47 protein-coding genes and 1 riboswitch (2 of these 48 cut by a window edge) are annotated in these 57,671 nt (G+C 68.5%); of the genes, 26 read left to right on the top strand and 21 right to left on the bottom strand.

Annotated features, from left to right (window positions below):
* Together Y958_RS27670 and Y958_RS27675 are read right to left on the bottom strand one after the other, a co-directional pair.
* Window positions 1-1,200: the 5' portion of an L-serine ammonia-lyase gene (locus tag Y958_RS27670; RefSeq protein ID WP_088875048.1), read on the bottom strand. The gene continues 183 nt to the left of window position 1, outside the view; the window shows 1,200 of its 1,383 coding nt (coding positions 1-1,200); it begins with the start codon at window positions 1,198-1,200; its stop codon lies off the left edge, out of view.
* A 318-nt stretch (window positions 1,201-1,518) separates the two neighbouring features.
* Window positions 1,519-3,693, bottom strand: a complete 2,175-nt coding sequence (locus Y958_RS27675) for a TonB-dependent receptor (protein WP_244909633.1) — start codon at window positions 3,691-3,693, stop codon at window positions 1,519-1,521.
* 439 nt (window positions 3,694-4,132) lie between these two features.
* On the opposite strand from Y958_RS27675, the gene Y958_RS27680 reads away from it, so the two are divergent.
* The 6 genes from Y958_RS27680 to Y958_RS27705 all read left to right on the top strand — a co-directional run bounded on the left by Y958_RS27680 (window position 4,133) and on the right by Y958_RS27705 (window position 10,069).
* The gene (locus Y958_RS27680; RefSeq protein WP_088875049.1) at window positions 4,133-5,104 is read left to right on the top strand and encodes a phosphoribosylaminoimidazolesuccinocarboxamide synthase; all 972 of its coding nucleotides are present in this window, start codon (window positions 4,133-4,135) and stop codon (window positions 5,102-5,104) included.
* An 18-nt stretch (window positions 5,105-5,122) separates the two neighbouring features.
* Window positions 5,123-6,298 (top strand): formate-dependent phosphoribosylglycinamide formyltransferase, encoded by a 1,176-nt coding sequence (gene purT, locus Y958_RS27685; RefSeq protein WP_088875050.1) that lies wholly within the window; start codon window positions 5,123-5,125, stop codon window positions 6,296-6,298.
* A gap of 4 nt (window positions 6,299-6,302) precedes the next feature.
* A complete protein-coding gene (locus Y958_RS27690) occupies window positions 6,303-7,430 on the top strand; it encodes a helix-turn-helix domain-containing protein (protein WP_088875051.1) in 1,128 nt (375 codons plus the stop codon).
* A 58-nt stretch (window positions 7,431-7,488) separates the two neighbouring features.
* On the top strand, window positions 7,489-8,880 hold the full coding sequence (locus Y958_RS27695) for a serine hydrolase domain-containing protein (protein WP_088875052.1): 1,392 nt from the start codon (window positions 7,489-7,491) through the stop codon (window positions 8,878-8,880).
* 65 nt (window positions 8,881-8,945) lie between these two features.
* Window positions 8,946-9,359 (top strand): MbcA/ParS/Xre antitoxin family protein, encoded by a 414-nt coding sequence (locus Y958_RS27700; RefSeq protein ID WP_040846483.1) that lies wholly within the window; start codon window positions 8,946-8,948, stop codon window positions 9,357-9,359.
* Complete coding sequence (locus Y958_RS27705; protein ID WP_088875053.1) at window positions 9,353-10,069, top strand: RES family NAD+ phosphorylase; 717 nt, start codon at window positions 9,353-9,355, stop codon at window positions 10,067-10,069. Before Y958_RS27700 ends, Y958_RS27705 begins: the two co-directional genes overlap by 7 nt.
* Window positions 10,070-10,132: 63 nt before the next feature.
* Here the strand turns inward: Y958_RS27705 and Y958_RS27710 are convergent, their stop codons facing one another.
* Window positions 10,133-10,906 carry a ferredoxin--NADP reductase gene (locus tag Y958_RS27710; protein WP_040846481.1) on the bottom strand — a complete coding sequence of 258 codons (774 nt, stop codon included), beginning with the start codon at window positions 10,904-10,906 and terminating at the stop codon, window positions 10,133-10,135.
* A 321-nt stretch (window positions 10,907-11,227) separates the two neighbouring features.
* Here Y958_RS27710 and Y958_RS27715 point away from each other — a divergent pair, with 321 nt between their 5' ends.
* The 6 genes from Y958_RS27715 (at window position 11,228) to Y958_RS27740 (ending at window position 19,532) form a co-directional block, all read left to right on the top strand.
* The gene (locus tag Y958_RS27715; RefSeq protein ID WP_145727722.1) at window positions 11,228-12,640 is read left to right on the top strand and encodes a methyl-accepting chemotaxis protein; all 1,413 of its coding nucleotides are present in this window, start codon (window positions 11,228-11,230) and stop codon (window positions 12,638-12,640) included.
* Window positions 12,641-12,808: 168 nt separating this feature from the next.
* On the top strand, window positions 12,809-13,318 hold the full coding sequence (locus Y958_RS27720; RefSeq protein WP_088875055.1) for an arsenate reductase ArsC: 510 nt from the start codon (window positions 12,809-12,811) through the stop codon (window positions 13,316-13,318).
* 44 nt (window positions 13,319-13,362) lie between these two features.
* Window positions 13,363-13,935, top strand: a complete 573-nt coding sequence (locus Y958_RS27725; protein ID WP_088875056.1) for an arsenate-mycothiol transferase ArsC — start codon at window positions 13,363-13,365, stop codon at window positions 13,933-13,935.
* Window positions 13,936-14,421: 486 nt separating this feature from the next.
* A complete protein-coding gene (locus tag Y958_RS27730) occupies window positions 14,422-15,678 on the top strand; it encodes an efflux RND transporter periplasmic adaptor subunit (RefSeq protein WP_088875057.1) in 1,257 nt (418 codons plus the stop codon).
* A gap of 75 nt (window positions 15,679-15,753) precedes the next feature.
* Window positions 15,754-18,828, top strand: a complete 3,075-nt coding sequence (locus tag Y958_RS27735; protein ID WP_004273730.1) for a multidrug efflux RND transporter permease subunit — start codon at window positions 15,754-15,756, stop codon at window positions 18,826-18,828.
* Between the two features lie 254 nt (window positions 18,829-19,082).
* The gene (locus Y958_RS27740; RefSeq protein WP_186291536.1) at window positions 19,083-19,532 is read left to right on the top strand and encodes a toll/interleukin-1 receptor domain-containing protein; all 450 of its coding nucleotides are present in this window, start codon (window positions 19,083-19,085) and stop codon (window positions 19,530-19,532) included.
* A gap of 19 nt (window positions 19,533-19,551) precedes the next feature.
* Here Y958_RS27740 and Y958_RS27745 read toward each other — a convergent pair whose 3' ends face one another.
* A complete protein-coding gene (locus tag Y958_RS27745; protein WP_040843621.1) occupies window positions 19,552-19,779 on the bottom strand; it encodes a hypothetical protein in 228 nt (75 codons plus the stop codon).
* 170 nt (window positions 19,780-19,949) lie between these two features.
* Between Y958_RS27745 and Y958_RS27750 the strand changes: the two genes are divergently transcribed.
* On the top strand, window positions 19,950-20,975 hold the full coding sequence (locus Y958_RS27750) for an NAD-dependent epimerase (protein WP_088875059.1): 1,026 nt from the start codon (window positions 19,950-19,952) through the stop codon (window positions 20,973-20,975).
* Window positions 20,976-21,012: 37 nt separating this feature from the next.
* Here Y958_RS27750 and Y958_RS27755 read toward each other — a convergent pair whose 3' ends face one another.
* The 5 genes from Y958_RS27755 to Y958_RS27775 form a co-directional block, all read right to left on the bottom strand.
* Window positions 21,013-21,309: a putative quinol monooxygenase gene (locus Y958_RS27755; protein ID WP_040843620.1), complete on the bottom strand. Its 297-nt coding sequence runs from the start codon at window positions 21,307-21,309 to the stop codon at window positions 21,013-21,015.
* A gap of 82 nt (window positions 21,310-21,391) precedes the next feature.
* Window positions 21,392-23,320: an asparagine synthase (glutamine-hydrolyzing) gene (gene asnB, locus Y958_RS27760; protein WP_088875060.1), complete on the bottom strand. Its 1,929-nt coding sequence runs from the start codon at window positions 23,318-23,320 to the stop codon at window positions 21,392-21,394.
* Between the two features lie 119 nt (window positions 23,321-23,439).
* A complete protein-coding gene (locus Y958_RS27765) occupies window positions 23,440-25,134 on the bottom strand; it encodes a methyl-accepting chemotaxis protein (protein WP_186291537.1) in 1,695 nt (564 codons plus the stop codon).
* A gap of 171 nt (window positions 25,135-25,305) precedes the next feature.
* On the bottom strand, window positions 25,306-25,764 hold the full coding sequence (locus Y958_RS27770; RefSeq protein WP_088875062.1) for a hypothetical protein: 459 nt from the start codon (window positions 25,762-25,764) through the stop codon (window positions 25,306-25,308).
* A 13-nt stretch (window positions 25,765-25,777) separates the two neighbouring features.
* On the bottom strand, window positions 25,778-27,751 hold the full coding sequence (locus tag Y958_RS27775; RefSeq protein WP_244909634.1) for a TonB-dependent receptor plug domain-containing protein: 1,974 nt from the start codon (window positions 27,749-27,751) through the stop codon (window positions 25,778-25,780).
* 425 nt (window positions 27,752-28,176) lie between these two features.
* Between Y958_RS27775 and Y958_RS27780 the strand changes: the two genes are divergently transcribed.
* From Y958_RS27780 to ybaK, 3 genes are all read left to right on the top strand, one after another.
* The gene (locus tag Y958_RS27780) at window positions 28,177-29,442 is read left to right on the top strand and encodes an MFS transporter (protein ID WP_088875064.1); all 1,266 of its coding nucleotides are present in this window, start codon (window positions 28,177-28,179) and stop codon (window positions 29,440-29,442) included.
* A gap of 98 nt (window positions 29,443-29,540) precedes the next feature.
* Window positions 29,541-30,545 carry an alpha/beta hydrolase gene (locus Y958_RS27785; protein ID WP_088875065.1) on the top strand — a complete coding sequence of 335 codons (1,005 nt, stop codon included), beginning with the start codon at window positions 29,541-29,543 and terminating at the stop codon, window positions 30,543-30,545.
* Window positions 30,546-30,579: 34 nt separating this feature from the next.
* The gene (ybaK, locus tag Y958_RS27790; protein WP_040844248.1) at window positions 30,580-31,065 is read left to right on the top strand and encodes a Cys-tRNA(Pro) deacylase; all 486 of its coding nucleotides are present in this window, start codon (window positions 30,580-30,582) and stop codon (window positions 31,063-31,065) included.
* A 136-nt stretch (window positions 31,066-31,201) separates the two neighbouring features.
* Here ybaK and cobD read toward each other — a convergent pair whose 3' ends face one another.
* Complete coding sequence (gene cobD, locus Y958_RS27795; RefSeq protein ID WP_088875066.1) at window positions 31,202-32,218, bottom strand: threonine-phosphate decarboxylase CobD; 1,017 nt, start codon at window positions 32,216-32,218, stop codon at window positions 31,202-31,204.
* A gap of 17 nt (window positions 32,219-32,235) precedes the next feature.
* Here cobD and cbiB point away from each other — a divergent pair, with 17 nt between their 5' ends.
* Window positions 32,236-33,225, top strand: a complete 990-nt coding sequence (gene cbiB / locus Y958_RS27800; RefSeq protein ID WP_088875067.1) for an adenosylcobinamide-phosphate synthase CbiB — start codon at window positions 32,236-32,238, stop codon at window positions 33,223-33,225.
* A 5-nt stretch (window positions 33,226-33,230) separates the two neighbouring features.
* On the opposite strand, the gene bluB is transcribed toward cbiB, so the two are convergent.
* From bluB to cobU, 4 genes are read right to left on the bottom strand one after another with little or no spacing between them, the layout of a single operon-like run.
* Window positions 33,231-33,884, bottom strand: a complete 654-nt coding sequence (bluB, locus tag Y958_RS27805; RefSeq protein ID WP_088875068.1) for a 5,6-dimethylbenzimidazole synthase — start codon at window positions 33,882-33,884, stop codon at window positions 33,231-33,233.
* A complete protein-coding gene (locus tag Y958_RS27810) occupies window positions 33,881-35,374 on the bottom strand; it encodes a cobyric acid synthase (protein WP_088875069.1) in 1,494 nt (497 codons plus the stop codon). Before Y958_RS27810 ends, bluB begins: the two co-directional genes overlap by 4 nt.
* Window positions 35,374-35,994 carry a cob(I)yrinic acid a,c-diamide adenosyltransferase gene (cobO, locus tag Y958_RS27815; protein ID WP_088875070.1) on the bottom strand — a complete coding sequence of 207 codons (621 nt, stop codon included), beginning with the start codon at window positions 35,992-35,994 and terminating at the stop codon, window positions 35,374-35,376. The genes Y958_RS27810 and cobO overlap by 1 nt, the downstream gene beginning before the upstream one ends.
* 18 nt (window positions 35,995-36,012) lie before the next feature.
* Complete coding sequence (gene cobU, locus Y958_RS27820; RefSeq protein ID WP_088875071.1) at window positions 36,013-36,537, bottom strand: bifunctional adenosylcobinamide kinase/adenosylcobinamide-phosphate guanylyltransferase; 525 nt, start codon at window positions 36,535-36,537, stop codon at window positions 36,013-36,015.
* Window positions 36,538-36,699: 162 nt separating this feature from the next.
* Window positions 36,700-36,925: riboswitch (cobalamin riboswitch) on the bottom strand.
* 148 nt (window positions 36,926-37,073) lie between these two features.
* Here cobU and Y958_RS27825 point away from each other — a divergent pair.
* The 3 genes from Y958_RS27825 (at window position 37,074) to Y958_RS27835 (ending at window position 42,944) form a co-directional block, all read left to right on the top strand.
* Complete coding sequence (locus tag Y958_RS27825) at window positions 37,074-38,318, top strand: glycosyltransferase 87 family protein (protein ID WP_088875072.1); 1,245 nt, start codon at window positions 37,074-37,076, stop codon at window positions 38,316-38,318.
* Between the two features lie 230 nt (window positions 38,319-38,548).
* Entirely contained in the window at window positions 38,549-41,764 is a 3,216-nt protein-coding gene (locus Y958_RS27830) for an efflux RND transporter permease subunit (protein ID WP_088875073.1), read from the top strand.
* 19 nt (window positions 41,765-41,783) lie between these two features.
* Window positions 41,784-42,944 carry an efflux RND transporter periplasmic adaptor subunit gene (locus Y958_RS27835; RefSeq protein WP_186291538.1) on the top strand — a complete coding sequence of 387 codons (1,161 nt, stop codon included), beginning with the start codon at window positions 41,784-41,786 and terminating at the stop codon, window positions 42,942-42,944.
* A 105-nt stretch (window positions 42,945-43,049) separates the two neighbouring features.
* Here the strand turns inward: Y958_RS27835 and Y958_RS32915 are convergent, their stop codons facing one another.
* Window positions 43,050-43,184 (bottom strand): hypothetical protein, encoded by a 135-nt coding sequence (locus Y958_RS32915; RefSeq protein WP_276328596.1) that lies wholly within the window; start codon window positions 43,182-43,184, stop codon window positions 43,050-43,052.
* Window positions 43,185-43,626: 442 nt separating this feature from the next.
* Between Y958_RS32915 and Y958_RS27840 the strand changes: the two genes are divergently transcribed.
* The gene (locus Y958_RS27840; protein WP_186291539.1) at window positions 43,627-44,232 is read left to right on the top strand and encodes a substrate-binding periplasmic protein; all 606 of its coding nucleotides are present in this window, start codon (window positions 43,627-43,629) and stop codon (window positions 44,230-44,232) included.
* Between the two features lie 89 nt (window positions 44,233-44,321).
* Window positions 44,322-46,553, top strand: a complete 2,232-nt coding sequence (locus Y958_RS27845; RefSeq protein ID WP_088875076.1) for a helicase-related protein — start codon at window positions 44,322-44,324, stop codon at window positions 46,551-46,553.
* A 3-nt stretch (window positions 46,554-46,556) separates the two neighbouring features.
* Here Y958_RS27845 and Y958_RS27850 read toward each other — a convergent pair whose 3' ends face one another.
* Window positions 46,557-47,321, bottom strand: coding sequence for an IclR family transcriptional regulator domain-containing protein (locus tag Y958_RS27850; protein WP_088875077.1), 765 nt, complete (start codon window positions 47,319-47,321; stop codon window positions 46,557-46,559).
* 255 nt (window positions 47,322-47,576) lie between these two features.
* On the opposite strand from Y958_RS27850, the gene pcaF reads away from it, so the two are divergent.
* From pcaF to Y958_RS27870, 4 genes are all read left to right on the top strand, one after another.
* Window positions 47,577-48,782: a 3-oxoadipyl-CoA thiolase gene (pcaF, locus tag Y958_RS27855; protein WP_088875078.1), complete on the top strand. Its 1,206-nt coding sequence runs from the start codon at window positions 47,577-47,579 to the stop codon at window positions 48,780-48,782.
* 143 nt (window positions 48,783-48,925) lie between these two features.
* A complete protein-coding gene (locus tag Y958_RS27860; protein WP_088875079.1) occupies window positions 48,926-49,609 on the top strand; it encodes a 3-oxoacid CoA-transferase subunit A in 684 nt (227 codons plus the stop codon).
* 17 nt (window positions 49,610-49,626) lie between these two features.
* Window positions 49,627-50,283, top strand: coding sequence for a 3-oxoacid CoA-transferase subunit B (locus Y958_RS27865; RefSeq protein WP_088875080.1), 657 nt, complete (start codon window positions 49,627-49,629; stop codon window positions 50,281-50,283).
* A gap of 238 nt (window positions 50,284-50,521) precedes the next feature.
* Complete coding sequence (locus tag Y958_RS27870) at window positions 50,522-51,736, top strand: GGDEF domain-containing protein (RefSeq protein WP_186291540.1); 1,215 nt, start codon at window positions 50,522-50,524, stop codon at window positions 51,734-51,736.
* Window positions 51,737-51,841: 105 nt separating this feature from the next.
* On the opposite strand, the gene Y958_RS27875 is transcribed toward Y958_RS27870, so the two are convergent.
* From Y958_RS27875 to Y958_RS27895, 5 genes are all read right to left on the bottom strand, one after another.
* Window positions 51,842-52,546, bottom strand: a complete 705-nt coding sequence (locus Y958_RS27875; RefSeq protein ID WP_145727720.1) for a hypothetical protein — start codon at window positions 52,544-52,546, stop codon at window positions 51,842-51,844.
* 233 nt (window positions 52,547-52,779) lie between these two features.
* The gene (locus tag Y958_RS27880; RefSeq protein WP_088875083.1) at window positions 52,780-53,154 is read right to left on the bottom strand and encodes a hypothetical protein; all 375 of its coding nucleotides are present in this window, start codon (window positions 53,152-53,154) and stop codon (window positions 52,780-52,782) included.
* A 53-nt stretch (window positions 53,155-53,207) separates the two neighbouring features.
* The gene (locus Y958_RS27885; RefSeq protein ID WP_088875084.1) at window positions 53,208-54,629 is read right to left on the bottom strand and encodes a coniferyl aldehyde dehydrogenase; all 1,422 of its coding nucleotides are present in this window, start codon (window positions 54,627-54,629) and stop codon (window positions 53,208-53,210) included.
* Window positions 54,630-54,765: 136 nt separating this feature from the next.
* Complete coding sequence (locus Y958_RS27890; RefSeq protein ID WP_211098743.1) at window positions 54,766-57,051, bottom strand: TonB-dependent receptor; 2,286 nt, start codon at window positions 57,049-57,051, stop codon at window positions 54,766-54,768.
* A gap of 103 nt (window positions 57,052-57,154) precedes the next feature.
* Window positions 57,155-57,671, bottom strand: the end of a protein-coding gene (locus Y958_RS27895) for an alanine racemase (protein WP_088875085.1). It continues 785 nt past the right edge of the window; the window shows 517 of its 1,302 coding nt (coding positions 786-1,302); the start codon falls outside the window, past its right edge; the stop codon is at window positions 57,155-57,157.

Raw genomic sequence — 57,671 nt, forward strand, 5'->3', positions numbered from 1 at the left:
CTCGATGCAGGGGATCTGCACCAGGCCCTTGATAGGGTCACAGGTCAGGCCCAGGTTGTGCTCCATGCCGATCTCGGCCGCGTTCTCGATCTGGGCGTTGGTGCCGCCCATGGCGGCGGTCAGGCCGGCGGCAGCCATGGAACAGGCCACCCCCACCTCGCCCTGGCAGCCCACCTCGGCCGCGGAGATGCTGGCGTTGCGCTTGTACAGGCCGCCGATGGCGGCAGCCGTCAGCAGGAAGATGTGCAGGCGGCGGCGGTCCGGATCGTGGAAGCGCTCGTAATAGCGCAGGACGGCCGGGATGATGCCGGCCGCCCCGTTGGTGGGGGAGGTCACGACCTTGCCGCCGGCCGCGTTCTCCTCATTCACCGCCAGGGCCCACAGGTTCACCCAGTCCATGACCGACAGCGGGTCGCGCAGCATGCGTTCCTGGCGCTGCAGCAGCTGGGCGTGGATCTTGGCGGCGCGGCGCGGCACGTCCAGCCCGCCGGGTAGGATGCCGGTCTCGCGCATGCCGCGGTCGATGCAGGCGTCCATGGTGGCCAGGATGCGGTCCAGGCCCTGGTCGATCTCCGCATCCGTGCGGCCGGCGCGCTCATTCTCGCGCATCAGCTCGGCGATGGTCAGGCCACCCTTGGCCGCCATATCCAGCAACTGGTCGGCGTTGGCGAAATCATAGGGCACGGTCGGGCCCGGGTTGGCGGGGGCGTTGGCCCGTGCCTCGTCCTCATCCAGCACGAAGCCACCGCCGACGGAGTAGTAGGTGCCGCGCGTCAGCTCCGCGCCCGCCACGTCGAAGGCCACGAAGGTGATGGCGTTGGGGTGGAAGGGCAGCTGGCTGCCCCCTTCCCAGCGGATGTCGCGGTCGGCGTCGAAGTCGATCTCATGGCCATCCCCGCCATTCAGCGGCAGGCGCCGGCTGGCCAGCACGCGGGCGACCAAGGCGGCGCAGGCGTCGGGATCGGCGTCGGCGGGCATCTGGCCGGTCAGGCCGATGATGGCGGCGGTGTCGGTGGCGTGGCCCCGGCCCGTCAGCGCCAGGGAGCCGTAGAGCTGCACCTCCACCCGCGCCACGGCGGCCAGGCGCCCACCCTGGGCCACGCGCCGGACAAAGCGGCAGGCGGCCGTCATGGGCCCCATGGTGTGGGAGCTGGAGGGACCGACGCCCACCTTGAACAGTTCGAAGACGCTGATGCTCATGCCCGTAACCCTATTCCCGCGCGGGCCCGTCCCGCCGTGGCAGCGCACCGTTCGGACGGCGAACCTCACGGGCGGCCAACCGCCAGGCGCCTTGATACAAGGTTCGCGGGATGCCCGCCACAGGCATCGCCACATCATATAATTTGATATATTTTAAAATGAAGCGGGCCCGGGAAGGCTGTCCTTCCCGGGCCCGCCGTCAGGGGGCAAGGCTGTCGTGTTCCGCCCAACCAAGGCGCGTCCCGAGGTGTCGAGGGGCCTCGGGCTTCCGTCCCGTGAGGCCGACCCCGGGCGGGGACGCCCAGGTCGGTCACAGGGTCAGAACGTCTTGGTCACGCCGAAGTAGAAGCCGCGGCGCGGGCCATATTGCGGGGCGCCCACGCCGACCCCCGTTCCGTCACGGATCTCATACTTCTCATCGAAGACATTGATGACGTCGAAGCGCACGTCCATCAGGCCCACGGTCGGCAGGTCCAGGGTCTGGACGGCGCCGAAGTTGACCTGGACATAGCCCGGCAGGGCGGCGCCATTGGGCGTGGCGCCGTCGGCCCGCAATCCCGAACCGTAGATCAGGTCGGTGGTCAGCAGCGTCCTGTCGATGCGGTAGCTGGCGCCGGCCGACGCGGTGAAGCGCTGGTCATGGTCCACCGGGATGAAGTGGTTGGAAATGTAGTCCAGGTCATCCTGGCTGAAGCTGAACTGGCTGGAGACGATCTTCTTGCCCTCGGCCTTCGACACCGCGAAGTTGGCGTAGGACTGGAAGTTGTCGACCGCATAGGTCAGCGACAGCTCCACACCCTTCTGCGTGCCTTCGTCATAGTTGAAAGGCGTCAGGATGATGGGGGCGCCGAACTGGCCCTCGTCCAGCATGTTCTTGGACTTCTTGTAATAGCCGTCCAGGCCCACGGTCAGGGCGTCGGTCAGCTTCTGTTCGATGCCGACGTCGAAATAGTTGGCGCGTTCGGCCTTGGGCGCGTCGTTGATGCTGCTGGCGGCGGCGGCGCTGGTGCCGGCGTATTTGGTGACGGCCGTGTTGGACACCAGCTCGAACGGCGGCGGGGTGAAGTAGCGGGAATAGCCGGCGTGCACCGTCGTGCCCGGCGTCGCCTGCCACACCAGGTTCACGCGCGGGCTGAACTGGCTTTCGCTGTCGAACTGCTGGAAGCTGTCGAAGCGGCCGCCGACGTTCAAGGTCCAGTCCGGCGCGAACTTCCATTCGTCCTGGATGTAGACGCTTTCGCTGTAGCCGGTCTTGCCGAAGGTGTCGTGCACGCTAGTGGGGGTGCTGCCGATCTGGTTGCCGTCGTCATCCACCGGGAACACCTGGGAATTGGTGATGCCGGACGAACGCTCGACCTGCAGCAGCAAGCCGGCCCGCAAGGTGTGGTGGTCGTTGACCACCCAGCTGCCGTCTGTCTGCCAGCCGCCGGCGATGGAGCGGCGGTAGGCTTCCTGCGAGATGCCGTTGTACAGCAGGTCCGGGACGGGGTCGGGCTTGAACCACAGGCTGGAATAACGGCCATAGACCGAGGACTGGATGGTCACCGCGTCCAGCGCCTTCAGGTAAGTCGCGGCGGCGTAGTGGGTGATCTCGCGCTGGTTCTCGTCGATCTTGTCGCTGGGGTAATCGGTCTGGCCGTTGAAGTTGTAGCCCAGGCTGGGCGACTGGCCGGAGCGGGTGGGGATCTGGAACTGCCCGCGCTCCGTCCCCGCCATCAGGCTGACCTGGGTGTCGGGATCCAGGATGTCCTGCAGGAAGACGAAGCCGCGGCCGTTTTCGGTGCGGTCGTGGTTGGGTTTGCCGCTGCCGTCGGGGCTCTCGATGCCCACGCCGCTGGTCTTGAAATCACCCGAGGCGAAGTAGTTCAGGTTGCCGGAGGAACCGGAAATGTCGAAGCTGGTCTGCAGCGTATTGTAGCTGCCGCCATAGACGCTGATGTCGCCACCGTTGTCGAAGGCGCCGGACTTGGTCTGGATGTCGATGATACCGGCGGTGCGCAGGCCGTATTGCGCCGGCAGGGCACCGGTCACCAGGCTGACGCTGTGGGCGAAGCGGGGGCTGAGCGTCTGGCCGAAGCCGCTGATGCCTTCCGGCAGGATGACGCCGTTGATGCGGTATTGGACGTTGGCGTGCTCACCCCGGATGTGCAGCTGGCCGAAGCTGTCCTGCGCCACGCCCGGCGCCTGCAACATGACCTGGTTCAGGCCGTTGTTCACACCGCCGGGCTGCGCCTCGAGCGCGCTTTCGTCCAGCTTGTAGGTGGAGGCGCCCAGGTCGGGCTGGATGCTGTTGCGCGCGTCCAGCAGGCGCTTGGCGGTGATGACGATCTCGGGCACCGGGCCGCTGGCGGAACTGTTGCCCAGCTGGCCGCTGGCGCCGGCCGGCTCCGCCGCCGCGTCACCCGCGGGATTATCCGCGGCCAGGGCCACCGTGCTGACCGAACCCAACAGAATGGCGCCCATCACCCCGGCGCGCCCCACCTTGAAAGCCATACCTTCCCACCTTTCGTGAAGGCCGCCCCAGCGCGGGCGGCCCCTGTTCCCTTCATGCCGCCCCCTTGGGCCCAGGCCAACCGCCCCCGTTGCCGCACCCAGGAATGGGCGCGGCCGGCGAGAGCGGCTGGGTGGGCTGGAGACAGGACCCGAACTGCCAAGTTTCGTTATGTTATAGTATAACGTGACTTGGTTCTAACCCGCCTACCGGGGTGCGTCAACGGGAAAGCGCAGGTGCAGCAAAAGACAGAAGGTCGCAGGGGGACGGCCGCTGGCGGCCCGCGCAAGGCCGTGCCCGAGATGACCCTGCGGCGGGATGCGCCCCCGCCGTCGGCGCAGTGGTCAAACGGACGCGGCCGCACTAGGATCGCGCGCGATTCCAACCCCGCGCCCCGGCATCCAGGCCGAGAGGGGCGCGCCGCAACCCGTCAGGTGCCCGGTGGACCTCACCCCTTCCGATCTCGCCCCCGCCAACGTCCTCGATGACGCGACCATCCCGGAACTGCCCAAGCACTACCGGGGAAAGGTGCGCGACAACTATGACCTGGCGGACGGCCGGCGCATCATCATCGCGTCCGATCGCCTCAGCGCCTTCGACCGCATCCTGACGGCGGTGCCACACAAGGGGGCCGTGCTGACCCAGACGGCGCGCTATTGGTTCGAGGCCACGCGCGACCTGTGCCCCAATCACGTCATCGACTATCCCGATCCCAACGTGGTGGTGGCCAAGCGCCTGGACATCCTGCCGGTCGAGGTGGTGGTGCGCGACTATCTGGCCGGCACCACCAGCACCTCCATCCTGTCCATGTACAAGAAGGGGGAACGCACGATGTACGGCGTGACCCTGCCGGACGGCCTGCGCCCCAACCAGAAGCTGCCCCAGACCATCATCACCCCCACCAGCAAGGCCTTCGACGGCGGCCATGACGAACCGCTGACCCCGGCGGAGATCGTGGAGCGCAAGCTGCTGACCGCGGCCCAGTGGGAAGAGCTGTCGGCCAAGGCGCTGGCCCTGTTCGCCCGCGGCCGGGAACTGGCGGCCCAGCGCGGCCTGATCCTGGTGGACACGAAGTACGAGTTCGGCCTGGACCAGGACGGCAACATCATCCTGGCCGACGAGATCCACACGCCGGACAGCAGCCGCTACTGGTTCGCCGAAACCTACCCCGCCAAGTTCGAGGCGGGGGAGCGGCCGGAGAGTTTCGACAAGGACTTCGTGCGCAGCTGGGTGGTGGCGCGGTGCGACCCCTACACCGACGACGTGCCGGAGATCCCGGGCGACGTGGTGCTGCAGGCGGCGGCCATCTACATCCAGGCCTATGAGATGATCACGGGTGAGACCTATGTACCCGCCCGCGACCCGGACGGGGTGCTGGCCCGCATCCGCCGCAACCTTTCCCGATACTTCTAAGCCGGAACCGCCGCCATCATGACCGCGACCGCCAAAATCCTGCTGCTGGGCTCGGGCGAGCTGGGCCGGGAGTTCGTCATCTCCGCCAAGCGCTACGGCGCCCACGTCGTGGCCTGCGACGCCTATGCCGGCGCGCCGGCCATGCAGGTGGCCGACGAGTCCGAGGTGTTCTCCATGCTGGACGGGGAGGCGCTGAAGGCCGCCATCCTGCGCCACAAGCCGGACTATATCGTGCCGGAGGTGGAGGCCATCCGCACCGAGGTGCTGCAGGAGATGGAGGCCGCCGGCCACACCGTGGTCCCCAGCGCCCGCGCCACCTACATGACCATGAACCGCGACCGCATCCGTGAGGTGGCGGCCACGGAACTGGGCCTGCGCACCTCGCGCTACCGCTACGCCGAAAGCCTGGAAGAGGTTCGGGCGGGGGCGGCGCACACCGGCCTGCCCTGCGTGATCAAGCCGGTCATGTCCTCCTCCGGCAAGGGACAGAGCACGGTGCGCACGACGGACGAGCTGGAAGCCGCCTGGAACTACGCCGTGGCCAACATGCGCGGCGACCGCCGCAAGGTGATCGTCGAGGAGTTCATTGCCTTCGACTATGAGATCACCCTGCTGACCGTGCGCACGCGCGACGGCGTGGTGTTCTGCGAGCCTATCGGCCACCGTCAGGAACGTGGCGACTACCAGGAATCCTGGCAGCCCGTGCCCATGGACGCCAAGGCCCTGGCCGCCGCCCGCGACATGGCGGAGAAGGTGGTGGACAACCTGGGCGGCTACGGCCTGTTCGGGGTGGAGTTCTTCGTGGCGGGCGACGACGTGGTGTTCAGCGAGCTGTCACCCCGCCCGCACGACACCGGCATGGTGACGCTGATGTCGCAGAACCTGTCGGAATTCGACCTGCACGCCCGGGCCATCTTGGGCCTGCCCATTCCCCGCATCACCCTGCGCGGCCCCACCGCCAGCGCCGTCATCCTGGCCAGCCAGGACTCCAGCCATTTCGGCGTGGAAGGCCTGGCCGATGCCCTGGCCCTGGGCACGTCCGAGCATGACGTGGAGGTGCGCATCTTCAACAAGCCCACCACCCGGCCCTATCGCCGCATGGGCGTGGCCCTGGCCGAAGGCGCCACGGCCGACGAGGCCCGCGCCCTGGCCAAGCGGGTGGCCGACACGGTGTGGCTGAGCTACCGCGACTAAAGCCGTGAACGCCGCTGCCATAGACCTGTTCCTGCGCGGTGGCGTGGTCAGCCTGCTGGTCCTGCTGGCCGGCCGTCTGCTGGCGGAATACCCCCGGGTGAATGCCGCCCGGCTGGGCGCCCTGTTCGCCATGGGCAGTGCGGCCTACACCTTGTGCACCCTGGCCGGCGTGCATGCCTGGGCCGGGGTTGGCGCGGCGCCACTGATGGGGCTGGCCACGGCCAACAGCTTCATTTTCTGGCTGTTCGCCTGCAGCCTGTTCGACGACGCCTTCCGCCCCCGCGCCTGGCACGGGTTGGTCTGGCTGGCGCTGGCCGCCACGGGCATCACCCAAGGCCTGGTGCTGGTGCCGGGCCACCATGCGGCGGCCCGTCCCCTGGGCCTGGTGCTGGACCTGCAGCCCCTGCTCTGGGCTGGCCTGGCCGCCTGGCAGTCCGTGGCCACGGCCGCCGCCGACCTGGTGGAGCCGCGCCGCCGCCTGCGGCTGTTCATCGTGGCCGCAGCGGCCCTGCATTCCATCGTCACGGCGCTCGCCACCCTGGCGGGCCCTTCCTCGACGGGGCGGGAACAGGCCGCGGGCGCCAGCGGCAACCTGCTGGACGCGGCCGGCCTGCTGACCATCGCCGGCGTCATCGCGTGGTCGCTGCTGCGCGTGGGCGGCGGTCAGGCCCTGTTCCACGATCCGTGCCCACCTGTCCCTGCCGCGCCGCCGGCACCGGAGTCGGAACCCACCGCCGTCGATCCCATCTGGGTGACGGCGCTGGAACGCGCCATGCGCCTGGACCGCGCCTATCGCCGCGACGGCCTGACCATCGGTCAGCTGGCGGTGGAGCTGGGCCTGCCCGAGTACCGTCTGCGCCGACTGATCAACCAGGGCCTGGGCCATCGCAACTTCAACGCCTTCCTCAACCACTACCGCCTGGCGGAAGCCAAGGCCGCGCTGGCCGATCCGGCACAGGCCGAGGTGCCCATCCTGACCATTGCGCTGGACGCGGGCTTCGGCTCCCTGGGTCCGTTCAACCGCGCCTTCAAGGCGGACACCGGCCTGACACCCGGCGACTATCGCCGCCAGGCCCTGGCCGAACCGTCGAAAAGTGTGGCAACGGCTAGCCGGATTTCAAATCCGGCATGATCGCGCGGGACCGGAGCGTCAAGGCTGGCGGCCTCTCCCCCAGCCTTGAGCGCCGCCCATGCCGCCCCGTCTGCTATCCGCCCTGCTGCTAACCCTGGCCCTGACCGCTTGCGACGGTGCCCGCCGCGCCGCGTCGGTGCCGGCCCATTTCACCAGCCACCAGATCTGCTCCGCCGTGTTCGTCGGCGGGTTGGACGCCGCCACCTTCTTCGACCAGGGTGTCGCCCCGCAGATGCGGCCGGGGGGCGCCCTGACCCGCTATCAGGTCGATTACGACACCGGGACCGTCACCGTGCGGTTCGCCGGCCTGGTGAAGAGCAAGGCGGTATACGAAGGGCCGGCCGGCTGCCGCGTGCTGACGGCGGAGGATCCGCCGCCCGGGCCCCGCATCGCCCTGCCGCCGCCGGCCCCGGCCCTGCTGCCGCCCATCGCCGGACCTGACGTGGTGGCACCCGCCGATCCCACCCTGACGGCGGCGCTGGACCGGGCCTTCGCCGAGCCGGATAAGGCCCCCCACCGCTGGACCAAGGCGGTCGTCATCCTGCACGATGGTAAGGTGGTGGCGGAGCGGTATGCCCCCGGCGTGGGTGTCGACACGCCCCTGATCGGATGGTCCATGACCAAGTCGGTCACCAACGCGCTGATCGGCATCCTGGTGCGGCAGGGCAAGCTGACGGTGGACCAGCGCCTGGACGTGCCGGCTTGGGACCATGATGCGCGCCGGGACATCACCGTGGACGGCCTGCTGCGCATGACCAGCGGGTTGGACTTCGGCCAATCCCTGACCGCCGACTGGACCAGCATGGCCGACCCGACCACGCAGATGGTTTATGCCCGCGCCGACATGGCGGCGATGGTGGAGGCCGCGCCAGCCAAAGCGCCGCCCGGCCAGGTCTGGACCTACAGCAACGGCAACACCCTGCTGCTGTCCCGCCTGATCAAGCAACGGACGGGCGGAAGCGGCTCGGAAGTCCTGGCCTTCGCCCACCGTGAGCTGTTCGACCCCCTGGGCATGGAGCATGCCACGCTGGAACTGGACGCCACCGGCACACCCATCGGATCCAGCCATATGTGGGCCACGGCGCGGGATTGGGCGCGCTTCGGCCAGCTGTTCCTGGATGATGGCGTGGTGGGCGGCCGGCGCCTGCTGCCCGAGGGCTGGGTGGACTATTCCGCCCGCCTGACGCCGGGGTCGGAGGATTTCGGCTATGGCGCCGGCTTCTGGACCAACCGGGCCGGCTCTGCGAACAATGGGGGCGCCGCTGCCCGGCGGGTGCGCGCCGGCATGCCGGCCGACAGCTTCATGGCCCGCGGCAACCAGGGCCAGTCCATCATCATCATCCCCAGCGCCCGCCTGGTAATCGTTCGACTGGGCATGTCCTATCAGCCCGAGGGCGATATTCTGGCGCTGGAGCGGCTGGTGGCCGATACGGTAGCGGCCTTCAAATGAGCGCCACTTGTGCCATATGGCAGTTAGTCCTATATTGACTGCCGTATGGCATTAAGGAGTTCGCCATGGCCCAGGCCCTACCTGCCAGCACGCCCGATGCGGCCGTCCCCGGCGCCGTCACCCAGGCCGAGGGGGCGGCCATGCTGCGCGCCGTTTTCAACCTGTTCCGCCTGTGGGGGGTGGACGATGGCCAGGCCCGCGTGCTGTTGGGCCAGCCCAGCCCGTCCACCTTCTACCGCTGGAAGCGGGGCGACATCGGCAGCCTGCCATCGGACCTGCTGTGGCGCCTGGGCGACCTGATGGGCATCCACAAGGCCCTGCGCTATCTGTTCATGGAGCCGGAGCGCGCCTATGCCTGGGTAGCCAAGCCCAATGCCGCCTTCCACGGCAAGTCGGCGCTGCAGCGCATGCTGGCCGGCGCCCCGTCCGACCTCACCGCTGTGCGCAACTACCTGGATGCGGAGCGCGGCGGGTGGTGACGCCGCCCGACACCCCGCCCACCACGGCCCTGGACTGGCGCCCGGCCTACCGCATCGTCCGCACCATCTATCCGCCCGTCTGGCTGTTCGAGGATATCGCCGACCCGGCTGATTGGGACCTGATCGCCAGCGCGGAAGCCAAGACCAATCCGCGCGTGCGGGATGAGGTGGGCGACCTGTCGCTGGTGCCGGCGGGCCGCCGCCTGTCCGGCCCCGGCGCCAGCTTGGCCATGGGCGCCTTCACCCACACCTCCACCGACCGGCCCAGCCGTTTTTCCGACGGCAGCTTTGGCGTGTGGTACTGCGGTGACCGCTTCGAGGTAGCGCTGATGGAAACCGTCCATCACTTCGGCCGCTTCATGCGCATGACGGATGAGCCGGCGGCCGACGCCCAGTTCCGCGAGCTGACCGCCCGCGTGGCCGCCAGCCTCCACGACGTGCGCGGTGAGGCCTTCCAGGACTGCCTGGCGCCGGACGATTGGGCGGCGGGTCAGGCGCTGGGCAAGCGGCTGAAGGCCCAGGGCAGCGACGGCGTGCTGTACCCCAGCGTGCGCTGGCCCCAGGGCCTTGCCGCCGCCCTGTATTACCCCGACCTGATCACCCCGCCCATCCTGCAGGCCCGCACCCTGCGCTATCATTGGGATGGCCGGGCCGTGACCCGCTACATCGTCATCGGCGAGGATGAGTGGCGGGCGATGCCGGAGCCCTAAAAAGAAACGGCCGCGCCCCGGGTGGGAGCGCGGCCGTGAACCGTACCGACGGGGATCGCTGGATCAGCGCTCCACGAAGGCTTTCTCGATGACGTAGTGGCCGGGCTCGTTCGAGCTGCCTTCGCTCATGCCGGCCTCTTCGCACAGGTCCTGCAGATCCTTCAGCACGCCGGGGCCGCCGCAGATCATGACGCGGTCCTGGGCCGGATCGAACGGCTTCTCACCAATGTCGGCGAAGAACTTGCCGTTTTTGATCAGGTCGGTCAGGCGGCCTTCCGTGCGGAAGGGCTCACGCGTCACGGTCGGGTAGTAGACCAGCTTGTCGCGCAGCATCTCGCCGATGAACTCGTCATTCGGCAGGTGCTTGGTGATGTCGTCGTAGTAGGCCAGCTCAGCCACGCGGCGCACGGTGTGGGTGACCACCACCTTCTCGAAGCGCTCGTAGACGTCGGGGTCCTTCATCAGGCTCATGAACGGGGCGAGGCCGGTGCCGGAGCCCAGCATGTACAGGGTGCGGCCGGGCAGCAGGTTGTCCAGCAGCAGGGTACCGGTGGCCTTGCGGCCGTACAGCACCTCATCCCCTTCCTGGATGTGTTGCAGGCGGGAGGTCAGCGGACCGTTCGGCACCTTGATGCTGAAGAATTCCAGGTGCTCTTCATAATTGGTGCTGGCCATGGAATAGGCGCGCATCAGCGGGCGGCCGTCGACTTCCAGGCCCACCATGGTGAATTCACCGTTGCGGAAGCGGAAGGACGGATCGCGGGTCAGCCGGAAGCTGAACAGGTTGTCAGTCCAATGGTGGACGTGGGTGACCTTGCCGGACAGAAACGCGCTCATCCTCGCTATACCCTCTTTCCTGACACACCGGAAAACATCGCTTTAAGCCGGGGAGAATGGCGGTTCCACGCCTTTCCGCAAATGCGAAAATACACTGCCCTGGATCGCTGCGACTGCATATCTGGTCGAATAATCTGATATTACAAGAAAAGAACGGGGAAAAAATTTCCTTTCCCACCAAATCATGTGATCAACCAAAGGATGAGGGCGGCACCGCCGCGATGCCCCTATCCTAAATGGTCACCCTGTTCGGACAGGGGCGTTTGCGCTTTCTTTACGGTATGGGCCGCAGAATACCCATACCGATCCTGGGGAGAGGACATGGCCGTGGACACCCACCAATCAACACCGCTGCGCGCCGACGCCGGCACGCTGATCGCCGACATCGCGACCGAGGTCGGGCACCTGAGCGTCGACATCGCCGATGTGGTCGGCAACATCCATCAGGTGGACAGCGCCATCGACAACCAGGGCAAGCAACTGGCCGGCATCCAGGCGGCGACGCGCGACATCGTCGCCAGCAATCGCGCCATCGCCGGCATGGCCCAGGCGACGCAGGGCGTGGCGGCGGGCGCGCGGCGGGACATCGACGCCTCGGCCGGGGAAATCCGCCAGTCGCTGTCCGCCATTGGCGACCTGGTCGCGGCGGTGAACGCCAGCGCGGACGAGCTGGGCGGGCTGGAGGGCGCCATGGGCCGCGTGGCCCGCGTGTCCAGCGACATCAACCGCATCGCGGCCCAGACCAACCTGCTGGCCCTGAACGCCACCATCGAGGCGGCACGCGCCGGGGAAGCCGGCAAGGGCTTCGCCGTCGTCGCCACGGAAGTGAAGGCCCTGGCCCGCCAGACGGCCGAGGCCACCGCTGAGATCGACGCCACGCTGAAGGCCCTGACCGAGCAGGTGCGCCGGCTGACCGCCCGCATGGCGGCGGGGTCGGAACAGGCTGAGCGCGTGGGCCGCAGCACCGCCACCATCGGCCAGGCGGTGGAAACCGTGGGCACGGCCGTGGCCCAGGTGGAAGAGAACGCCACCGCCATCGCCGGCGCCACCGGCGATATCGCCCGGCGCTGCGACGGCTTCCAGGAGACGGTGGACGCGCTGCACCGTGACGCGGCATCGTCCGGCACGGCGCTGAAGACCGCGACCACCCACCTGGACCGCACGCTGGAACGGGCGGAGGCCATCATGATGCTGACCGCCACGTCCGGCTACGCGACGGAGGACACGCCCTTCATCAACCGGGCGCGCGAGGTGGCGGGCCAGATATCGGCCCGCATGGAACAGGCCCTGGCGGCAGGGGAACTGACCATGGAGGACCTGTTCGACACCGACCTCAAACCCATCGCCGGCAGTAACCCGCAGCAATACATGACGCGCTACATCCCCTTCCTGGACGCGGCCGTCACCCCCCTGCACGATCCCGTGCTGACCATGGACCCGCGCATGGTCTTCTGCGCGCCCACCGACCACAACCGCCTGATCCCCTGCCATAATCCGCAGTTCCGCAAGGCCCACGGACCCGACTCGGTGTGGAACGCCGCCAATGGCCGCAACCGCCGCGTCTACGCCGACAAGACGGCCACCGCCGTCAGCCGCGGCACCGCGCCGTTCCTGCTGCAGACCTATCGCCGCGACATGGGCGGCGGCGTCTTCGCCCTGATGAAGGACGCCTCCGCCCCCATCTGGGTGCGCGGGCGGCTATGGGGCGGCCTGCGGGTCTGCTACCGCGCCTGAGGTCAAGGCCAAACCCAATCCCTTTTCGCCGGGCTGCAACACCAGCGTCACAAGACTGGCATACGCTGGGATTAGCATGCGGTTAAACGTGCCTGCCCGGGGGGCGGGCGGCACGCGGCTGCGGTCCCCAAACCCATGGGGCGCGGCATTCAGGGGGAATGAAGCGACATGGCGAAGGTCTACCGCGTTCTGTTTCTATGCCAGTTCAACTCCGCCCGCAGCATCATGGCCGAGGCGCTGATGCGCCATTGGGCCGGCGGCCGGTTCGAGGTGTTCAGCGCCGGGTCCGACCCGCTGCCGGAATGCAACCCCATCGCCCTGGACCTGCTGACCAAGGCCCGCATTCCCACCGAGGGCCTGCATCCCAAATCGTGGAACGAATTCGCGGGCCCCGACGTGGCGCCCATGGACTTCATCTTCCACACCTGTGACACGAGCGCCAAGGCGGAAGCGCCCCATTGGCCCGGCCACCCGATGATCGCCCACTGGGGCTTCCCCGACCCGCAGGGGTTCAAGGGGTCGGAGGTGGAACAGCGGGCCCTGTTCAATCTGCTGTTCGGCATGATCGAGCGCCGGGTGCGCATCTTCTGTTCGCTGCCCGAGCAAAGGTTGGCCCGCCTGACAGCCGAGGCGCTGACGGCGATGCACAGTGAGGAGGGTTGGGCGGCGGCCGGCTGAGCCGGCCCTTCCCCAGCCCTCCCGCCCCGTACCGGACGAGTCCCATGATGCCGCCCGACAGCCCGACGCCGGACATGATCTTGCCCCAGCCGCCGAACGGCACCCGCTACGGCATGGTGAACCGGCGCCTGGGCGTGCTGTTCGTCGGGCGGGTCAACGCCGGGCGCAGCATGATGGCGGAGGCGCTGCTGCGTCATCATGCGGGGCACCGATTCGACGCCCACAGCGCGGGCCTGACCCCTGTGGACCGGCCGAACCCCTACGCCCTGGCCCGCCTGCGGGCGGAAGGTGTCGCCACCGGCGGCCTGGCGCCCAAGCCGCTGGAGCGCTTCATGGCGCCGGACGCCCCGCCGGTGGACATCGTCATCACCGTCAGCGAGCTGGCGGCGACGGGCATGGCCGGCGCCTGGCCGAGCCAGCCGGTGACGGCGCACTGGGCCCTGCCCGACCCGGACCCCGCCCTGTATCCGGATGCCGACGCGCCTGAGGTACTGGTGGACGCCATCTTCCAGGATTTACGGCGACGCATCGATGTGTTGTCCGTCCTGCCCGCCCACTGCCTGCTGGCGCTGAGCCAGTGGCGGGATGAGGACGAGGACGGGCTGCGCACCGCCTGATTCCGCGAGACGGAAAATCCCGGCAGGCGCATAATTAAGCCGCCGATGGATAAAGCATACCCAGGGCGGCCGATAATTCAGCTGGACATAGCAATCATTGCATTTTTTCCGGAATTCGCGAAAAGCGAGTGCCGTGTTGTGACACCGCTCACTGGCAGCGGCGTGACGCCCTGCCCATAGTCCGCTGCAATAATGAGGGCCCATGGGATCGGACGGATCGGGTGCGGGGGCATCGGATCGCCGGGGACAGGCCATCGTTTAGGAAAGCGCACCGCTGCCGGCTGTAGCCGCCTGCCCTAAGGATTTCCTTGGGGGCGAGACGGCGCGGAAGGGTTTGCCCTTCGCATCCGGTGGACAGCCATCGCCCGGTTCACGCCGTGGCGGCGCGTTGCCGCGCGTGTGCGATTTCGAGACCGACACCATCGCCCACCCGGCGGGATCGTCCCGCCGGAACCTGGGCATTTTGCGCCGAGCGAGACCGACACCATGGAATCCCAATCGACCGTGACCACCGTGCCGAAACCGGGTGCGCCGCCGACGGGACTGTCGCGCACCGACTACCGGGGGCAGAACGGCCGCCAGCGCCCGCCGCGCATCGCCCTGTTCATGGTCATCACCGTCATCGCGCTGGCCATCATCGGCGGCCTGTTCGTGGCCTATGACCGCGTCGTCCGCCCAAAGATGATCGGCGAATTCCTGAAGAGCATGATGCCGCCGCCCGCCGCCGTCGCCACCGCCGTGGCCCAGGCCGAGGACGTGCCGCAGCTGCTGCCCGCCGTGGGCAGCCTGCAGGCCGTGCACCAGGTGACGGTAACGCCCGAGGTGGGCGGCTCGGTCACCAAGATCCTGTTCCAGTCCGGCGCCACCGTCAGCGCCGGCACCCCGCTGCTGCAACTGAACGACAAGCCGCAGCAGGGCGACTTGGCAAACTACAAGGCCCAGGCCAAGGTGGCCGAGCTGGACCTGGCCCGCTATCGCGCCCTGGTGGCCAAGCAGGCGACCTCGCAGCAGACGGTGGACCAGCAGGCCGCCGCCCTGGACCAGGCCAACGCCAACATCGCCAAGACCAACGCCCTGATCGCCCAGCTGCTGGTCCGGGCGCCGTTCGACGGCGTGCTGGGCGTGCGCCAGGTGGATGTGGGGCAGTACGTCAAGGCCGGCGACGCCGTCGTCACCCTGACCGACCTGGACGAGCTGTACGCCAACTTCACCCTGGCGGAGGGCGAACGCGGCCGCGTGACCGTGGGCCAGGCCGTGCGCGTGACGGTGGACGCCTTCCCCGGCCGCGTGTTCCAGGGCACCATCACCGCCATCGATCCCCAGATCAGCAGCGACACCCGCACCGTGAAGCTGCAGGCCACCATCCCCAACAAGGATCACGCCCTGCAACCGGGGATGTTCAGCAACGTCACCGTCGTGCTGCCGGCCACGCCCAACCAGGTCACCCTGCCGGAAACGGCCGTCGATTATTCGCTGTACGGCAACAGCGTCTATATCGTCCGCCCGACGGTGGACAAGGACGGCAAGCCGGTGAATGGCGCGGACGGCAAGCCGTCCCTCCACGTCGAGCGCATCTTCGTCAAGACCGGCGACCGGGCGGACGGCAAGGTCGTGGTGGTGAGCGGCGTGAAGCCTGGCGACCGCGTGGTGGCCGTGGGCCAGAACAAGCTGCAGAACGGCGCCGCCGTCAGCCTGTCGGACCAGGGCCCGCCGCCCGCCCCGGCCCAGACGCCGCGCCCCTGATCCAGTCATAGACCCGAAATCAGGACCGGCCGCGCCCATAGCGGCGCGCGGCCGGTCCCAGGGGACACCCCGACCATGAAATTCACCGATCTATTCATCAAACGGCCGGTGCTGGCGCTGGTGGTCAGCCTGCTGATCCTGCTGCTGGGCCTGCGGTCGTTGTCGACCCTGCCCATCCGGCAGTATCCCAAGCTGTCGTCCACCACCATCAGCATCACCACCGTCTATCCCGGCGCCACGGCCGACCTGATGCAGGGGTTCATCACCACCCCCATCGAGCAGGCGGTGGCCAGCGCCGATGGCATCGACTACATGACCAGCAACTCCGTCCAGGGGCAAAGCACGGTCACGGTCTACGTCAAGCTGAACTACGACCCCAGCCAAGCCATGACCGACGTCATCGCCAAGGTGCAGCAGGTCAAGTACCTGATCCCGAAAGAGGCGAACGACCCGGTCATCACCAAGTCGACGGGCGACACCACGGCGGTGATGTACCTGAGCTTCGCATCCAAGGAGCTGCCGGGCTCGGCCATCTCCGACTATCTCACCCGCGTGGTGCAGCCGCTGATCGCCACAGTCGACGGCGTCGCCTCGGCCGACATCCTGGGCGGCCAGACCTTCGCCATGCGCCTGTGGCTGGACCCGGCCCGCATGGCGGCGCGCGGCGTTTCCGCCGATGACGTGGCCAACGCCCTGCGCAACAACAACGTGCAGTCCGCCCCGGGCCAGGTGAAGGGCCTGTTCACCGTGTCCAACGTCACCGCCGACACCGACCTGACCAGCGTGGATGATTTCCGCCGCATGGTGGTGAAGGCGTCGGGCGGGGCGGTGGTACGGCTGGAGGACGTCGCCTCCATCTCGCTGGGCGCCCAGAACACCAACAGCGCCGTCATGTTCAGCGGCCTGAACGCCGTGTTCATCGGCGTGCAGGTGACGCCCACGGGCAACCCGCTGCAGATGGTGCAGAACGTGCGTGAGAAGATCCTGCCGGAGATTCAGCGCAACCTGCCGCCCGCCATCGAGATGAAGGTGGCCTATGACGCCACCAACTTCATCAACGCCTCGATCAGCGAAGTGGAGCACACGCTGATCGAGGCCATCGGCATCGTCATCGTCGTCATCTTCCTGTTCCTCGGATCCCTGCGGTCGGTGCTGATCCCCGTGATCACCATCCCGCTGTCGCTGATCGGCGCCTTCACCCTGATGCTGGCGGCGGGGTTCAGCCTGAACCTGCTGACCCTGCTGGCCATGGTGCTGGCCATCGGCCTGGTGGTCGACGACGCCATCGTGGTGGTGGAGAACGTCTACCGCCACCTGGAGGAAGGCAAGACGCCGGTGCAGGCGGCCCTGGTGGGTGCCCGCGAGATCGCCGGCCCCGTCATCGCCATGACCATCACGCTGGCGGCGGTCTACGCCCCCATCGGCCTGCTGGGCGGCGTCACCGGCGCCCTGTTCCGTGAGTTCGCCTTCACCCTGGCCGGCTCGGTCATCATCTCGGGCGTGGTGGCTCTGACGCTGTCGCCCATGATGGCGTCGGTGCTGCTGCCCAAGGGCGGCGACCACACCGCCTTCTCCCGCTTCATCGACCGCACCTTCAACGGCCTGGCCAACTTCTATGAGCGGCGGCTGACCCGCGCACTGGACTATCGTCCGGTCGTCCTGGTATTCGCCGTGGTCGTGCTGGCCAGCATCCCCTACCTGTACCTGCACGGCCGGGCGGAACTGGCCCCGGAAGAGGACCAGGGCATCCTGTTCAGCCTGTTCAAGGGCCCGCAGTACGCCAACATCGACTATACCCAGCATTATGCCCAGCAGCTGGACGCCGCCGGCGGCACCCTGCCCGAGGGGCGGGAGCGCTTCCTGATCAGCGGCACCTCCGGCACCAGCCAGGGCATCGCGGGCGTGTTGCTGAAGCCATGGGGGGAGCGCGACCGGCCCATCCAGCAGTCGCTGGCGGCGCTGCAGGCGGCGTTCAACCAAGTTCCGGGCGAAAAGGCGCTGGTGTTCAACCTGCCGCCCCTGCCCGGCACCACCGGCGGCCTGCCGGTGCAGATGGTGCTGAACGGGACCCAGGGCTTCCCCGCCATCTATGAGGCGATGGAGAAGATCAAGGCCGCCGCCAACGCCAGCCACAAGTTCCTGATCGTGGACAGCGACCTGGACTACAACACCCCCGTGGTGCGCATCCACATCGACCGGTCCAAGGCCAACGAGATGGGCGTCACCATGGCCAGCATCGGCGATACCCTGGCCCTGATGGTGGGTGAGAACTACGTCAACCGCTTCAACCTGCAGGGCCGGTCGTACGAGGTCATCCCCCAGGTGCCGCGCATCGACCGCCTGACGCCGGACAAGCTGACGCGCTTCTACGTCACCTCCGTCACCGGCGACCAGGTGCCGCTGTCCACCTTCCTGCGCCTGGAAGAGGGCACGGATCCCAACGCGCTGACCCACTACAACCAGATGAACTCCGCCACCTTCCAGGCCGTGCCCATGCCGGGCGTGTCCATGGGCGAGGCGGTGGCCTTCCTGGAAGACCAGGTGAAGCAGCTGCCGGCCGGCTACAGCCACAGCTATCTCAGCCAGACCCGGCAGTTCGTCGAGGAAGGCAACCAGTTGGCCATGACTTTCGGCTTCGCGCTGATCGTCATCTTCCTGGTGCTGGCGGCGCAGTTCGAAAGCCTGCGCGACCCGCTGGTCATCATGGTCAGCGTGCCCATGTCCATCTGCGGCGCGCTGATCCCGCTGTTCATCGGCATCACCTCGATCAACATCTACACCCAGGTGGGCCTGGTGACGCTGATCGGCCTGATCTCCAAGCACGGCATCCTGCTGGTGGAATTCGCCAACGAGATGCAGGTGAAGGAAGGGCTGGGCCGCCGGGAGGCCATTCTGCACGCCGCCCGCGTGCGCCTGCGCCCCATCCTGATGACCACCGCCGCCATGGTGGTGGGCCTGCTGCCGCTGCTGATCGCGTCGGGCGCCGGTGCCGCCAGCCGCTTCTCCATCGGTCTGGTGGTGGTGACCGGCATGTCCATCGGCACGCTGTTCACCCTGTTCGTCCTGCCGGCGGTCTATACCCTGCTGGCCAAGGACCACAAGGCGGCCGCCAGTTCACGCCGCCTGCGCGAGATCGCCGAGGTCGCCTGACGGCGCTTCAGCGGTGCTGAGTATGGAAACGGCCGGGGTCGCTCCCCGGCCGTTTTCTTTTGGAGGCACGGGCGGCCCTGGCCAAAGGTGAGCCCCCTTTTGCACCGGGCCGCCCGCGTTGACACAAGAACAAAAGCGGAACAGTATCGGGGTGGGGGAACGGCGCGCCGCGCTGGCCGGCGGCCCCGTCGCGGTGGGACCGCATGCGCCAGCGCCCTGAAAATCCTTGGTTCTGGTATCGGCGGAGGCCTGCCGTGGTGCGCGTGTTCATGTCCTATTCCCACATCGACGAAGCCTTGCGCGACCGGCTGGAGGTGCATCTGGCGCCCCTGAAGCGCCAGGGCGTGGCCCTCTGGCACGACCGGCGCCTGCTGGCCGGCGACGCGCTGGAGGACGGCATCGGCGCGGCCCTGGCCGAGGCCGACGTGGTGTTGCTGCTGGTCAGTCCGGATTTCCTGGCGTCCTCCGCCTGCCATGACGGGGAGATGCAGCACGCGGTGGACCGCCACCGGACGGGGCGCGCGCGCGTGATACCCGTCATCCTGCGGGCCTGCGACTGGCTGTCCACGCCGCTGCGCCACCTGCTGGCGGTGCCGCGCGATGGCCGGCCGGTCACGCTGTGGCCCGACCAGGATCAAGCCCTGCACGAGGTGGCCGTGGCCATCCGCCGCGCGGTGCTGGAGCGCACGCCGCTCGCCAGCTGACCCGCCGCCCCCTGGGGCCTTACTTCCTGGGGGAGGCGCCGCCGGTCAACACGACCGGCGTCCAGCCCCGGGCACGGCCGTTGTCGCGCAGTCGCACGGCCGGCACGCCATCGCCGGCGCGATCCAAATCGACAATTTCTCGCAATCTGCGAGCCAAAATGGGATCGCCGGCGGCGTCCAGTTCATCGGCCGCGCGCTCCAGTTTGCGGCGGATTTCCTCGGCGTCGTAGTAGGTGATGTCTTCCATGGCGGCACCTGTGACCTTTGTACACATGCCATTAACGCAAAGTCCGTGCCGGTTCCGACCTAACCCTTGGGATGCGGCATCAAGCGACTGTCGCACTATGCACCCGGACGTGGTAGGCAAGGCCGTCCGCGAACGCTTCCAAGATCTTGGCCCCAGGAAATCCCCTCACGATGTCCCCCGTCCTGGTCACCGGCAGCGCCGGGTTCATCGGCAACCACGTGGCGCTGGCCTTGCTGCGACGGGGCGTGGCGGTGGTGGGGCTGGACAACATGACTCCCTACTACGACGTGGCCTTGAAGGAGGCGCGGCTGGCCCGCCTGCGCCCCTTCCCCGGCTTCACTGAGGCGCGCATCGACCTGGCGGACCGCGCCGCCGTGGCGGACCTGTTCCACACCCACCGCTTCGGCCGGGTGGTGCACCTGGCGGCCCAAGCCGGCGTGCGGTATAGCCTGGAGCATCCGGCCGCCTACGTGGACAGCAACCTGGTGGGTTTCGTCAATGTGCTGGAAGGGTGCCGGGCGGTCGCCTGCGCCCACCTGATCTACGCCTCCACCAGCTCGGTCTATGGCGCCAGCACCGCCATGCCCTTCAGCCCGCACGGGGGGGCTGACCACCCCATGACGCTCTACGCCGCCACCAAGCGCGCCAATGAGCTGATGGCCCATTCCTACAGCCACCTGTTCCGCATACCCGTGACCGGCCTGCGGCTTTTCACCGTCTATGGCCCCTGGGGCCGCCCGGACATGGCGCTGTACAAGTTCGCGCAGGCCATCGTCGAGGGCCGGCCCATCGAGGTTTACGGCGAGGGGCGCATGCAGCGCGACTTCACCTACATCGACGACGTGGTGTCGGCCATCCTGGCCCTGCTGGACCGCCCGCCGGCCATCGACGCGGCCTGGACCGGCGCCCACCCCGATCCCGCCAGCAGCGGCGTCGCCCCCTATCGCCTGTACAACGTCGGCAGCGACCGCCCGGTGGAGTTGATGCGCTATGTCCGCCTGCTGGAGGAAAAGCTGGGTATGACGGCGGACATCCGCCTGTTGCCCATCCAGCCCGGCGACGTGCCCGCCACCTGGGCGGACATCGACGACCTGGCCCGCGACATCGGCTATGCCCCCGCCACGCCGGTGGAAGAGGGCGTGGCACGGTTCGTCGCGTGGTTCAAGGAGTATACGGCCGCCAGTCAGGCGGGCTGAACCGTCCAGCCGGCCGGCCGGGCTGAGCCCGGCGTCATCAGGCGACCTCGACCGGGTTCAGCACCATGGACGTGCGCTCGGCCACGTCGTTGATCCTGGACAGATAGTTCTGGAAGTGGGCCGTCGCGCGGTGGGCGGCGATGGCGTCATTGTCCACATACAGCTCATCCAGCACGAAGCGGTTGGCGTCGGCCTGGTCCTGCCAAATGTCCCAGCGCAGGTTGCCCGGCTCGGCCCGCGAGGGCGCCACCATGCCGGCCAGCAGGGCCTTCAACTCGTCCAGCTTGCCCGGCCGGGCGATGAGGACGGCCGTGATCTTCACGCTATGGGTCATGACGTTCTTTCCATTCTTGTTGCAGGGCCATTCTTGTTGCAGGGCCATTCTTGTTTACAGGGGGTGAGGGCGGGCGGGCCATTCAGTCGGCGTGGGCCACCGTGGCTTTCCACGACAGATATGACAGCACGGTCCAGAGGCGCCCCGCATGGTCGTGGCGGCCGGAAAGATGCTGCCGCCACAGGGCGGCGGCCACCGGCGCCTGGATCAGGGCGTCGTCGGTGGCGCCATCGAGCAGGCTGGACGCCCAGTCGCGCAGGGGGCCGCGCAGCCAGGCACCCAACGGGGCCCCGAAGCCGGTCTTCGGTGCGGTGACGACACCCGGCGGAAGACGATCGGCCAGCATCCGGCGCAGCATCCATTTGCCCCGTCCATCGCGCAGGCGCTGGTGTAGCGGCAGACGCAGGCCCCATTCCACCACGCGCGGGTCCAGCAGGGGGGCCCGCGCCTCCAGGCCGGCGGCCATGCTGGCGCGGTCCACCTTGACCAAAACACCGTCCGGCAGATAGCGGGCAAGGTCGCGCAGCTGCAGGCGCAGGGCGGGGTCGGCGCCCCCCAGGGGCGTGACGGGCGCCAACGCCACGGGGGCGGCCGTCTCCAGCGCCAGGCCTGGGCGCAGGATGGCGTCGGCCTTCATGCCCAGCATGGCGATGTAAGCCTGATCCTCGTCCGCCGCCGCCACGGCGCCCAGGAATTTGCCCACCTTGTCCGACGGCTGGCGCAAGTGGGGCCTCAGCAGATGGACGGCGCCGTCGATCCAGGCGTCGGGCACGGCGGCATCCAGACGGGCCAGGCCATGGCGCAGCCAAGCCGGCCGCCGCCGCCACCGGTCGATGGACCCCGCCCACAGGTGGCGGGAATAGCCGCCGAAGGCCTCATCCCCGCCATCACCGGACAGGGCCACCGTCACGTGGCGGCGCGCCAGACGGCACAGCAAGGCCGTGGGAATGGCGGAGATGTCGGCGAAAGGCTCGTCATACATGCCGGCCAGGTGGGGCACCAGGTCCACCACGTCCCCGGCGCCCACCCGCAGGGTGGTGTGGTCGGTGCCTAGGGCCCTGGCCGTTGCCTCGGCCGCGGCGGACTCGTCGAATTCCGCCTGGTCGAAGCCAATGGTGAAGCTGCGGATGGGGGTGGCGCTCTGCCCCTGCATCAGGGCCGCCACCAGGGCGCTGTCGATGCCGCCGGAGAGGAAGACGCCCAGCGGCACGTCCGACACCATGCGCCGGCGGACCGCGTCGGTCAGCAGGTCGCCGGTCAGACGCAGGATCTCGGGATCCTCCAGCGTCAGCGGGGCGGCCAGGGCGCGGCGGGCGGCGTCCGCGACCGACCAGTAGGCCCGCGTCTCGGCACTGCCGTCGGCCGACACCGTCATGCAGGTGCCCGGCGGCAGTTGGTGGATGCCGGTGAAGGCCGTGCGCGGCGCCGGGATAAAGCCGTGGCGGAAATAGTCGGCCAGCGCCGCCTCATCCGGCACGACGCGATAGCCCAGCTCCGCCCGGATGGCTTTGAGCTCGGACGCAAACAGCAGCACGCCATTGCTGAGCGACCAGTAGAGCGGCTTTTCCCCCAACCGGTCGCGCACCAGCAGCAGCCGGCGCTCATCCGCCAGCCAGATGGCCAGGCCGAACATGCCGTTGCAGGCGGCCAGCGCGCGGGCGGCACCCCAGCGCGCGATGGCTTCCACCAGCACCTCGGTGTCGGATTGGCCGCGGAAGACCACGCCCTCCCCCACCAGCTGCTGGCGCAGGTCCTGGTAGTTGTAGATTTCGCCATTGAAGGCGACGGTGACGCGGCCGTCGGCCGACGTCATGGGCTGGTGGCCCAGGGGGGACAGGTCGATGATGGCCAGGCGGCGGTTGGCCAGGGCCACGCCCGCGGAATCATCCTGCCAGACGCCCCGGTCATCCGGCCCGCGATGAGCCAAGCGGTCGATCATGACGCCCGCCTGGCGCGCCAACCGGGTGCCGTCCGCCCCGCCGAATACCCAAAGCCCCGCGATGCCGCACATGGTTCCGCCCTGTGATTCCAGGATCCCCGGTGACGGGGATATCCAGGAATACAGGGCGTTACCGGTCGCCCGCTAGCGAATTGCGCCGGCGGACACTCACGCTTTACGCGGCGCGCCCCTTAGGCGGCACGTAGCGAGGCGATGGCCTTCGACACGCTGGCGCTCAGCGCCGACGTCTCGGACCCCAGCACCTGGGAGGAGGACAGGACGTCGTCACTGGAGCGGTGGGTGCTGTCGGCGATGGCCTGCAGGCCGGCCACGTTCTCCGCCACCACGGCCGTGCCCTGGGACGCCATCTGGACGTTGCGGGCGATCTCGCGGGTCGCGGCCTCCTGCTGTTCCACGGCGGCGGCGATGGCGGAGGAGATGGTGGTGATCTCGTTCACCGTCTGCTGGATGGCGGCGATGGCGGCGACCGCCTCGCGGGTGGCACCCTGCATGCTGGTGATCTGGCCGCCGATCTCCTCGGTGGCTTTCGCAGTCTGGGTCGCCAGGCTCTTGACCTCGCTGGCCACGACGGCGAAGCCCTTGCCGGCTTCACCCGCCCGCGCCGCCTCGATGGTGGCGTTCAGCGCCAGCAGGTTGGTCTGGCTGGCGATCTCGCTGATCAGGCGCACGACGGAGCCGATGCGGTCGCCCTGGTTCTGCAGCCGTTCCATCTGCTGGGTGCTTTCCTCCACCCGGACACGGGCGTTGGTGGCCATGGTGGCCGCACGGGTGACCTGGCCGCTGATCTCCCCGAAGGAGACGGACAGTTCCTCGGCGGCGCTGGCCACGGCCTGAACGTTGCCGTTGGCCTCGGTCACGGCGCGGTCGACCACGCTGGTCCGTTCCTGCCCCACCTGGGCCTGGTCGCTGAGGCCCCGGGCGTTGCCGGCCAGTTGCTGCACGGCGGCGTTCAGGCGTTCCACCAGGCTGTGGACGGAGCTTTCCAGGCTGTCGGCAATGCGCAACGAGGCCTGGCGCTTCTCCGCTTCCGCCCGCTTCTCGGCCTCGGCCTGTTCCCGGGTCAGGCGGTCGCGGTCGGCCAAGTTGGCGCGGAAGACGGCCAGCGCGCCGACGATGGCGCCCAGCTCATCCTTGCGGGCCAGCGCCTCGATGTTCACGGCGGTGTCGCCGGCGGCCAGGGCCTCGGTGACACCGGAGATGCGGTCGATGGACCCCTTCAGCGCCCGCACAATAACGAAGGTGATGGCCGCCACACCCAACGCCACCAGCAGCACGACGATGCCCGAGGTGGTCTGGGTGGACGCGGCGCTGGCTTCCATATTCTTGATGGCGGTGGCGGCCGTCGTGCGCTCTTCGCTCGCGGTCGCGTTCAGGCGGTCCTGCACGCCTTGCAGGCTGGCGCGCAGCGGCTCCAGGAAAGAGACGGCCGACTGGGCGTCGATGCCCAGCATGTCCTTCACAAACCCCACCGGCTGGCCCAGCTTGTCGATGTCCTGACCCATCGTCGCCAAGTCCGTCTTCGCCTTGCCATCCGGCAGGCGTGCCTGCGCCCGCAACACGGCGTCCTTGGCTTTGCCCATGCGCTGGACCACGCCGTCCAGCAGGGCGACGGAGGCCTTGGTGTCGCCGCCGGCGGTGGCGGCGGCCAGGGCGTAATAGAGATCCTTGGTGGCGCCGTTCAGCTCGCTGGATGCGCTCAGCAATTCGGCGGTGGCCTCGAAACGGACCTCGCCCACATCCTTGGCGGTGGCGGTGATGCCGCCCACCACCTGGTGGGACGCGACGGCCATCGCCACCAGGGCCACCAGGCCGATGGCGGGGGCCGCGAACAGCTTCAACGCCATGGGAAGATCATCGAACCGCATCACCTTCATCCTTTCACCAATCTTGGCCACCAGTCCTGGGCCGGGCTTGCACCCGTCGTCTTCAATTCCTGTGGCTTGAATTCCTGTGGACATGGTTCCCGGGGACGACGGCGGGATGGACGGCCCAACCCAGCCGCCCACCCCGCCATCCCGGGGCCCTGCCCTGGGTCCTTATTTTTCGGTGACCATCATCTTGAAGTTGGGGTCGAACTCGACGCCGGCGGCGCTTGCCGCCGCCTTGCTGACGTAGATGGTGACCTTCGGCGCCGTCTCGACGGCGATGACGCAGCCGCCGGCATCGACGCAGGCGACGTCGTTGCCCACGGTGACGGTGCCCTTGGCCAAGGCCTTCTTACCCTCAGCGGCGGAAGACACGAACACGGCGTAGGCGCCGGGAGCGGCGTCACCGGCGGCGACGGCGGCACCCGGCAGGGCCGCCTGCACCGCCGCCACGGGGGCGGCGCCGGCGGTCACCACCACCTTGGCGCCGGCGGGGGCCTTGGTGGTCAGGAAGCCGAGGGCCTTGGCGGCGATGGTCACCTGCTTGGCATCCATCTCCGCCGCACCGGCCAGGCCGGACACCGACAGGGCGGCGGCCAGCACGCCGGTCTTGAGGATCATGCTGTTCATTGGACTTCCCCCCTTAGAACTTGTACGTGGCCGTGCCCCAGACACGCCGTTCGGCCTTAGGGGCCACGGACAGCTGGGTGTGGTCCTGCAGCAGATTGCTGCCCGCCAGCGTCAGGGAGAAATCGTCGCTGACCTTGTAGGTGACGGCGGCCTGGGCCGTCAGGCCCGGGCTGACATCGTAAAGCCGGGTCACGCCGTAGGTGTTGAAGGCCTGATAGTCGGACCGCCACACCAGGAACAGGTCGGTGGTGAAGCGGCCGAAGTCATAGCCGACGTTGCCCTTCACCGTGTTCTTGGGCGTGGACTTTTGGAAGTTGGCCGTAACCGTGCCCGGAACGAAGGTGAAGTTATCCGTGGGGTTCAACCAATCCCATGAGGCGCTCCAGCGCACCGGCCCGATCTTGCCGCGCAGCTCGACCTCGGTGCCCCACTCAGAACTGCGCCCGAGATTGTCACCCAGGAGGATGGTGGGATAACCGTTGATGAAGTGGATGTTCTGGAAGTTGATGGCCTTGAAGTCCTGGGTCTTCTGATACAGGACCGACACCTTGGCCGTGCCGCCTATCGCCGCCACCGCCCGCTGGTATCCCACCTCGTAATTGGTCACCACGGTCGGGTTGAGCCGGGGGTTGCCCGTGATCTGCACGGAACCGGGGACAGGCTGATTCGGCGCGTTGTTGCCCAGTTCGATCAGCGTGGGGGACTGAATGCCCCGGCCGGCGGTCAGCGTCACGGTATCATCCGCCGTCGGCCGCCAAACCATGCCGACATTGTATGAGAAGCTGTCGAAGCTGCGGTCGTAGTCGGCCTGCGTGAACGGCACGGGCGTGACCCCGTCATGGTTCAGCATGGTATGGTCCCACCGCCCAGCAACCGTCAGCGACAAAGTGTCGTCGATCTGCCAGTCGTACATGTTGGACAGGGCGAAATCCTGGTAGCCCGTGGTGGCGTTCTTGACCGGCGTGGAATCGATGCTGTTGTCGCGGTACTCCATCGCCACGCGCGTGGTCAGGGTCGGCGCCAGCTTCACCAGATCCTGCACCTGCACCACGGTGGTGTCGGTGGTGGTGGCGTAGGTGCCCGGAGCGCCGCCAGTGACATAGTGCAGGTTGAAATCCAGATGGTTGTTGTAGGCGGTGGCCTCGATCAGGCCCCAATCGGTATCGGCCTTGACCGTGCCCTTGTAGGAGTGGGTCTGGTAAATGCCCTGGTGCGGTTCCTGCAGCGCACCCACCTCAAACAGGTCGGCACGAGCCCAGGTACCCTCGAAGCCGGCTTGAACATTGGGTGTGATCTGGGCCAGGCTATCCAAAGACGCCGTGCGGCGCAGGGACTGGTTGTCCCGCAGATGGCGGACCAGCGCGTCTGAGGATGTCCCGTATTCGTCTATGTTCCAGCCGCCGGCGGACAGGCGCACACCGACCTTGTCGCCCAACTTCACGCTCTTGACGACGCTGACCTCCTTCTGGCCCTGGGAGCCCACCGTCACCTGGGCGGACCCTACATTGTCGTACAGCGGGTTGTAGGTGATGATGTTGACGACGCCGGAGACGGCGTTGAAGCCGAACAGCGCGGCCTGCGGGCCCTTCACCACCTCGATCTGGCGGATTTCCGCCAGTTGCACCGGGATGGCGGACCAGATGGTGACGCCGTAATGGTCCAGATAGACCTGCCGGCCGTTCACCAGCACCAGCAGGCGCGGGTTGTTGCCCTGGTTGTAGCCGTCGACGCCGACATCGGCGCCGCTGACACCCCACGTCTCCACGTCCACGCCGGCCACCCGGTTCAGGATGTCGGGGATGGTGCGGGCGCCGGAGCGGGCGATCTCATCCGCGCTGATGATGGTCATGGGGGCCGGCGCCTCGCTGGCGCGCTGCGGCTTGCCGGTGGCCGAGGTCGTCACCGCCTCGCCGAACAAATCTTCCAGCGACCCGTAGTTCATCGACTGGGCCTGCGCGCCGGACGCGAGGGCGACACCCAACAACATCAGTACAAGCCGGGACGGCGAACGCGCCAATTTTGACTTCAAGCACATGGTGTTTTTCATTTTTGACCCCAACTCACCCGAGACAAGACCAAGACGGATTGTTTCAGGTTAACTGGTTCACATGGCAAGCTGAGCAATCTATGCTTTTGGATATTATTAGGGGAATTTCTTATAAATATTCTGTCATCAACTTTGCATTTACCATGTTTGATTAATTAATTCCCCGCATACCCATAATATATAAAATTTTATCGGTCGTATAATTTGAAGACCGCTACTTGAGTATGTCGCCCGGTGGGTGGATTGGTGCCATGCGGGGACAGGCCTTCCGGCCGCGTCGGCTTCTTGCGAAAAAGGCATGTGGCGGCAAGGCCTTGGCAGGGGCGCCGCCAAGCGGCGCGTTCCCCTGGCCCGAAGGTTCCGGCATGCCCAGCGATACACCCACCGCCACCGCCCCAGCGGCACGCGCGACCCAGATTGGTAAAGACCTGCCCTATCTTGAGGTCGGCACCGCCGCCTACCGCCGGATGACGGCCATCCTATTCGTGGCGGGATTTTCCACCTTCGCCACGCTCTATTGCGTGCAGCCGCTGCTGCCGGATTTCGTGCGCGCCTATGGTATCAGCCCACCGGGGGCCAGCCTGTCGCTGTCCGTCACCACGGCGGCGCTGGCCGTGGCCCTGCTGGTGGCCGGGGCCATCTCCGACCGCTCGGGGCGTAAGGGCATCATGGTGGCATCATTGGCCCTGTCCGGCGGCCTGGGCCTGGCCAGCGCACTGGCGCCCAGCTGGCCCCTGTTCCTGGTGCTGCGGGCCCTGGCCGGGCTGGCGCTGGGCGGACTGCCCGCCGTCGCCATGGCCTATGTGGCGGAAGAGGTGAACCCGAAATCCGCCGGCCTCACCATGGGCCTGTACATCGGCGGCACCGCCATGGGCGGCATGGCGGGCCGCATCCTGACCGTGCTGATCACCGACATTTCCAGCTGGCGGGTGGCGGTGGGTCTGGTGGGCGCGGTGGGCATCCTGGCCGCCCTCACCGTGGCCATGGCCCTGCCACCGTCACGCCATTTCCGCCAGCGCGAAGGGGGCCAAGGGATGAAAGGACTGTGGAGCGGCCTGACCGCCGCCTGGCGCCTGCACCTGTCGGACAGCGGACTGGTCGCCCTGTTCGCCACCGGCTTCCTGGCCATGGGGGCCTTCGTCACCGTGTTCAACTATGTCGGCTTCCGCCTGCAGGCGCCGCCCTTGAACGCACCCCCCGCCACGGTGGCCGTGCTGTTCCTGGTTTATGTCTTCGGCATCATCAGTTCGCCCCTGTTCGGCGGGCTGTCCAGCCGCTTCGGCCCCGGCCGGGTGCTGGTCGCGTCGGCCGTGCTGATGCTGGCGGGCCTGGGCATCATGGACATCGCGCGGCTGGACACGCTGGCGCTGGGCCTGGGCCTGTTCACCTTCGCCTTCTTCGGCGTGCATTCGGTGGCATCCGGCTGGATCGGCCTGCGCGCCCGCCAACACCGGGGCCAGGCCTCCGCCCTCTACCTGTTCGCCTATTATATGGGCTCTACCCTCGCCGGGACGGCCGGCGGCTTTTTCTGGCACGGCTGGGAATGGACCGGCATTACCCTGTTCGTGGGCGGGCTGCTGGGGCTGCTGATCCTGAATGCCCTGGGCCAGGCGGCCGGGCGCGCCGAATAGAACAATATTTTTGTGTTGTATATCAGATATAACACGTTGACTTGAGTATATGTGTGCGGCCATACTGCGCTTCACGCGGTAATTCTCGTGAGGATGCCATGGCCGCCAGCCCCGCCCATACCCCGCCCGATGATAGCGGTTTCTTCGTGCCGGATGACGTGCCCCCGGCCCTGGCCGATCTGCTGCGGGAGATTGGGCCGCCCCGGTACCGCGACGTGCCGCTGGACGCACTGCGGGCCGGCTATGTGGAAAGCCGCCGCCCCCTGGCACCGGAGCCGCCGGCCCTGGCATCGGTCATGGACCAGATCATTGGCGGGCCGGCCGGGCCCCTGCGGGTGCGCCTCTATCGCGCCAATTTCGGCTGGCGGCCGGTTCCAGCGCTGCTGTTCCTGCATGGCGGCGGCTGGACCATCGGCAATCTGGAAAGCCATGACACCCTGTGCCGCCAGGTGGCGGCGGCCTCCGGACACACCGTGGTGGCGGTGGACTACCGCCTGGCACCGGAACATCCCTATCCCGCCGCCCTGGACGACGCCTGGGCCGCCCTGACCTGGCTGGCCGCCAGTGCCGAGCGCCTGGCCATCGACCCGCTGGCCATCGGCGTGGCAGGTGACAGCGCCGGCGGCAACCTGGCCGCCGTGCTGGCGCTGAAGGCGCGGGACGAGGGCGGGCCGCACCTGAAGACCCAGGTGCTGATCTATCCCTGCACGGATCTCAACGCCGACCGCCCCTCCCACCACCGCCGCGCCAACGGCTATCTCATGAGCCGGGAGCAATACCTGTGGTACGTGGATAACTACGTGAACGGCGCCGATCGCAATGACTGGCGCCTGTCGCCCCTTCTGGCCGACAGCCTGGCCGGGTTGCCGCCCGCCGTCATCCTGACCGCCGGCCTGGACGTATTGCAGGATGAGGGGCGGGAGTACGCCGCCCGCCTGGCCGGCAGCGGGGTGCCCGTGTTGCACACCGTCTATCCCGACATGGTGCACGGCTTCATCACCCTGGGCGGCCGCCTGCCCCAGGCGCAAAAGGCGGTGGCCGATATCGCCAAGGGACTGGCATCCTTCGACATTTACAATTTCATCGACGGCGCGGGGATTTGATACGCTGCCCCCGACCGAAGGGGGATGAGGAACCATGGCGACCAAGGGAACACCGGCGGTGCGCGCGGTAGAGGCGGCGGGCGTGGCCTATCGCCTGCTGGAATATGACTACGACCCCAACGCCGCCGCCATCGGCCTGGCCGCGGCGGAAGCGCTGGGGCTGGATCCCGCCCTGGTCTACAAGACCCTGGTCTGCCAGTTGGAGGGCGGGCCGGGGGGGCTGGCCTGCGCCATCATCCCGGCCGGGGCGCGCCTGGACCTGAAGGCGCTGGCGGCGGCGGCCAAGGCCAAGAAGTCGGACCTGGCACCCCAGGCGGTGGCGGAGCGCAGCAGCGGCTATGTCGTGGGCGGCATCAGTCCCCTGGGCCAACGGCGCACGCTGCCCACCTTCCTGGACCGGTCGGCGGAAGCATTGGCTGAAATCATTGTGAACGGCGGCCGCCGGGGCCTGCAACTGGCACTGGCCCCCGCTGACCTGGTCAAGGCCGCCAATGCGCGGTGGGCCGACATCACGGCCTGATCCCAACCTTACGCCCCGTTGCCAAAGCCGGCGCCCAGCCCGAGGCGCACCTGGAGACCCGTCAGCGCATCGACATCCCCAACCCCGTTCAGTCGCCGGAGACGGCCGCCCTGCCGGACAAGTACGGGTTCGGGCATTAGGACGCCGCCAGCGCCGCCCCCAGCCGGTCCAGCACACCCCGGTCGGCTGCCAGGCCCAGACGCAGCCAGCCCTGGCAGCCGGCATGTTCCGGGAAGGGTCGGGTCCACAGCCCGGCACATGCCAGATGCCGCCAGAGCGCGGCGGCGTCACCGGCATCCCCCAGCCGATACAGCGCCGTGCCGCCGATGACGCGCAGGCCACCGGCCCGCAGCACGCCGTCCAGCGCGTCCGCCGCCGCCGCCAGCCGGCGCCGGGTGGCAGCCTGCCAGTCCAGGTCCGCCAGTGCCACCGCGCCCACCGCCAGGGCGGGGCCGCTGACCGCCCATGACCCCAACGCCAGACGCACCGCGTCCAGCAGCGCCGGCGGCGCCAGGACGAAACCCAAACGCACGCCGCCCAGGCCGAAGAACTTGCCGAAGGATCGCAGGATGACCAGCCCCAGCGCGCCGGCGTGGCGACAGAGGCTGCGGGCGGGATCAAGGTCGGCATAGGCCTCGTCCACCACCAGCCAGCCGCCGCGCGCCGCCAGCCGTGCCGCCCAGTCCAGCAATGCTTCCGCGTCCCAGGTGCGGCCATCGGGATTGTTGGGATTGCACAGCACCACCACATCGGCCGCGTCCACCGCATCCCCGGGTACCGTCACGGCGCGCACGGCATGGCCGGCGGCGGCCCAGGCGCGGGCGTGGTCGCCATAGGTGGGGCCGACGATGGCAACCTCCCCGGTGGCGCGCAGACGCGGCAGGGTCTGGATCAGCAGTTCCGATCCCGGTGCCGCCACCAGGCTGTCCGGCGCCGGCGCGCCATAAGCCATGGCCGCCGCCGCCAGCAGCGCCTGCAGGCCACCGCGCGTGGGTAGGGCCGTCCAGGCCGCGGGCGGGATGGCGGGCAAGGGATAGGGCCAGGGGTTGATGCCGGTGCTGAGATCGACCCAGGGCCCGGGCGCATCGGGGAACAGGGCCGCCGCCTGGGTCAGGTCACCGCCATGACGGATCTGGATTTCGGCCGTCATCATGCTAAACCCCAGACATCATGAGCGTCTTCCCCACCCTCTACCCCGGCCTGCCCTGGCTGGCCCTGGCCGCCCTGGCGCTGGAGGCCCTGCTGGGCTATCCCGACGCCCTGTATGCCCGCATCCGGCATCCGGTGGTGTGGATCGGCGCCCTGATCGGCCGGCTGGACCGCGCCTGGAACCAGGAGGAACGGCCGGCGGCTTGGCGCAAGGCGGCCGGCATCGCGGCCGAACTGGTGCTGGTGGGGGTGGCGCTGGCTGCCGGCGTCTTGCTGCAGTCCCTGCTGGCGCGCCTGGGTGGCCTTTGGGGAACCCTGGCGACGGGCCTGGTGGCCGGCACCCTGCTGGCCCAGCGCAGCCTGCACCGTTTCGTCGGCGCCGTGCCGCGCGCCGTGCGCCAGCGCGGGCTGGAGGGCGGGCGGGAGGCGGTATCCCACATCGTCGGTCGCAACCCGGCCAGCCTGGATGAGGCCGGCGTGGCCCGCGCGGCCATCGAAAGCCTGGCGGAGAATTTCTCCGACGGGGTGGTGGCGCCGGCCTTCTGGCTGGCGGTGGGGGGACTGCCGGGATTGCTGGCGTACAAGGCCATCAACACCGCCGACAGCATGGTGGGGCACCGCACGCCCCGGCATGAGGCCTATGGCTGGGCAGCGGCCCGGCTGGACGATGTGGTGAACCTGCCGGCCTCGCGCCTGACGGCCTTGCTGCTGACGTGCGCGGCCTGGACGCGCGGGCCCGGGCAGGCCAAGGCGGCGCTGTCCGCCGTCCGCCGCGATGCCGGCCACCACCGCAGCCCCAACGCCGGCTGGCCGGAGGCCGCCATGGCGGGCGCCCTGGGCCTGCGCCTGGCGGGCCCCCGCACTTATGGCGACGTGCGGGTGGACGACCACTGGATGGGTGACGGCCGGGCCGAGGCCACCGCCGCCGACATCGATGCCGGCCTCAGCCTCTACCGCCGCAGCCTGGCCCTGCTGTGGGGTTTGGCGCTGGTGCTGGCCTGGGTGCTCTAGCGTTTTCATCTCTGAAACAGCACGTCGGACAGCGGATGCCGCTGTTCCCAATGGACGCGTTCCAGTTCGGGCACGTCGTCCGGCTCGGCGGGATAGCCGATGCAGAGATAGCCCACCAGGCGCCACTCGGCCGGCACTGCCAGCAGGCCATTCATCACCTCCGGCTGCAGGATGGAAACCCAGCCCAGGCCGATCCCCTCCACCCGCGCCGCCAGCCACAGCGTCTGGATGGCCGCCACGGCGGAATAGGCCAGGGTCTCCGGCATGGTGCGACGGCCCAGGCCTGCGCCCTGCGCCGGGTCGGGGTCGACGAACACCGCCAGGTGGCAGGGCGCCTCCCGCAAACCCGCGAGCTTCAGGCTGGCGTAGAGGCGGGCGCGGTCCGGCCCCTGGGCCGCCAGCGCCGCGGCGTTGCAGCGCTCGAACTCCGCCCGCACGGCGTCGCGGCGGGCGGGATCATCCACGCGGACGAAACGCCAGGGCTGGCTGAGTCCCACGGACGGCGCCAGGCAGGCCAGATCCAGCAGGCATTCCAGCAGGCCGTCCGGCAGAGGGTCGGTACGGAAGCGCCGCACGTCGCGCCGCCAGACCAGCAGGTCCCGGAAATGGGACCGGAAGTCTGCGTCGAAGTCGGGGCACGGCCTGTCGGGGGCGGTCATCGGCTGATGGCCCAGAGCGCGTCGAGATCCAGGTGGCGTTCGGCGGCCATGGCCAGGTCATCCAGCGCCGCCTCCACCGTGCCGTCGTAACTATCGAGGCCGGGGGCCACGTTCCATCGCCGCAGCCAGGCCGCCCGCTGGGCGTCATGGCCGAACAGGCCGTGGACATAGGTGCCGGCGACGCGGCCATCAAGGCTGACCGCCCCTTCCGCCACCATGCCGCCGCCCTCGGTGTCCAGATGCAGCAGCGGCCGGGCGCTATCCGGCCCCTGGGTCACGCCCAGATGCATCTCATAGCCCGTGAGGGCCGACCCGCTGGCGGCATCACGGCCCGTCACCGCCCGCAGGGTCTTGGCTGGGGCCAGCACGGTTTCCACGTCCAGGTAGCCCAGGCCGGCGGCGGTGCCGGGCGCCCCCTCGATGCCGTCGGGGTCGGCCACGGTGCGGCCCAGCATCTGATAGCCGCCACACAGGCCCAGTACCCAACCACCCCGGCGCACGTGGCCCGCCAGGTCGATGTCCCACCCCTGCGCGCGGAAGAAGGCCAGGTCGGCCAGCGTCGCCTTGGATCCGGGCAGGATGACGCCGTGGGCGTCGCCCGGCAGGGGCCGGCCGGGGGGCACCATCGCCACCGTCACGCCCGGCTCCAGCCGCAGGGGGTCGAGGTCGTCGAAATTGGCGATGCGCGACAGCATGGGCACGGCAATGCGCAAGGGCCCACCGGAGGCGCGTTTCGCCCAGTGGGCCAAGTCCATGCCGTCCTCGGCCGGCAGGCGGGCCGCCGCCGGCTGGTGCGGCATGACGCCGAAGCAGGGCCAGCTGGTGCGGGCCTCGATCTCCGTCACGCCCTTTTCGAACAGGCGGACGTCGCCGCGGAACTTGTTGATGAGGAAGCCGCGGATCTGGGCGCGATCCTCCACGTCCAGCACGCGATGGGTGCCCACCAGGCTGGCGATGACGCCGCCCCGGTCGATGTCGCCGGCCAATACCACCGGCACGCCGGCCGCACGGGCGAAGCCCATGTTGGCGATGTCGCCGGCGCGCAGGTTGGTTTCCGCCGGGCTGCCCGCCCCCTCCACCACCACCAGGTCGCACTCCCCCCGCAGGCGGTGGAAGCTTTCCAGCACGGCCGGCAGCAGTTCGCCCTTGCGGCGCTGATAGGCCGAGGCCTCGGCATTGCCCAACACGCGCCCGCGCAGCACCAGTTGCGCGCCCACGTCCGTCTGCGGCTTCAGCAGCACCGGGTTCATGTCCACCGAGGGTGCCAGACCGCAGGCGCGGGCCTGCAGCGCCTGGGCGCGGCCGATCTCCCCCCCGTCCGGCGTCACGGCGGCGTTGTTGGACATGTTCTGCGGCTTGAACGGGCGCACCCGCAGGCCGCGCCGCGTGTAGGCCCGGGCCAATGCCGCCACCAGCAGCGACTTGCCCACGTCCGAACCGGTGCCCTGGATCATCAGGGCGCGGGCGCCCCCGGCGGTACGGTCGGCCATCAGAAGTCGATCCCGCGCTGCGCCTTGATCCCGGCCTGGAAGGGATGCTTCACCGCCTGGAACTCCGTCACCAGATCGGCGGCCTCGATGATCTCGGGCTTGGCGTTGCGGCCGGTGACCAGGACATGGGTGTCGGGCAGGCGGGCGTTCAGCCCGGCCAGCACCTCGGCCACATCCAGGTAGCCGTAGCGCAGCACGATGTTGATCTCGTCCAGCACCACCAGGTGGTACTGCGGGTCGGCCAGCATGCGGCGGCCCAGCTCCCACGCGCGGACGGCGGCGGCGATGTCACGCTCCTTGTCCTGGGTGTCCCAGGTGAAGCCCTCACCCATCACATGGTGGTCGATCAGGTCGGAAAAGCGCGTCAGCGCCGTCTGCTCCCCCGTCGCCCAATTGCCCTTCACGAACTGGATGAATCCCACCCGCAGGCCATAACCGGCGGTGCGCAGCATCATGCCCAGCGCCGCCGTGGTCTTGCCCTTGCCGGGGCCCGTGTGAACCATCAGCAGGCCCTTCTCCCGCGTGGCCTGCGCCACACGCGCGTCCTGCACGGCCTTGCGCTTCTGCATCTTCTCGCGATGGCGGGCGGCTTCGTCGTCCGGGGACTCAAGATCGGCCATGGCTATCTCCTTCCGCTCTTATTTCACTTTCAGGGGCAGGCCCGCCACCGTCAGGAACACCTGCGACGCCGTGGCCGCCAGGCGCTGGTGCAGGCGGCCGGCATGGTCGCGGAAGGCGCGGGCCAGCGCGTTCTCGGGCACGATCCCCATGCCCACCTCATTCCCCACCAGGACGGTGGCGCCGGTGCGGGCGGCCAGCGCCGCCTCCAGCGCGGCGACGGCGGCGGCCACGTCCCGGTCGGCCAGCATGACGTTGGTCAGCCATAGCGTCAGGCAATCGACCAGAACCGGCCCATCGCCGGCGGCGGCCAGCGCGCCGGCAAGGTCCAGCAGCACCTCCACCGTCGTCCAGCCGGGCACCCGCTCGGCCTGGTGGCGGCCGATGCGGTCGCGCATTTCGTCATCCCAGGCCTGGGCGGTGGCGATATAGGTCCAGGGGCCCGGCAGGGCGGTCACCAGCCCTTCGGCGAAGCGGCTTTTGCCGGAGCGGGCGCCGCCCAGGACCAGGGTGACGCCGGGGACGGCCGTGTGCTCGTGCGTCATCAGTCAGTTCCATCCCACCCGGTCTCACGCACCGGTGGTACCAGAGGCCAAGACCGGCCGGAAGGATGGGATAGTCTTTCGACGAGACCGGAGGCCCACGGGACCCCTGGGGCCCGCATCACCGCTGACCGGTTCCGCCGGGACACCCCGCCCCCGCGACCACGCGCAATGCCGCCGGCGGCAGGTCTCCTGGCTCACGGGTCAGGGCGCCGGCCCGGCCTTCCCAGGTTCCGTTGGAAACCCAGTGGCACTTCCCCGTGCGGCGGGGTGGGCGGCGCTCACCGTTCACAGTTGCGGGGGCAGCCATGGAGTCGGATGCCCCGCATCCTCACCACGTTCCCTTTTCATCCACAGGCGGGCCTGTGGAACCGTCGGCGACGGCAGCCTTACGGCAATCGCTCGTGCCGGGCAAGGGCAGCGTCGCGACATTTTATCGTAAATGGGCAACGGCCAGGCCTTGGCACTTGACCTTGAGCGCAAAGGTGTTAGGCATAGACCATAGAGCCTATTACCTATGAGATAGGTTATCCCGCAACATGGTTCGTCCGCCACTTCCTTCCCTGGCCCGCCCGCTGGTGTTCGGCCTGGCCCTCTGGGCGATCGCCTTGGTGGCGATCGAGGCGCAGGTGATTAGTGGACGGTTCGTTTCTGAATTCCACATCTATGCCAAGGCCACCTGGGCCTGGTGGCGGGGCGCTGAGATTTACGAGGATGGCATCAACGGCTTCCTCTACCTGCCGTCCAGCGCCGTGCTGTTCACCCCCTGGGCCTATCTGCCGCCCCTGCTGGGGGATGCCCTATGGCGCCTGAGCCTGCTGGCGGTGTGCTGGTGGGGGGTAGCCCGGCTGTGCCGCCTGCTGGCGCCGGTGGACTCCCCAGGGGCGGACTACCCAGGGGCGGACTGCCCGGGTACGGATTGGCAACGGCTGTTCGGTGTCGCCCTGCTGGCGGCGCTGCCCATTGGCGTGGTGGATCTGCGCGGCGCCCAGACGGAATTCCTGATGCTGGGCCTGATGCTGGCCGGCCTGGCCGACGTGGCGGAAGGCCGGTGGCGCCGTGCCGCCTTCCTGCTGGTGCTGGCCGGCGCGTTCAAGCCCCAGGCACTGGCCCTGGTCATGCTGGCCTTCGCCCTGTGGCCCCGCTTGCGCCTGTCCCTGGCGCTGTGGCTAGTGGCGGCCCTGGCCCTGCCCCTGGCGCACTGGGACCCCGGCTACGCCCTGGGCGAATATGGCCAGCTGGTGCGCAAGACCATGAGCAGCGCCAACCCCGGCGGCGGCGTCTGGCACGATTTCGCCAATGGCCTGGCCACGCTGGGCCTGCCGCTGGACCTGATGGCGCAGACCGTCATCCGCGCCCTGGCCGGCGTCGCCGTGCTGATCCTGGCACGCGGCGCCGTCAGCCGCCTGCCGGCCCCCAAGGCCGCCGCCACTGTCGCGGCGTTGATGGTGACCTATCTGCTGCTGTTCAACCCGCGTACGGTCCTTGGCCATTTCGGGGACATGGCGCTGGTCGCTGGCGCCCTGGCGGGCTGGGAATTCCATATCCGCCGCAACCGCGCGCTGGGCTGGGTACTGGTGCTGCTGTGCTTCGCGCTGACCACCCACGTCTGGACGCGGGGCCTACACCTGGCCACCGCCACGTGGTTCAAGCCGCTGCTGGCGTGCGGATTCGGCTTGTATGTCGTGGTCCGCTGGGTACCTTCCCTGTCCGACCGGACCGTCGCGGGCCGCCAGGATGCCACCCAGGATGCACCGAGGGAGAGCTTGGCAATTCAAGGTTAGCCGCCTTTACATTCCCCTTCGCCGACAGATGCAGTGACGCAGGCCACAGTTTTGCGATTTGGCGGCGATTGGTCGCGGCATGCCTAAATTCGAACCGTTGCGTATCGAAGTAGGTTCCCCTTAACCGTCAAGCGCGTTAATTGTTTTGGGCTGTGCCGGGCGGGGGGCGACCTCGGCCCCTGGGTGTAGCGTTGCATTTTTCCGCATCGCATTGCCGGAGCCCCGCCCCCATGTGGATCGTCGCCTACGCCCTGAGGCGTCCCTATAGTTTCGCCGTGCTGGCCGGCCTGATCACGCTGCTGGGCGTGCTGAGCCTGTTCCGGATGCCCACGGACATCTTCCCCGAGGTGGAGATCCCCACAGTCACCGTGGTGTGGAGCTACTCGGGCCTGGACGCGCAGGAGATGACGGGCAAGATCACCGCCTTTGGTGAGCTGGCCATCATCAATACCGCCGACAACGTGGCGGAGGTGGAATCCGAGACGTCCAACGGCGTGGGCATCATCCGCACCACCTTCCAGCCGGGCGTGAACATCGACCTGGCCATCTCGCAGATCTCCGCCATCTGCCAGACCATCCTGAAGCGCATGCCCACGGGCACGCAGCCGCCGCTGATCGTGCAGTACAGCCGGTCCTCCGTGCCCATCCTGCAGCTGGCCCTGTCGTCCGACACCATGTCGGAGGCGCAGCTGTACGACTATGGCCGCATCACCATCCGGTCGCAGATCAGCGACATCCCCGGCATGCGCCTGCCCCTGCCCTACGGCGGCAACGCGCGCCAGATCATGGTCGACATCGACCCGGACAAGCTGCGCAGCTACGGCCTGACCCCCAATGACGTCAATAAGGCCATCACCGCCCAGAACCTGAACCTGCCGTCCGGCACCGCCAAGATCGGCGACACCGAATACCAGGTGGGCCTCAACAGCTCGCCCATCGCCGTCGACACCTTCAACGACATCCCCCTGCGCGACGTGAACGGCCGCACCGTGTTCATGCGCGACGTGGCCAATGTTCGCGACGGCGCCGCCGTGCAGACCAACGTGGTGCACGCCGACGGCCAGCCCGCCGTGCTGCTGACCATCATGAAGCTGGGCGGCGCCAGCACCCTGGCGGTGGTGGACGAGGTCATGCGCCGCCTGCCGGACATCCGCAAGGCGGCACCCGAGGGCATGCGCATCCAGCCGCTGTTCGACCAGACCACCTTCATCAAGCACGCCATGGAAGGCATTCAGCACGAGGGCCTGATCGTCGGCGCGCTGGTGGCCATCCTGATCCTGCTGTTCCTGGGTGGTTGGCGCAGCACGGCCATCGTGCTGACCTCCATCCCGCTGTCCATCCTGACGGCCGTGGCCGTGCTGTCCATGGCCGGCCACACCTTGAACGTGATGACTCTGGGCGGCCTGGCGCTGGCCATCGGCATCCTGGTGGACGACGGCACCGTGGCCATCGAGAACATCCACCGCCACATCGGCATGGGCAAGCCGCTGCGCCAGGCCATCCTGGAAGGCTCGGACGAGGTGGCCTTCCCGGCCCTGGTCTCGACGCTGTGCATCTGTATCGTGTTCGTGCCCATCTTCTTCTTGCACGGCATCGCCAAGTACCTGTTCTCGCCCCTGGCGCTGGCCGTCATCTCCTCCATGCTGATGAGCTACGTGCTGTCGCGTACCCTGGTCCCGGCCATGGCTGCCTGGCTGCTGCCGGCGGAACTGCGCGGCCACGGCCATGGCGAGGAGGGCAACCACGGCCATGTGGCGCCCCCGACCGGCGTGGCCGGTGCCTGGGCGCGCTTCCATGCCGGGTTCGAGCGCGGCTTCGAGGGCCTGCGCCAGCGGTACCTGAGGGTGCTGGGCGGCGGCCTGTCACGGCCGTGGATGGTAACCGGTTTCGCTGTGGTGCTGCTGGTGTGCGCCGCCGCCACCATCCCCTTCGTCGGCACCAACTTCTTCCCCGAGGTCGATGCCGGCCAGTTCCGCCTGCACGTCCGCACCCCCGCCGGCACCCGGCTGGAGGAGGCGTCGCGGCAGTTCGGCGCCATCGAGCGGTCCATCCGCAAGATCATCCCGCCGGAGGAACTGGGCCTGATCATCGACAACATCGGCCTGCCCGACCCGGTGAACCTGGGCCTGACCGACAGCGTCACCGTCAGCTCCGCCGACGGTGAAATCCTGGGCGCCCTGACCGAGAAGCGGTCGCGGCCCACCCATGAGTATGTCGAGCAGATCCGCGCCATGGTGGCCAAGGATTTCCCGGGCGTTGAAATCTTCCAGAAGCCCGGCGACATCACCAGCCAGATCCTGAACGGCGCCGTGCCCACCCCCATCGACATCCGCATCATCGGCACGGCCCGCGGGCCCAACGCCCTGATCGCGGAAGACCTGCGCCAGCGCTTCAAGAACATCCCCGGCCTGGTGGACGTGACGCTGCGCCAGGTGACGGCCACGCCGGCCTACCGCATCGAGGTCGACCGGGCCCGCGCCGCCGAGCTGGGCCTGACCCAGAACGACGTGGCGCAGGAGGTGCTGGTGTCGCTGGCGTCCTCCGGCGTGGTCAATCCCAGCTACTGGATGGATGTCAATTCGCTGGTCATCTACCCGGTCGTGGTGCAGTCGCCGCAGCGCCTGATGGCCTCGGCCGAGGATCTGCTGAACACTCCCATCCATTCCACACGGGTGACCACGCCGGTGCTGCTGCGCAATGTCGCCAAGCTGGTGCCGACCAAGGTGGCCGCGGACATCAGCCGCACCTCCTTCGCCCCCCGCTACGACGTCATCGCCAACGTCTCCGGCCGTGACCTGGGCTCGGTCGGCCGCGACATCAAGGCCGCCATCGACGCCGTGCGCCCGCAGCTGAAGCCCGGCAACCGCATCGAGATGGGCGGCCAGATCAAGACCATGGAACAGGCCTACGGCGACATCGCCGCCGGCATGGCCCTGGCCGTTGTCTTCGTCTACATGCTGATGGTGGTGAACTTCCAGTCGTGGCTGGACCCGCTGATCGTGCTGGGGGCCACCCCCGCCGCCATCCTGGGCGGCGCCGTCATGCTGCTGCTGACCGGCACCACCTTCAGCGAACCGGCCCTAATGGGTATGATCATGGTCATTGGTGTCGCCACCGCCAACAGCGTGCTGATGGTATCCTTCGCCAACCAGCGGCGCGAACAGGGCCTGACACCCCTGGACGCCATGGCGGAGGCAGGCGGCGCCCGCCTGCGCCCCGTCATGATGACGGCGCTGGCCATGGTGCTGGGCATGATCCCCATGGCCCTGGCGCTGAGCGAGGGTGGCGAGCAGAACGCCCCCCTGGCCCGCGCGGTGATGGGCGGGCTGCTGTTCTCGACACCCATGACCCTGCTGGCGGTTCCAGCGTTGTACGTCCTGCTGCATCGCCGGCGCCATGCCGTGCTTGCCACCACCACCGTTCCCGCCGGCTCGGCCGCCGAGTGATTTTAGGAGTCTGATGATTATGAGCGCCGCCCCTAAGACCACCGTCCGCCGCCGGTCCTGGATGCTGGGCACCGCCGTCGTGGCCCTGGCCGCCATCGGCCTGGTGTCTGCCCCCCACCTGGCCAGCGGCACCAAGGCCCCGCCGGAAGCCCGGCCGCAAGCCCCGCTGCAGGTGAAGACCACCAACCCCAAGCCGGTGAAATCGTCCGACGGCCTGCTGCTGCCGGCCCAGACCCAGGCCCTGACGGAATACACCGTCTACGCCCGCGTCTCCGGCTATATCGGCAAGCGCCTGGTGGACATCGGCGACGTGGTGAAGGCTGGCCAGACCCTGGCCGTCATCGAGGCGCCCGATCAGGACCAGCAGCTGATGCAGGCCCGCGCCTCGCAGCACCAGGCGGAAGCCAATCTGGCCCTGGCCAAGTCCAACTACAGCCGGTCCAAGTCCCTGCTGGGCGACGGCTGGGTGACGCGCGAGACCTATGACACGCGCGAGTCCGCCCTGAACGCCGCCCAGGCCGACCTGGAGGCCGCCATCGCCAACGTGAAGCGGCTGGAGCAGCTGACCGCCTACAAGACGGTGACGACGGCCATCGACGGCATCATCACCCAGCGCCTGGTGGAACAGGGCGACCTGGTGGTGGCCGACGCCAGCAGCGGCAAGGCCCTGTACCAGGTGTCGCGCCAGGACCACCTGCGCCTGGTCATCGACGTGCCTCAGGGCCAGGTGCCGGCCGTGGCGGTGGGCGCCGCGGTGGACGCCAGCTTCGTGGAGTTTCCGGGCCGCCGCTTCCCGGCCAAGGTGGTGCGCATCTCGCACGCGGTGGACAGCACCAGCGGCACCATGCGGGTCGAGGCCGACCTGCCCAACCCCGACCTGACCATCCCGGCCGGCATGCGCGGCAACGCCCATTTCCCCGAGGCCGGTGCTCAGGTGCTGGCCCTGCCGGTGAACACCATCGTCACCCGGCCGGAAGGCAAGCGCGTCGCCGTGGTCGATGGCGAGGGCAAGGTACGCTTCCACCCCGTGACCCTGGGCCGTGAATTCAACACCACGGTCGAGGTGGTGGGCGGGGTCAGCGACAAGGATCGCGTCGTGCTGAACCCCAACACCATGCTGAATGACGGCGACGCCGTGACGGTGGCGGAAGACGCCCCCAAGGACGGCACGGCGAAGTAAGGGCCTGGCGTCATCAAAAAAAACAAGCGGCCGCTCCCCCCCAGGAGCGGCCGTTCGCTTTTGCGCCGGATGGGCCGGCACCTGGTACAAGCGTAAGGATGAGCCTTACCAGGGCTCGCAGCCCTGGCACTCGATCGGGCTGGCCATGGCGACCTTGCGCTCAGCCGTCATGTGGCTGGTGGCATAGACGCCGACACCGACCAAAACCAGGCACGCCATAACGATCTTCTTGAAAGACATGGATTTTCCCCCATCAAAGCGCCGGTCGGGACAATCCCGATGGCAGGCGAAAGCAGGGGAAAGCAAACCTCGGGCCAGTTTTCAGACCCTCTACCATCAGGACAGTTTTCAGGTCTTGAAACGGCAAGCCATTGTTAATCCGTTAAGATTTGAGTTATTAGGAAAGTGGCGGCGCAGTCGCGGGCAATATTATTATTGCCGGTGGGCAATAACGTCTCTTGGCGGGTAGGCAGAAATGACCCATCCTATCGCTCTTTTCCGTCGATTGGGGGCCTGACCCGTGGGCGCCACCGCGAGTTTAATTGGCAGCTTGTTCTTAAGCGTTATCGCGAGTGGTACTGGCCTGTCCAGCGCCGTGGATCAACCCAGCGGCAAACCGGTTATTCAGTTCCTCTATCCTGACGTGGGTCCTTTTCTGCAGGGCGTTTCGGATGGCGAGGCCGTGCGCGGCCCCATCGCCGCCCGGGTAGAGGCATTGGCCGCCAAGGCCGGGTATGAGATCAGCTGGCTAGGGCCCATCCCCCGCAACCGCATTCTGGCGGACCTGCAGGACGGCAGGGCGGCCTGTACCCCCAACGTCATCAAGACACCGGACCGCGAGGCGCGGTTCAAGTTCACCGAGCCCATTTTCCCGCAGATTGACTGGGTGGTCATTACCAAGAAGAACGCGGAGTGGATCAAGGCCTATCCTTCGATCCAGGCGCTGCTGCGGGACAAGGCCCGTGTCTATGGCAGCATGCTGGGCGCGTCCAAGGGGCCGGTGATAGACGCCATGACGGCCGAGGAGGCCAGCCACGTCCGCCCCATCCGCGGCACGCCGTCGGATTTGGTGAAGATGATCGCGTCCGGACATGTGGATTACAGCATCGTATCCGGTTCGGAGGACGCCAAGGCGGCCGCCATCTCGGCCGGCGTCGATCCATCGGAGATCGTCGCCGTCCACTTTCCCGAACTGTCCGCCGTGGGCGCCGGGCGCATCATGTGCGCGCAGACGGTGGGCGACGACCTGATCGCCGCCTTTGACCGGGCGCTGGCGGGCGCACGCTGAACCGGTGTGGGCCCAAGACGGGTGGACGGCAGCGGCCCGGCGGCCCATAAAGGCGGAACGTCCTGTCCTTTCCGGTCTTTCTCGCTGCGATGACGCCCGACACCACCCCGCACGTCCCCGATTCCGAATCCCACAGCTGGGATCCCGACCTGCTGCTGGCCGTCGCCACGACGGAGGAAGGCTGCGCCACCTTGGCCCAGCTGGGCCTGGTGCGCCCTCGCCAAGCGGCGGCCATGGGGCTGGTGCCCCTGCCCCTGGTCTTCCCCGACAAGGAACAGGTTTGGGTGGAGGAGGCGCGGCGGGACGAGCTGCTGGCCACCATCCAGCGCCGGGCGTCCGAAGCCGTGGTGCGCCCTGCCCTTCTGGCCGCCGCCCGTCCGCCCCTGCGGGAGGCGGGATTTGAGATCACCCCGGCCATCGTTCCCGACCGCGTCCGCGTCAGCCAGAGGCTGGAGGTGCGGCTGCCCAGCCTCCCTCATCCCTATCGCCTGAACGTGGACCGCACCTTCTCCGTCGGTGAGCTGTCTGGCCTGGACGGCACGGCCCTGGTCGATTTGGTCAGCGCCGATGGCAAGCTGAACGGGCGTCGGCGCGACGCTGAAAGCAGCCTGGCCCGCCGCCTGGCCGAGATCGAGGCGGAGGTGTCAAGCGACGCCGAAGCCCTGGCCGAGATCCGCGACCGCCTGTGGCGGGCCACCCACCACCTGACGGACGCGCCGTCGGTGCTGCGCCGGTGGGAACGGGAGGTGGCAGCCTGGGCGCAGGACCGCATCCACGCCCGCGGCCGCAGCTTCGTCGACAGCCATTTCGACCTGAAGCGCTATGAGGACCTGTTCCCCCAGGCGCGCAGCATGCCCCGCCGCCTGGTGCTGGTGGTGGGGCCGACCAATTCCGGCAAGACCCGCCGCGCCATGCAGGCGCTGAAGGACGCCCGCAGCGGCGCCTACCTGGCGCCCTTGCGCCTGCTGGCGCTGGAGATCATGGACCGCCTGAACAAGGAGGGCGTGGCCGCCAACCTGGTGACGGGTGAGGAGGAGATCCGCGTGCCCGGTGCCCGCATCACCGCCTCTACGGTCGAGATGCTGGATCCGGAGAGCCGCCTGGAGGTGGCCGTCATCGACGAGGTCCAGATGCTGGCCGATGCGGAGCGCGGCTGGGCCTGGTCGGCCGCCCTGGTGGGCGTGCCGGCGGAGACGGTGTACCTGCTGGGCTCCCCGGACATCCGCCCGGTGGTCGAGCGCATGGCCCAGTACCTGGGCGAACCGCTGGAGGTGGTGGAGCTGGAGCGCAAGACGCCGCTGAAGCTGATCGACCGCCGGCTGGAGTGGAGCGACGTGCAGGCGGGCGACGCCTTGATCGCCTTTTCCCGGCGAGAGGTTCATTCCGTCCGCGAAACAATCCGCGCCACGGGCCTGAGCGCCGCCGTGATCTATGGCGCCCTGGCGCCCGAGGTGCGACGGCGGGAGGCGGAGCGTTTCACCACCGGCGAGGCCGACGTGGTGGTGGCGACGGACGCCATCGGCATGGGCCTGAACCTGCCGGTGCGCCGGGTGTTGTTCACCAGCCTAGAGAAGTTCGACGGGCACGAGGTGCGGCCCCTGTCGGGGTCGGAGGTGCGGCAGATCGCCGGCCGAGCCGGCCGTTATGGCAAGTTCGAGGTGGGCGAGTATGGCGTGGTCGGGCGCGGCAGTCCCAACGCCCTGCGCCACATGTACAAGGCGGCAGATGAGAAGGTCCACGCCGCCATGTCCCTGACCCTGCGGCCCACCCGCGCCATGATGGAACGCCTGGCGACCTATGTCGGCACCGACCGCCTGGTGCCCTTGGTCGACTGCTTCGCCGCCGCTGATACCAAGGGGTCACCCTACGCCCTGGCCGACCTGACGCCGGTGCGCAAGATGGCGGTGGCCCTGGACGCCCGCCGCCTGGACTTCGACCGCCGCCTGACCCTGCTGTTCATGCCGGCGGACCTGGACCGCGAGACCGACGCCGACCTGGTCTACGGCATCTGCCGCGCCCTGGAGCGGGAGCAGCCCCTGCCGCTGGACAGCGTGGCCGGCAAGCGCATCGACAGCCTGGATGACCTGGGGCTGGAGGCACAGTCACGCATCTGCGACCTTTATTACTGGGCGACCCGCAAGTTCTCCGCCTACTTCCCCGACCGCGAGGCCGTAACCGAACGCCGCGCCGCCGTGGCCGAACGCCTGGCCCAGGTCCTGGCCATGCGCAGCCGCGCCCGCGCCGCCGGTGAAGGCCCCCACAAGCCCAAGCCCGGTTTCAGGGGAGCGCCCCGGAAGCGCTATGGGCCCAAGCGGAAGTGACGGTCAGGCGAAACTGAGGGCATGGGAGATTGCCGCCGCCGTGGCCTGCAGCGCCGGCAGGAACTCCTCCCGCAACTGCGCCTCGCTGACCCGCGAGGCGTGGGTGCTGACGTTCATGGCGGCGATCACGGCCCCACCCCGGCCGCGGATGGGCACGGCGATGGAGCGCAAACCCTCCTCCAGTTCCTGGTTCACCAGGGCCCAGCCCTGGCCGCCGGCCTGGCGCACGGCGGCCTTGACCGCGTCCACCTTGATGTCCGCCGTGGCGGCCAGGATGGCGTCCAGATCGGCATCCGGCAGGGCTGACAGCAGCACCCGGCCCATGGAGGTGCGGGCGGCCGGCAGGCGGGTACCGATGCTGATCTCGATGGACATGATGCGTTTCATGGGCACGCGCACGACGTAGACGATGTCCGTGCCGTCCAGCACGGAAATGGAGCAGGATTCCTGCACCCGCCCCACCAGTTCCTGCATGAAGGGCTGGGCGACACCCGTCAGCGTCAGGGATGACAGATAGGCCAGGCCCAGGTTCAGCACCTTGGGCCGCAGGCTGAACAGCTTGCCATCGAAGGCGACGTAGCCTAGCGCGCACAGAGTGTGCAACAGGCGCCGCGCGGTGGCGCGCGTGACGTCGGCGCGCTTGGCCACCTGCGACAGGGTCATGGGCGTGTGGGTGGCGCCGAAGGCCTCGATCACCGCCAAGCCGCGCGCCAGCGCCCGCACGAACTCCCCACCCTCGTCACCCGCCTCACCGTCCGCGTCCCCCATGCGCCGCCCTCTCCCATGCAGGAATTCGCGCCCACGGCCGTTGACAGGCCGGGGCGGGAGGTTCACTCTAATGTTCATTATACGGACATTTGTGCGCTAGACGAACAAAAAGATACGGCCGACGAAAAAATGTTGGCGACGACTTTCCCAGGGAGGGGACAGCCGACCAGGCCCCGCGCGATCGCCGACAGGGTGACCGCCGTCCGGGCGCCAGCCAGGCCCCTTCCTTCGCGACGACGAAGGAGTGCGTATTCCATGACCGAAGTCTTCATCTGCGACGCGATCCGGACCCCCATCGGGCGCTATGGCGGCGCCCTGTCGTCGGTGCGCGCCGACGATCTGGCGGCGGTACCGTTGAAGGCCCTGATGGCGCGCAACGCCAAGGTGGATTGGGACGCGGTGGGCGATGTCGTTTTCGGCTGCGCCAACCAGGCGGGGGAGGACAACCGCAACGTGGCCCGCATGGCGCTGCTGCTGGCGGGTCTGCCGGTCGGCCTGGGCGGCACCACCGTCAACCGCCTGTGCGGATCGGGCATGGACGCTGTCGCCATGGCCGCCCGCGTGGTGGCCCTGGGTGAGGCGGACGTGATGATCGCCGGCGGGGTGGAAAGCATGTCCCGCGCACCCTTCGTCATGGGGAAGGCGGAGGACGCCTTTTCCCGCAAGGCGGAGATCTTCGACACCACGATCGGCTGGCGCTTCGTCAACAAGGCGATGAAGGCGGCCTATGGTGTCGACAGCATGCCGGAGACGGGCGAGAACGTGGCCGAGGACTTTGGCGTGTCCCGCGCCGACCAGGACGCCTTCGCCATCGCCAGCCAGCGGAAGGCCGCCGCCGCCCAGGCTCGCGGCCGGTTTGAGCGGGAAATCGTCCCCGTCACCATCCCCCAGCGCAAGGGTGAGCCCAAGGTGGTGACCACGGATGAGCATCCCCGCCCCGACACCACGCTGGAGGCGCTGGCCAAGCTGAAGGGCGTGGTGAAGGCCGAGGGCACGGTGACGGCCGGCAACGCCTCTGGCGTGAACGACGGCGCCGCCGCCCTGCTGCTGGCATCCAGCGAGGGCGTGCGCAAGTACGGCCTGACGCCCCTGGCCCGCTTCGTTGGGGCCGCCACGGCCGGCGTGCCGCCGCGCGTCATGGGCATCGGCCCGGCCCCGGCGACGCAGAAGCTGCTGGCCCGACTGGGCCTGACCATCGGCGACATCGACGTCATCGAGCTGAACGAGGCCTTCGCCAGCCAGGGCCTGGCCGTGCTGCGCCAGTTGGGCATCGCCGACGACGACGCGCGGGTGAACCCCAACGGCGGCGCCATCGCCCTGGGCCATCCCCTGGGTATGTCCGGCGCCCGCCTGGTCGCCACCGCCGCCCATGAGCTGGCCGGCGGCGACGCCCGCCGCGCCCTGTGCACCATGTGCATCGGCGTGGGCCAGGGCATCGCCAGCGTCATCGAACGGGTCTGATCACCCCGGGCCCTAAGCACACCGGAGCGTAGCGACGAGGCCCCGACCGGGGCCGCCGCAGGTTTCCGGGGAGCATAGCGAGCTGGAAACCGAGGACAAGCCAAGGGGCGGATGCCCCGCCGGCGCTTGAGGAATAAGAACCGATGTTATCCAAAGTTCGTACTTCAGCCCTGGACGCGCTTGCCGACGTCCGCGATGGCGCCACCATCATGGTGGGCGGCTTCGGCAACGCCGGCATGCCCATGGAATTGGTGGACGCCCTGATCCAGCAGGGTGCGAAGGATCTGACGATCGTCAGCAACAACGCCGGCAACGGCACCACCGGCCTAGCGGCCCTGCTGGCGGCGGGGCGGGTGCGCAAGGTCATCTGTTCCTTCCCCCGCCAGACCGACAGCTTCGTCTTCGACGAGCTGTACCGCGCCGGCAAGGTGGAACTAGAGCTGGTGCCCCAGGGCAACCTGGTGGAGCGCATCCGCGCGGCCGGTGCCGGCATCGGCGGCTTCTTCACCCCCACCGGCTACGGCACGCCGCTGGCCGAGGGCAAGGAGACGCGCGTCATCGACGGCAAAGGCTATGTCCTGGAATACCCGATTCACGCCGACGTGGCCCTGATCAAGGGCCGGCTGGCCGACCGCTGGGGCAACATGGTCTTCCGTAAGACTGCCCGCAACTTCGGCCCCATCATGGCGTCCGCCGCCAAGGTGTCGGTGGCACAGGTGGAGGAGATCGTGGAGCTGGGCACGCTGGACCCGGAAACCGTCGTCCTGCCCGGAATATTCGTCAGCCGCGTGGTGGCCGTGGGCAAGTCCGCCCGCGCTGCCGCCTGAGGTCAAGGAGCCAGATCATGACCCAGACCCCGAGCTACATCGCCTGGACCCGCGACCAGATGGCCGCCCGCATCGCCAACGACATCGAGGACGGTGCCGTCGTCAATATCGGCATCGGCATGCCCGAGCTGGTGGCCAACCACCTGTCGCCCAACAAGGAAATCCTGCTGCACAGCGAGAACGGCATCCTGGGCATGGGCCCCAGGCCCGCCGCCGACGCCGTGGATCCGGACCTGATCAACGCTGGCAAGCAGCCGGTGACCCTGCTGGACGGCGGCGCGTTCTTCGACCACAGCCTGTCTTTCGCCATGATGCGCGGCGGGCATCTGGACATCGCCATCCTGGGCGCCTTCCAGGTGGCGGAGAACGGCGACATTGCCAACTGGTCCACCGGTAAGCCCGGCGCCATCCCGGCCGTGGGCGGGGCCATGGACCTGGCCGTGGGCGCCCGCCAGGTCTTCGTGATGATGGAGCACCTGACCAAGGACGGGCAGTCCAAGCTGGTACACCGCTGCAGCTATCCCCTGACCGGGCTGGGCTGCGTCACCCGCGTCTATACCGACCTGGCGGTGCTGGACGTGACGGCTGACGGCTTCGCCGTGCGCGAGCTGTGCCAGGGCATGAGCCTGGAGATGCTGGCGGCGTTGTCCGGCCTGACGCTGGCGGCCGCCTGAGCCGCCGGGCGGCTGGTGCCGGGGGGGCACCGGCCGCATCCCGGGTGGTATGGGCGGGAGAGGGAGAAGCGTAAACCACATATGAACCACCGAACCCTTAAGCCATTGACCTAACCGGAAGATTTGGCCTGGCGGCATGTTCGTACCATTGTAGGTGGAACGAACCTTTCGTATCCTTCAGGGCATGCTTAGGCCCCGGCATCGGCCGGGACCATCCCCGGGTGGGAAGGGTACGTCGGTGGACCTGGACATCCCCAGCCTGCTGGTCGTCAACACGCTGCTGCAGACCGTGGCGGCGCTCTGCCTGTCGATGGCGGCCCTGTCCCTGCCCCGCCAGGCGGGCCTGACCTATTGGGCGGCATCCGGCTTCGCCCAGGCGGCCGGCCTGGCCCTGAGCAACCAGCTGGACTGGCTGCCGCCTTGGCTGACCCTGCTGTCCAGCCAATTCCTGATCTTCACAGGCTATGGCCTGGCCTATATCGGCGTGGTCCGCTTCCTGGGCCGGCCGGCGCATGAGACGTGGCCCATGCTGGCGGTCGGCGTGCTGCTGGCGGCCATGTTCCTGTGGTTCACCGTGGGCGCGCCGGAAAACCGGGGGCGCATCCTGGTCAGCAGCCTGTTCTTCGCCGCCCTTTCCGCCGCCATGGCCTGGCACCTGGTGCGCCATGCGGAGCGGGATCTGTGCCCAGCCACCACCGTCACCGCCGCCCTCTATGCCGCGTGGGCGCTGCTGGCCCTGGCCCGCGCCGGGTGGGCCCTGGTGATCGACTGGCAGGGCACGGCCCAGGAACCCCACGCCATGAAGGTGGCGACCCGCCTGGTCATCATCTGCGTCACCACCACCGTCACCAACGGCTATCTGTGGATGATCAGCCGGCGCCTGGATTCCGAACTGATGCAGCAGGCGCGGCAAGACCCCTTGACCGGCGTGGCCAACCGGCGGGTGATGTGGGCGGCGGGCGAGATGGAAGTGTCGCGCGCCCTGCGCCACCACCGGGCGCTGTCGCTGCTGATGATCGACATCGACCATTTCAAGGCGGTGAACGATCGCTGGGGCCACGGCACCGGCGACGCCCTGCTGGTGGCCGTGGCGGATTGCTTGACGCATGAGCTGCGGCGCAGCGACATTCTGGCCCGGGTGGGCGGGGAGGAGTTCATGGCCCTGCTGCCCGAAACCGGGCTGGAGGATGCCTGGGCGGTGGCGGAGCGGGTGCGCCAGCAGGTGGCGACCGCCACCCTGGACCGGCCGCAGGGGGCGGTGCGCTGCACCGTCAGCATCGGTGTCGCCACGCTGGGGGCCGACGGCCATGTATGGGAGGAGCTGGTGACGGCGGCCGACCAGGCGCTGTACCGCGCCAAGGACACGGGCCGCAACCGCACCGAAACGCTGAGCGTGGGACCCGGTGGGCTGGAGGCGATCCTGCCCCTGGCCCAGTCGAGCCGGGGAGCCTGATGTCCCGGTACGGGAGGTCGAGGCCGTTGCCACGGCCCCGGCGCCCACCGGTTCAGGCATGATCGGAGCGGTTCGCCGCCCTCAATCCGTACATCAGGCCATCTGTCAGGCCGTCACGTTCACCGACTGTCCCGCGCCCGTCTGCTGGGTGAAGGAAGACAGCAGGCTGGCCGCCGACGACACGTCGCCGCTGTTCAGTGAACTGCCGATCTGGCTGAGCAGGCCTTTCAGCGGATTGCTGCTGTCGCTGGTGCTGCTGCTGGTCGACGAGGACGTGCTGCTGCCGTCCGTGCTGTCGGTCGAGCTGCTGCCCAGAAGCTGGGTCAGGCTGCTGTAGGCGGACTGGGCGCTGGATTGGTCGCCGGAGGACAAGGCGTCCGACAGGCTGGAGAAAGCGGAACGCACGGCCGACGCCTGGCCGTTGCCGCCACCCTGGCCACCGGCATCCCCGCCCGGGGGCGGGCCCGGCGGCGGGCCATGGCGGTCGCCCCCGTGGGACTTGATGTCGGCGAAGGCGCTTTGCGCCCCCGACACATCACCGTTCTGCAGGGCCGTTCCCACCTTGTCCAAGGCGTCCTTCAGCGGGTTGCCGCCGCTGGAAGAGGACGAGGAGTTGGCGGGCGCGTTGGCCTGCAAATCCTTGCTCAGGGTATCATAGGCCGACTTGGCCGTATCCAGGTCACCGGAAGACAGCGCGTCGCTCAAGGCCTTGAAGTCGTCCTTGAGGGTCGACTTCGCGGACTGAGCCGTGCCGCTGGTGCTCGTCGTATACGCAGCGGTGGTAGACGACGACACAGAAGAGATCGACATGAACACTCTCCGTCGTCGGGGTCTGATGGGAAATATCGGGGGATCGGCCCCGTTGAGACCCCCCGCCGCGCGTTGCACGCAAGTGGATCTGGAGTCCGTCGCATTTCTCTCGAAAAAAATGCGCCCGATTATCTGAAGATAGCCGTTTGACCGATTGGAGTTAAATTAGCCACACGCGCTTGCAGTAATGCATCGCATCCCTGCAAGCGATGATCCATTCGGGAATTATTCGGTCAGGGCTTGCGCGGCGGCAGCATCTCCCGCCACAGGGGCAGGCGCCGTTCCAGGTCGGCGAAGGTGACCAGCGCCTCGGGACACTCATCCCGGTTGGGCGCCTGGGTCTGCATGGTGACGGCAGTGTTCACCAGAAACTCGAACATCTCGCCTACCTTGCGCCGCTCATCCGCGTTGGGCGCCGTCAGGTCCAGGAGTTCCCGCACCTGGTCGGAGGCATGGTTGGTGCGCGCCACCGTGACACCGCAGGCCTTGGCCTGCCCGATGATGGGCCCGGCGGAGCGCGCATAGTCCCACTCGTCCGCCCGCGCGACAGCGGACGGCAGTAGCAGGCCCAGCAGGGCGAAGGCGACGCACGCGCGGATTTGGGGCACCCTTCTCAGCATGCCCCCGAAGATAGGATGCGGATGCCGCCGACGCCAGCGCCCTACCCGCCGATCAACAGTTTGGTCAGCCAGCGGTGCAGGGGTTTCAGCGGCGGCCGGGCCAGCCGGTCCAGGCGGGGGCCCTTGCGGTCGAACACCGCCTTGAGGTGGCTGAAGGTGTCGAAGCCGTCGCGGCCGTGATAGCGGCCCATGCCGCTGGGGCCGATGCCGCCGAAGGGCAGATCCTCCACCGCCACATGGATCAGGGTGTCGTTGACCACCACGCCGCCGGCGGCGGTGGTCTCCAGCGCCCGGTCGATCAGGGCGCGGTCACGCCCGAACAGATAGAAGGCCAGCGGCCGGGGCCGGTCACGCACATAGTCCAGCGCCTGGCCGACATCGTCATAGGGCACGATGGGCAGGATGGGGCCGAAGATCTCCTCCCGCTGCAGGGCGATGTCCTCGGGCGGGTCCAGCACCACGGCGGGGCCCATGTCCAGGCCCGGCACGGGCGGGCCCAGTTCCCGCACCACGGCCCCCCGGCCCTTGGCCTCCGCCACCAGCGCCGCCATGCGGGCGCGGCCCGCCCCGCCGAAAACGGCGGACATGGCGCTGGCGCCCCCTTCCGCCGGGAAATAGCCGGGTACGGCCTTGCCCAGTTCCGTTGCGAAGTCCTGCATCCGGGATCGGGGCACCAGGGCGTAGTCGGGCGCCACGCAGGTCTGGCCGGCGTTGGTGAACTTGCCATAGGCGATGTCGGTGGCGGCCGACGCCAGGTCGGCGTCCGGCAGCACCAGGGCCGGCGACTTGCCGCCCAGTTCCAGGGTGACGGGCGTCAGATTCTCCGCCGCCGCCTTCATCACCAGGCGCCCCACGCGGGTGGACCCGGTGAACAGGATATGGTCGAAGGGCAGCCGGCCGAAGTGGGCCCCCACCTCCGCTCCACCGGAAACGACGATGGCGGTGTCAGCCCCCACGGCCTCCGCCACGATGTCGGCGATCAGCGCCGTGGTGCGGGGGGTGAGTTCCGAGGGTTTCAGCAGCACGCGGTTGCCGGCGGCCAGCGCTCCGGTCAGGGGCCCCAGCGCCAGGAACAAAGGGTAGTTCCAGGGGGCGATGACCCCGACCACGCCCACCGGCTGCGGCTGCACCCAGGCGCGGCCGGGGCCCAGGGTCAGGGGGACGGACCGGCGGCGGGGCTTCATCCAGCCCGCCAGGTGGCGGCGGGCATGGCGCAGGCCTTCCAGCGACACGAAGATCTCGGCGAACAGCGTCTCGTGCGCCAGGCGGCCGCCGAAGTCGGCATCCACCGCCTGGACCAGGGCGTCTTGCCGGCGGACCAGTGCCCGCTCCAACGCCCTTAGCTGGTCCCGCCGCCGCTCCGCCGAGGGGTAGGGATCCTGTCGCGCCGCCGCCCGCAGCCGGTCGAAGGCCTGGGACACCGCCGCCAAGCCCCCGTCCTCGCCCTGCTCCACCGCCATCATTCTCTCTTCCTCCACCCTTCTGACTTTTTCCTGCAGGCCAGTGACCGCCGGCCCCCGCAGATTTCCGGGGAACGCGGCGCACTGGAAATAGAGGATAGCCAAAGGCCCGGACGGGCCTGCCGGCGCCTGGGGAACCTTAAAAATGCCAGCTCAAATAACCACCGAAGCGGCGGGGTGAGCCCATGCTGATGGAATCCAGGCCGAAACTGTCCAGGTTGTTGATATCCATGATGTAGGTCTGGTCGAACAGGTTGCGCACCCACAGGCCGACGCTGATGGTGCCGTTGGGCGCGGTCCAGCCCAGCCGCGCGTCCCCCAGCCAATAGCCGGACTGGCTGAGCCGGGTCAGGTTGTGGCTGGCGAAATAGACCAGGGAACGATAGCTGACGTTGACGCTGGCGTTCAGCGTGCCGGCGTCCTTGCCGCCCGCGCCGTCCAGCGGCTGGTCATAGCTGACCAGGCCGGACAGGGTCCAGCGCGGGGCGGACGGCAGGCGGTTGCCGGATAGGGTCTCCCCCTCCGAGACATAGTTCTGGTATTCGCTGTTGAGGTATTCGCCGCCCAGGCTGATCTCCAGCCCCTTCAGCGGCACCAGGGTCACGTCCGCGTCCACACCGTAGAGGCGGGCGTTGGCGGCATTGTTGAAGGTCTGGGTGGGGACGCCGTCGCGGGTGACGATCTGGAAGACCTGCAGGTTGCTGTAGTCGTAATAGAAGCCGGCGGCGTTCAGGCGCAGGCGCTTGTTCCACAGCTCGGTCTTGGCGCCCACCTCATAGGCGTCCAGCGTTTCGTCGGCATAGGGCGCCAGGTCGGCCGGGTCGCGGGTATAGCCGCCGAAGAAGCCGCCGCTTTTGTAGCCGCGGTTGTAGCTGGCATAGAGCATGACGTCGTCGGTGGGCTTCACCTGGATGGAGGCGCGGCCCGACACGCTGTCGAAGGATTTGGAGGCGGCATAGTTCAACACGTCCACCACCTGTTCCACCGTGCTGCGGTAGCGGAAATCCTTGTCGTCCTGGGAATAGCGCAGGCCGCCGGTCAGCGTGACCATGTCCGTCAGCTGGTAATCCACCTGGCCGAAGACGGCGTAGCTGTCGCTGATCTGGGTATAAGGATAGCCCACCGTGGCCACGTTGTTTTCCAGCGAGAAGCCGGTGGGGTTGTCGTCGGTGATGAACAGGGGCCGCAGGTCGCGCAGGATGTCGTACTGGCTGGCGGTGTTCAGATAGTCGTGCAGGAAATAGGCGCCGGCCACGGCCCGCAGCCGGTCGCCCAGCGGCGCCTCCACCCGCAGTTCCTGGGATACGTCGTGCTGCGTGGCCTTGTAGGTGCTGGTCAGCAGGTTGTTGGGGCTGGCGTCGGTGTCCTCCAGGTCGTTGCGCTCGGCGCTGTCGAAACCGGTGATGGAATAGAGGGTGGCCTTGCCCAGGTCCCACCGCACGTTGACGGAGGCGCCCCAGGTGTCCACCTTGTCCTGGCCCTTGACGTTGTAGGCGCCGGCGTAGGGGTTGTTGTCGGTGTCGGCGTAGCCCAGCGCGTCGGTGCACAGACCGGAGGCGTAGGCGCCGGCGGCGCACAGGCCATCGGGCCCCGCGACGGACGGATCCTGCGGGATCAGCGGCCGGGACTGGAAATACCGGCTGTCGCCCCGGTTCTGGCCGCCATGGAACTGAACCGTGACGCTGAGGTCATCGCTGGGGGTGAACAGCAGGCTGGCGCGCCCGCCCCAGCGGTTCACGGCGTTGACATAGTCGTTGTAGTAGCGGTTGTAGGTGTCGCCGTCGTCGCGTTCATAGACGCCGGCCAGGCGCACCGCCAGCTTGCCGGGGACGATGGCGCCGCCCACGCCGGCCTCCGCCTTCACTGAATTGAAGCGGCCGTATTCCAGGCTGCCGTCGCTGGTGGTGTCGAAGGTCGGCTGACGCGACGTGATGTTGATGGCGCCACCGGTGGTGTTGCGGCCATAGAGGGTCCCCTGGGGTCCCTTCAGCACCTCCACCCGCTCAAGGTCGAAAAACTGGCCCAACTGGGCCAGGGGGGAGGCGACGAAGACCCCGTCCATATAGATGCCGACGGCCCCGGCGGCGTTGGCGTTGAAGTCGTTCAGGCCCACGCCGCGGATGAAGACCTTGGGGTTGGCGCTGGCGTCCGACGTCTTGATCTGCAGGCCCGGCGTCAGCGCGGGCAGATCCTGCACGTCGCGCACGCCGGTCTTCTCCAGCGTCTCGGCCGTCAGCGCGGTGATGGCCACCGGCACGTCCTGCAGGTTTTCCGCCCGCTTCTGCGCCGTGACCACGATTTCCTGCAACACGCCGTCCGTATCGGGCGGCGCCGCAGACTGCGCCCGGGCGGTGCCCTGCAGCGCACCCAGCGCCACGCCCGACAGCAGCATGAACCCGATACCCGCCTTGCCTATCCGCATCATGGTTGGCTCCCTGTTTTTGGTTCCGTCGTTGCGCAACCGCCCTAGCACTCTTTCTTCTTGGCCCCGGTGCCCGCCGGGGTACGCGCTCGGCCGCCGTTTTCGGTCAGGCCGACATCTCGAACACCGGCCACCGCCCGGTTATGGCGGCGCCGTCATAAGCCAGCAGCGGTCCGAACTGCAGCAGCACCGCCTCGCTCTGCGAAGGGCGCAGGAACACCCAGTCGTCCGGCTTCAGCGGCACGCGGCGGGAGCCCGACCAGCGTTCCTGGTTGCTGGACCGGCCATAGAGGCCGCTGAGCTGCAGGCCCGGCGGCGACACCGGGTTGGCCAGCCAGTGGCCACCCTGCACGAAGAAGGCGCGGGCCGTGTTAGGGTCGAAGAAAGCGGCGATGCCGCTCAGGCTTTCCAGCCCGGGGACCAGCCCCGGCTCCGCCACCTTCAGCACCGGCGTGGCGATGAAGCAGGCGGGCTGGTGATGGGCCAGGGTGTCGATGTCGAAATCCGTGGGCTTCACGAAGGCGGAGCCCACCGCCACCTCCGTCGCCACCGGGTCGTCGGTGTGCAGGGCATAGGTGGGACTGCCGGCCGTGTTGAAGGTGTGGGGCGCCTGCCCGTCCTTC

This window comes from Nitrospirillum viridazoti CBAmc, from assembly GCF_000730165.1.
In the GTDB taxonomy this organism is placed as follows: Bacteria; Pseudomonadota; Alphaproteobacteria; order Azospirillales; family Azospirillaceae; genus Nitrospirillum; species Nitrospirillum viridazoti.

Coding starts and splice junctions, on each gene's coding strand:
- Y958_RS27830 (WP_088875073.1), top strand. CDS start 38,549: ATGTGGATCGTCGCCTACGCCCTGAGGCGTCCCTATAGTTTCGCCGTG.
- Y958_RS27755 (WP_040843620.1), bottom strand. CDS start 21,309: ATGACCCATAGCGTGAAGATCACGGCCGTCCTCATCGCCCGGCCGGGC.
- Y958_RS27730 (WP_088875057.1), top strand. CDS start 14,422: ATGGAATCCCAATCGACCGTGACCACCGTGCCGAAACCGGGTGCGCCG.
- Y958_RS27770 (WP_088875062.1), bottom strand. CDS start 25,764: ATGAACAGCATGATCCTCAAGACCGGCGTGCTGGCCGCCGCCCTGTCG.
- Y958_RS27860 (WP_088875079.1), top strand. CDS start 48,926: ATGTTATCCAAAGTTCGTACTTCAGCCCTGGACGCGCTTGCCGACGTC.
- Y958_RS32915 (WP_276328596.1), bottom strand. CDS start 43,184: ATGTCTTTCAAGAAGATCGTTATGGCGTGCCTGGTTTTGGTCGGTGTC.
- cbiB (WP_088875067.1), top strand. CDS start 32,236: ATGAGCGTCTTCCCCACCCTCTACCCCGGCCTGCCCTGGCTGGCCCTG.
- Y958_RS27885 (WP_088875084.1), bottom strand. CDS start 54,629: ATGATGGCGGTGGAGCAGGGCGAGGACGGGGGCTTGGCGGCGGTGTCC.
- Y958_RS27695 (WP_088875052.1), top strand. CDS start 7,489: ATGCCGCCCCGTCTGCTATCCGCCCTGCTGCTAACCCTGGCCCTGACC.
- cobD (WP_088875066.1), bottom strand. CDS start 32,218: ATGATGACGGCCGAAATCCAGATCCGTCATGGCGGTGACCTGACCCAG.
- Y958_RS27780 (WP_088875064.1), top strand. CDS start 28,177: ATGCCCAGCGATACACCCACCGCCACCGCCCCAGCGGCACGCGCGACC.
- Y958_RS27865 (WP_088875080.1), top strand. CDS start 49,627: ATGACCCAGACCCCGAGCTACATCGCCTGGACCCGCGACCAGATGGCC.
- Y958_RS27785 (WP_088875065.1), top strand. CDS start 29,541: ATGGCCGCCAGCCCCGCCCATACCCCGCCCGATGATAGCGGTTTCTTC.
- pcaF (WP_088875078.1), top strand. CDS start 47,577: ATGACCGAAGTCTTCATCTGCGACGCGATCCGGACCCCCATCGGGCGC.
- Y958_RS27715 (WP_145727722.1), top strand. CDS start 11,228: ATGGCCGTGGACACCCACCAATCAACACCGCTGCGCGCCGACGCCGGC.
- asnB (WP_088875060.1), bottom strand. CDS start 23,320: ATGTGCGGCATCGCGGGGCTTTGGGTATTCGGCGGGGCGGACGGCACC.
- Y958_RS27845 (WP_088875076.1), top strand. CDS start 44,322: ATGACGCCCGACACCACCCCGCACGTCCCCGATTCCGAATCCCACAGC.
- Y958_RS27710 (WP_040846481.1), bottom strand. CDS start 10,906: ATGAGCGCGTTTCTGTCCGGCAAGGTCACCCACGTCCACCATTGGACT.
- Y958_RS27720 (WP_088875055.1), top strand. CDS start 12,809: ATGGCGAAGGTCTACCGCGTTCTGTTTCTATGCCAGTTCAACTCCGCC.
- Y958_RS27875 (WP_145727720.1), bottom strand. CDS start 52,546: ATGTCGATCTCTTCTGTGTCGTCGTCTACCACCGCTGCGTATACGACG.
- Y958_RS27735 (WP_004273730.1), top strand. CDS start 15,754: ATGAAATTCACCGATCTATTCATCAAACGGCCGGTGCTGGCGCTGGTG.
- ybaK (WP_040844248.1), top strand. CDS start 30,580: ATGGCGACCAAGGGAACACCGGCGGTGCGCGCGGTAGAGGCGGCGGGC.
- cobO (WP_088875070.1), bottom strand. CDS start 35,994: ATGGCCGATCTTGAGTCCCCGGACGACGAAGCCGCCCGCCATCGCGAG.
- Y958_RS27890 (WP_211098743.1), bottom strand. CDS start 57,051: ATGATGCGGATAGGCAAGGCGGGTATCGGGTTCATGCTGCTGTCGGGC.
- Y958_RS27700 (WP_040846483.1), top strand. CDS start 8,946: ATGGCCCAGGCCCTACCTGCCAGCACGCCCGATGCGGCCGTCCCCGGC.
- Y958_RS27745 (WP_040843621.1), bottom strand. CDS start 19,779: ATGGAAGACATCACCTACTACGACGCCGAGGAAATCCGCCGCAAACTG.
- cobU (WP_088875071.1), bottom strand. CDS start 36,537: ATGACGCACGAGCACACGGCCGTCCCCGGCGTCACCCTGGTCCTGGGC.
- Y958_RS27725 (WP_088875056.1), top strand. CDS start 13,363: ATGATGCCGCCCGACAGCCCGACGCCGGACATGATCTTGCCCCAGCCG.
- bluB (WP_088875068.1), bottom strand. CDS start 33,884: ATGACCGCCCCCGACAGGCCGTGCCCCGACTTCGACGCAGACTTCCGG.
- Y958_RS27675 (WP_244909633.1), bottom strand. CDS start 3,693: ATGGCTTTCAAGGTGGGGCGCGCCGGGGTGATGGGCGCCATTCTGTTG.
- Y958_RS27825 (WP_088875072.1), top strand. CDS start 37,074: ATGGTTCGTCCGCCACTTCCTTCCCTGGCCCGCCCGCTGGTGTTCGGC.
- Y958_RS27750 (WP_088875059.1), top strand. CDS start 19,950: ATGTCCCCCGTCCTGGTCACCGGCAGCGCCGGGTTCATCGGCAACCAC.
- Y958_RS27810 (WP_088875069.1), bottom strand. CDS start 35,374: ATGGCCGACCGTACCGCCGGGGGCGCCCGCGCCCTGATGATCCAGGGC.
- Y958_RS27765 (WP_186291537.1), bottom strand. CDS start 25,134: ATGCGGTTCGATGATCTTCCCATGGCGTTGAAGCTGTTCGCGGCCCCC.
- Y958_RS27835 (WP_186291538.1), top strand. CDS start 41,784: ATGAGCGCCGCCCCTAAGACCACCGTCCGCCGCCGGTCCTGGATGCTG.
- Y958_RS27850 (WP_088875077.1), bottom strand. CDS start 47,321: ATGGGGGACGCGGACGGTGAGGCGGGTGACGAGGGTGGGGAGTTCGTG.
- purT (WP_088875050.1), top strand. CDS start 5,123: ATGACCGCGACCGCCAAAATCCTGCTGCTGGGCTCGGGCGAGCTGGGC.
- Y958_RS27775 (WP_244909634.1), bottom strand. CDS start 27,751: ATGTTGTTGGGTGTCGCCCTCGCGTCCGGCGCGCAGGCCCAGTCGATG.